Origin of the sequence: Lacisediminimonas sp., assembly GCF_030645335.1 — a bacterium.
Classification (GTDB): domain Bacteria; phylum Pseudomonadota; class Gammaproteobacteria; order Burkholderiales; family Burkholderiaceae_D; genus Lacisediminimonas.
Genome location: NZ_JAUSNH010000009.1, coordinates 1 through 41,881 on the forward strand (window position 1 = coordinate 1; position 41,881 = coordinate 41,881).

Consider the following 41,881-nt stretch of genomic DNA (forward strand, 5'->3'; position numbering starts at 1 on the left):
GCTCGCTGCTGGGCGGCATCCCGGCGTTGGCGCTAGGCATCGCGATGGGCTTGTACCGGCCGATACGGGTTGCCATCGACCCCTTGATTGCCGCGACTTATCCGATACCGAAAAGCGCGATCCTGCCACTGATCCTGCTGATCTTCGGCCTGGGCGAATCGTCCAAGATCGTGATGGTGGCGCTCGGCGTGTTCTTCCCGGTGGTGATCAACACCATGTCCGGTGTCTTGCAGATCGACCGTATTTACCTCGACGTTGGCAAGAACTTCGGCGCCAGCCGCTGGCAAACCTTTTACACGATCGCCCTGCCGGGTGCGATGCCGTCGATCATGGCGGGCATCAAGCTGGGCGTCGGCATGGGCCTGATCCTGATCGCCATTTCGGAAATGGTCGGCGCCAAGACCGGTATTGGCTTCATGATCTGGGATGCCTGGCAAGTGCTGTCGGTGGAGACCATGTACGTCGGACTGGTGGCGATCGCCATCCTGGGATTCGTGATTACCTGGGTGCTCAACGAAGTGGAATTGCTGGTGTTGCCATGGCGGCGCGACCGCTAGGCGACTGAACGCTGCTTCATGCAGCGCCGGGACGCCGGTCAAATGACATTGCCGGACCGGGATGGGCGTTTTGCTTCGACGAGCGGAACGCCCATTTTTTCGTTTATGTGTGTGTGAACAGCCTTGCCGGAGCGGCAAGCTCGCCCTGCAAGATAGGCGGCCTTAGCAGCCAGCGCATGTTCGCGCGCATCGAACGGCGGTGCAATTGCCTTGTCCGAGCTTACAGCGCCATCCTTATCCGTTGTGGCTCGGCCAGATCTTTGATTTCAGCGTTGAGTCGACCAGCGATTGCGAACGGCTGATGACAGCCACATCGTGCTGGTCCAGATTGACCTCCTGCGCCTCATACAGATCGACTACGCGCCGATACTGGCTGGGGGCAATGCCCAGGTGCTGCTGGAAAAACCGGGTGAAGTGGCTCTGGGCCGAGAAGCCCAGGCGCTGCGAAATCGAACACAGCGAATCGCCGCTGCAGGCGAGGCTGACGATTGCATTTTCCATGCGCAGCACATTCGAGTAGACATGCGGCGTGACGGCCGTGCAGCGCTGGAACAGCTTGAAGAAATGTGCGCGCGACAGGCAGGCCTCCCGCGCCAGGCGCTCGACATTGATTTCGGCGCCGAGGTTGTCGCGCATCAGGGTGATGGCGCGGCGGATGCGGCGGTCCTGTACCAACTGCGGCCGTGTCGCGCCAGTGAGGTCGACGCTGCGCCATTCGGAAAACGCATCGATCACCGACATCATCAGGTTCGATAGCGAAATTTCCAGCTGATCCTCGCTGAAGTGCTCGCCGCACATCATCTGCATGGCCAGTTCATCTGCCAGGCGGCGGATATGCCGGGAGATTTCGACGCAGGGGCGGCGGAAAAATCCCGGATGGGCGCTGGAGGTGAGTTTGCGTTCGATGCCGCCCAGCCAGATCGGCTCTATGTAGAGCGCCAGGATCTGGGTGCGGGGCGCCTGGGGATTCTGGTGCACGTAGCAGTGCGGTTCCCAACTATTGACCAGTACGGCGGTGTCTTCGTTGAGCGGCTGCAACTGGTCGCGCACCGAGAAGAATGAGTCTGCGCCGCTGGCCTTTAGCAGCACGTGGCATTGGGAATGGGCGTGGGTGACCAGCGAGCTGTCCATGTCCAGCAGGGCTACTCTGCCGAATTTGCCCTGGAATATGCGGATGGCAGTGGACATAGGGATGGGTTTGTTGGGTGCGGGCGGGTGGCCTTGGCGCAGGGGTGCGTTTGGACTCGTGCGGGTGCAATCTTAACGGGTATTCAGGGGGTTTGGGGGGTGAGCTGTTGTGCGTTGCAGCAAGGTTGTTTATACGATGTCCAACAGCCAAAGCAAACCAAAAAACCGGCGGCCCAATAAAGCAGCCGCCGAAATAAACAAACCCAAAAACTCAATCCCTAAACAACCCCAGCATTCTGATAAATATGCTTGATCTCGAGGAAATCCACCAAAGCATCATATCCATGCAGGCGCCCGATACCACTCTTCCGGTATCCACCAGTCTCCGCCTCGGCAAACAGCTTATTATGGTCATTAATCCAGATAGTCCCACTCCGGATCGCCCGCGAAACCCGCATCGCCCGCGCCCCGTCATTGGTCCAGACACTGGCTGACAAACCATACTCGGTATGATTGGTCCGCGCCACCGCCTCTTTCTCATCTTCAAAGCGTTCCAGCACCACGAACGGCCCGAAAATCTCCTCCTGGCAAAAGAACGCCCCGGTATCACGATGCGCCACCAGCGTCGGCGCCAGGAAGTTGCCAGCCTGCAGGTCGCCGCCTAGACGTCCACCCTTCAGGATCACCTCATCGCAGGTATCCAGCGCCATCTGCACCCGTTCCTGCACATGCCGCACCGCAGTGGTATCGATCAAGGGGCCCATATGCATGCCGGCTGCCTCGCCAAAACCAACCCGCAAGTCCTTGAAGGACTGTGTCAGCGCCGCTTTCATTTCATCGTAACGGCTACCGTGCACCAGGATCCGGCGCGCTGCCGTGCATTGTTGTCCGGAAATGATCACGGCCGCCTGGGCCAGCGCTGGCGCCACCACGGACGGATCGGCATCCGGGAACACCAGGCAGCAGGATTTGCCGCCGAGTTCGAGCGACAGTTTCTTCATGGTCGGTGCAGCGTCGGCCATGATGCGCGCGCCGGTGGCATTCGAGCCGGTGAAGCTGATGACGCTCACATCCGGGCTGGCCACCAGTTCCTGCGCGACAGCGTGGCCAGTCTCGCTGACCAGGTTCAGCACGCCGGGCGGCAATCCCTGCGCTTCATGCAGGTCGCGCAATACCTCATAGGTGATCAGCGCGGTCTGTGGCGCTGGCTTGATCACGGTGGTGCAGCCAGCGCACAGCGCCGGTGTCAGCGAGCGGATCAGCAACACGACCGGCGCATTCCACGGCACGATAATGCCGGCAACACCGGCCGGCTCCTTGATCATGGTCGAGTACACACCGGGCTCGACTTCGAACGCGTGACCGGGAATGTAACGCGTGAGGCCGGCGTAATAACGGATCTCGGATACGGCGCCGATGAGCTCGCCGCGCGACTGGGCGATCACCTTGCCGTTTTCGCGGGTCAGCAACTGTGCCAGGTATTCGGCGCGCTGCTCCAGGCGGTCGGCCCAGCGCAGCATGACCAGTTGGCGCAGCCGCGGATTCTGGGCCCAGTTCGGCAGCTCGAACGCGGCTGCGGCTGCGGCAATTGCGGCCTTGGCGTCAGCCAGGCCGCTGGCCGGAAAGCTGCCAATGGCTTCCTGGTTGGCGGGATTGCGGCTGGTGCCCATGGCGCCGTCCTGCGCCCCGACCCATTCGCCGTTGATCAGGTTTTTTGCTGTTACGTTTGTCATTGTCTTGTCCTGTTCAGTGCATTACCGATCCGCCATCGACGACCAGTACCTGGCCGGTGACGAAATCGCTGTCGGTGGAGCACAGGTAGAGCATGGTGCCGCACATGTCTTCCGGCGTTGCTTCACGCTTGATCGCGCGGCTGGCGACGTTGTTCTCGGTAATGGCGCCCTTCCAGGCCGGATTGGCCAGTACGTTTTCACTCATCACCAGGCCGGGCGCCAGCGTATTGACGCGAATGCCATCGCTGCCGAGTTCGCGCGCCAGGCTGCGCGTCATGGCCACGATCGCGCCTTTGGAGGCCACGTAGTGCAGCATCATCGGCGGTCCCTTGAATACGGTGCCGGAAGCAATATTGACGATCTTGCCGTACTGGTTCTTGCGCATTTCGGCCGAGACGGCCTTGCAGCACTCGAATGCGCCGCGCACGTTGACTGCCATCATGCGGTCCCATTCAGCCGATTCCAGCGCTTCAAACGGCTTGAGCGATACCGTGCCGAACAGTGCGGCGTTGTTGATCAGGATGTCGACACGGCCGAAATGGCCGATGGTGGCCGCGACCATCGCGCGCACCGACTCGGCGTCGGTGACGTCGGCGCGCAGCGCCAGTGCCTGGCCGCCAGCGGCGACAATCGCTTGCGCCACGGGGTTGGTGTCTTGCACGTCGGCCACGGCCACGCTGGCGCCTTCTGCGGCGAGTGCGTGGGCGTATTGGGCGCCGATTCCCTGCGCTGCCCCGGTAATGATCGCGATGCGTCCTGCTAGCCTTCCTGCCTGCTTCATCTGTATTGCTCCTTTGTCTACTTTGTCTATTATGATTTTTACTTGCCGCCGCCCTGCCGGCGCTGGCGACGCACGATATCGCTGTATTCCGGCTTCATCGCGTCATCGGTCATGCCGTTGAACAGTGTACCAACGACACCCTTGTTCAGGTCACTGGTGCCAAACAGCGCATCGCAGATCGGGAAGGTCAGGTTGAAGTTATGGGTATGCATGAATTCAGGATTATGGTGGATCACGTGCATGCGGCGCACGCTGTTCACCAGCGGCAGATTGTCGAGGAAACGACTGTTCTCGACATGGGACAAGGTGTGCAGCCCCTCATACATGATGAAATAGCCGGACATGGTCAGCATGGCGATATAACCGGCGTTGGCCGACCAGAGGTAGCCCACCAGCAGCGCAATCGGCAGCGCGGTCAATACGAACATGACCGGAGCAAAAGGCGGGAACAGCAATGCGCGCCAGTCGCGATGCCCGTTGTAATCCAGCGATTTGTGGGTAAAGAACTGATGATGGGTGCCGACGTGGCGCTTGTAGACGGACTTCATCAATTTTGTCGGGCGATGCAGCAGGTAACGATGGCCGGCCCATTCGATGTAATTGCCGAACAGGAAAATCGGCAGCGCCATCAGCCATTCCTGCCAGCTTGGCGCGTCCAGCTTCCAGATGCAATAAGCCATCACGCCACCGGTAAACAGCAGCGTGAATGCCAGGTGCATTTCGCCGCGATACCAGCTCGGTGTCGATTCCACGTACTGCTTGCGATAGGCGCGCGAGCGTGCCTCGGTTTCATCATCGTAGTGCATGCTTGTCTCCTGTTTCGGTTTCTTGATAGTCGTTATTCCTGCTGCCTATCCTGCTTACTTTTACTCCAGGCCGAGGAACTTGTCCGCAAACGCCGGATTGTCGAGCAGGCTTTCGCGGTTTCCTTCGAGTACCGAGCGCCCATTTTCGATGACATAGGCACGCCCGGCAAATTTTAATGCACGATGGATATTCTGCTCGACCATCAGCACCGTCACACCCTCGTCCACAATCCGTCGCAATGCGTCCAGTATCTCATCGATGACCTTGGGGGCAACGCCGATGAACGGCTCGTCGAGGAGCAACAGCTTGGGCGAGGCCATCAGTCCGCGCGCAATGGCAACCTGCTGCTGCTGGCCGCCGGACAATTCGCCGGCGTTCTGACGGCGCTTTTGGTCGAGGATCGGGAACAGCGAAAACACTTTCTCCAGGCCGGCGTCGACGGTATCGCGCAAATGCGGCGAATAGGCGCCCATGGTCAGGTTTTCCTGGACCGTCATCGCGGTGAACAGCCGGCGCCCCTCTGGAACGGCGGCAATTCCACTGCGCACTACTTCGGCGGGGCTGGCGTTGGTCAGGGACTGGCCCTGATAAGTCACGCTGCCCGCAGCCACCGGATAAATACCGGCGATAGCGCCGATGGTGGTCGATTTGCCGGCGCCATTTGCGCCCAGCAGCGCGACCTTTTCGCCCTGGCGCACTTCCAGGCTGACGTCCCACAATGCACGCAACTTGCCATGATCGACGACCAGGCTCTTTAGTTCAAGCATCAGGCTGCCTCCTCTGCGGTGCTGCTGCCGAGATAGCCCTGCAGCACGCGTTCATTCTTGACCACTTCATCGAGCGGTCCATTGGCAATCACTGCCCCTTGTTCAAGCGCCACTACACGGTCAACCACTTGCGCCAGCGCCGAAAAAATATGCTCGACCCAGATGACGGTGATGCCATATTCGTCGCGCACATGGCGGATCTGTTCGACAAAGCGACGGATTTCGATCGGCGTAAGGCCAGAGGCCACTTCGTCCACCAGCAGCAGGCGCGGCTTGCACGCCAGCGCCCGGGCAAACTCCAGCGCCTTCTTTTCCTGTAGCGACAGCGCGTCGGCGCGGTCGCCGCTGCGGCGTTCAAGGTCAGCAAAGGCCATGAAGGCACGCGCTTGCTCGAATGCCTGTCCAGGACTCAGGCTGCGGTCGTGGAACATCAGCGGAATGGCGATATTTTCCTGCACCGTCAAATCGCCGAACGGCCGTGGAATCTGGTGCGTGCGACCGACGCCGAGCTTGGCAATCTGGTCGCGCCGCAGTGCCCCCATCGGCTGGCCACCGAAAGTCAGCGTACCGGCGGTCGGTGCGAAAACCCGGGAAATGCAGTTGAATAACGTGGTCTTGCCGGAGCCGTTTGGCCCGATCAGTCCGACGATCTCGCCCTCGTTGATGTCGAGCGTGACGTTATCGACCGCCACATTGCCGCCGAATTCCATGCGTACGCCGCGGCAGGACAGCAGCGCCGTGCCGGGCCGTGGCTTCAGATGGGGCAGCGGCAGCCTGGGCCAGGCGCCCTGCACTTTTACCGGCGCCGCCGCAGCGGCCGGCGCCTGGAAAATGAAGCTATGGTGCTCACGCGACAGCGGCGCCAGCCAGCGGCTATTGCGTATCCAGTTGGCACGCAGCAGGCCGCCCGGCATGAAGCGTCCGATCAACAGGATGATAAGTCCATAGACCGTGGCATGCAGGATCTCCATGCGCACCAGCAGCCATTGCTGCAGGCAAGCCAGCAGCACCACGCCGACCAGCGGTCCCCAGCGCAACCCGGAGCCGCCGAACAAGACCATGGCGATCGGAATCAGCGCGACGTTCAGGCCAAAAACGGTAGCCGGATCGATATAGCTCATCTGCCAGGCCTGGGTAGCGCCGGCAATGGCAGCGAACGCGGCCGACAGCGCCAGTACCGCCGTCTTGACCGGCGCAATGCGCACACCCAATACCTCGGCGACATCCTCGTCATTGCGGATGCCCTTGAGCGCATAGCCGAAGCGAATCGCGTTGATCCGGATCGTGACGATGAAGGTGACCACGCAAACCACCAAAGCGATCAGGTAGGTCTGGGAGACGACATTTTCGATCGGCAGCACGATGCCGTCGCCGCCTTTGGTCAGCCATTCCATGTTGTAAGCCAGCAGTTCGGCCAGCGGCAACAAGGCCAGGGTGGCAAATGCGAAATAGTCGCCGCGCAGGCGGAACAGTGGATAAGCCAGCACCGCAGCCACCGCCACGGTGAGCAATACCGCAACCAGTATCGCCACGGCAGCCGGATATTTACCCATCAGCGCAATCGAAAACGCATACGCGCCGAGGCCATAGAAACAATAGTGGCCAAGGTTGACGTAGCCCATTTCACCAGCCACCCAATCCCAGCTCTGGGCCAGGATGTAGGCTATCAACACGGTGAACAGGAACGACGTCAGGTAGGCGCTGCCAAGGAACGGCACCGCCGCCAATGCGGCAACCAGCACGCCCAGAGTCAGGAATGTCTTCATGCTGGCCTCCGGGAACGGCCTTCGGGCCAGATGACCAGGATCAGCAGCATGATGACCACGGAAAGCGCAGGCGCCCATTCCGCTTTCCAGAACAGACCGGTCAGGCTCTCCGCCACACCGAGGAAGATCCCCGCCAGCAGCGCGCCGCGCAGGTTGCCGATGCCGCCAACGACGATGATGGTGAATGCCTTGACCGTCAGCGGAAAGCCCATGTAGGGACTGACCGGGAACGACATGGTGTACAGCACCGCAGCCACGGCGACCGTGGCCGAACCGAATGCGAAGGTGAGCGCGCGCAGCGTGGTGCTATTGACGCCGCAGACCATGGCGCCCACGGGATCCTGGGTGACGGCGCGAATGCCGCGGCCGAACCAGGTGCGGGTCAGGAACAGGTGCATGGCCAGCGTCAGCGCGGCGATGCCGAACAGGATCGTCAGCTGGGTGGTCGAAATCACGATATTGCCGACTTCGAAGGATTCAAAGCGCATCAGGATGTTGCGCTGGGTAGAGCCTGCCAGTACGGCGGTGACGTCGCTGATGATCAGCATCGCACCGACCGTCACCAGCACGGTGCCGACCGTGCCCTCGAAATGATTGCGCTTGCCCAGCGGATGCAGCAGCTTCAGGTAGAACGCATAACCAGCCAGGAACACGGCCGGCGCCAGCAGCAATGCGATGAAAAACGGATGCAGGTTGTACTTGGTGAAGAGCAGGCTGGCGACAACGCCAGTCACCGCCAGCAAGGTGCCATGCGCAAAATTGAGGATGCGCACGATACCGTAGATAAGCGACAGGCCGAATGCGACCAGCGCGTACAGGCCGCCCAGCAGCAAGCCGCCAAGCGAGACCTGGAGAATGGTGTCAATAGTCATGATGGTCGGGGGCGGCTTGCGCCGCCCCGTTACGGGTGGTTAGCGCCAGCTCGGCGAAGGCCATGCCGGTTTGGCAGTGGCGATTGCCGGTGGCCATACGACCGCGGTCTTGCCAGCTTGCATCTGGATCGTGAATGCGCCGTTGGTGGTAGGGAAGCCGCGTTCGTCGAACACGATGTCACCGGCCGGCGATTTGAAGGTGCCTTTGGTCAGTGCGACACGCACTTTTTCGCGGTCGACTGCACCGGCGCGTTCGATTGCCTGCACCATCGTGAGGTAGGAACCGATCCGGCCCAGCGTGAAAATGTAGTCGAACATATCAATGCCGGAACGCTGCAGAACGCGATCGACGAATTCAGAATACGGACCCTTGAGTCCGGAATACCAGGACAGTTCGCCGGTCATGCCTTCAAGGTCCTTGCCGACCTGGCGGTGCAGCGAGCCGGTCAGCATGGCGTGATGCACGTCCATTGCGCGTACCTTCAACTGGCGCATCTGCTGCACCAGCGGTACCGATGCACCATCGAACGAGCTGATATAGATGACGTCCGGCTTGGCCGCTTTCACCTTCGAGATCAGCGCCGTGAAGTCCTTCAGGTCGCCGGGGAACACTTCATTGCCCTGGACCGTCAGGCCCTGCTCGGCCGCTTTTTTGGTCCAGTAGCCGCTGATTGCCTTCATCACCGGGTTGTCGTGCGTGATGAAATAAATGGTCTTGGGCTTGGGATCCATCTTCGAGAGCATTTCGAAATAGCGCTCGGACCAGCGTGGCACGACAGGATATGGCGTGCCCCAGAAATATTTCAGGCCGCGATCATAGAGTGCGGGCGTGGCAACGTTGGCCGAAACCATCGGGATCTTGTGCTTTTCAGCGATCGGCGGCACCGGGCCGCCCAGCGATGACCAGTCCGGGCCGACGAAGAAATCGACCTTGTCGACACTCGCCATGCGCTCGTACAGCGAGGTGGCGGTAGCCGGTACGCTCTGGTCGTCATAAATGACGAATTTCAATGGCAGCTTCTTGTTGCAGGACTTGACGTCGATGCCGCCGCCCTTGTTGATCTCTTCGGCAAACACCTCGGACATCTTGCGCCATTTATCGGCCAGCGTAGAGAACGGTCCGGATTCGGAGATGGTGGTCCCGAACACAATCGGGTCGGTGCATGAGCCCGGCGTCGCATGGGCGCTGCCGGCGAGCATGCCGGCGCTGGCAACGACAAATACGGCGAAGCGTTTCGTCGCGTGAAGGATCGACATCTCTATCTCCTGTTATGTGTTTTATCAGGCCGCAAAGCCGGCAAGTACGGCGATGCTATGCGAAGCGGGCGGGTATGCCATTACCGCGCAGTCTGCACATTTACCGAAAAGTCTGAATAACAGGGAGCGCCATGGGCAATGGCCCGGGTGACAGGATCGCCCGGATCGGGCCGATGGCGGCGGCCTGTGTACAGGCAAGGCTGGGCGCTGGCGAGACGGCCCGGTCCGTCAGGCGGATAGCCGGACAAGCTGTCAGACCACCCGCTTCAACATCGCCGGTTCGCTGTGCTGGTCGATCTTGGCCTGGATGCGCTCGCGCCGGCGCAGGCGCGCTGCATCGTTGAGCATGCGTCCGGCCCATCGATAGATATTGAAGTCCTTGATCAGCGAACGCATGCTGCGCATGCGCTCGCGTTGCTCGGCTTCCGGCATGGTCAATGCCCGATACAGGGTCTCTGCCCCCTGCTCGATATGGTAGGGATTGACGATCAGCGCCTCCGCCATTTCGCGCGCAGCGCCGGTGAACTGGCTCAGGATCAGTACGCCGCGTTCGTCGTCGCGGGCGGCGACATATTCCTTGGCAACCAGGTTCATGCCGTCGTGCAGGCTGGTCACCATGCAGACATCAGCGGCACGGTAATAGCGGTGCACCTCATCGTGCTCGTGATGGGCAATGCGCAGGATGATGGGAGCCGGACCGCCCTCGGAAAAACGGCTGTTGATGCGCTGCGCCAGCGCCCTCACCCGCGCCTCGAAATTCTGGTATTCGTCCAGCGAAGAGCGACTGGGCGCCGCAACCTGGATCAGCGAAAATTGGCCGATCATGGACGGATGCAATTCCAGCATGCGCTCCACTGCCTGGAAGCGCTCGAGAATGCCCTTGGTATAGTCGAGCCGGTCGATGCCCACAGCAAGCCGGTGCGCGGCCGGCAAGGCATTCAGGCGCCGGATTTCCAGCCGGCAGTGCTCGATGGACGGCGACATGTCTGCCTCCGGCCAGGCGATCGAAATCGGATAGGCTTCGACCTGGGTCAGCTTGCCGCCGAACGAAATGGTGGATGCCTCCTGCTCGATGCGCGCTTCCAGGTAGCGCTCCACGGTTTCCATGAAGTTCTTGCAATGGAAGGCCGTGTGGAAACCAAGGATGGTGCTGCCCAACAGACCCTTGAGAATCTCTTCGCGCCACGGGCAGATGCCGAACGATTCCGGGTTGGGCCATGGGATATGCCAGAAGGTGATGATGGTGGCCTTGGGCAGGCGTTCGCGCACCATCGCCGGCACCAGCGCAAAGTGGTAATCCTGCACCATCACGACCGGATTGTCGGTATGCGCCTCTTCCACCACGGTATCGGCAAAGCGCTGGTTGACGGCGACATATTCGTTCCAGTCAGTGACCCGGAACACCGGGCGCACATGGGCGATATGGCACAGGGGCCACAGCCCTTCATTGGCGAACCCGTAGTAATAGCCCTGCTCTTCGGCTTTGGTCAGCCAGACCCGGCGCAACTGGTAGGAAGGATTCCCGGGCGGCACCGACACCCGGTCATGCTTGTCTACTGTTTCGCGGTCGGCCGAACCGGCGCCATGCGCAATCCAGGTGCCTGAGCAGGCGCGCATGACCGGCTCGACAGCCGTCACCAACCCGCTGGCGGGACGGCTGACCTCGATGCCATCCGAGGTGCGCTGATGGATGTAGGGCTCGCGGTTGGACAAGACCAGGATTTCATCACCAGCGAGTTCGTCGCGCAGCAACTCCCTGAGTCGCTCCGGCGTCCAGGCCTGGCCGCTGCCGGCCAGTTGCCGGCGTTCCAGGTTGAGTTCGTTGACCAGGGCGCGCAGGTCGCTGAGCAAGGGCTGCACTGCGGCTGGCGACGCCGTGCCACGCGATGGGGACGTCAATAGCTCGCCGCGCAGCAGTCCCTTCATCGCATTGATCCAGCCACGCCAGCTCAGCCATGCAGTAAAGACGGTAATCATTGAAATCAGCACACCGAGGATGGCGAACAGCACGACCACGTATTTGCGCGTATCCGCGCTGCGCCGCTCGATGAAGCTCATGTCATGCACCAGGATCAGGTCGCCCATGTGTTCGCCATCGCGCTCGATGCGGTTGCGGTTCACATGTACCGGTCCCTGCGGCAACTTGACCATCTGCGGCAATGTGACGTCCTCGGCGGCCTGGTCGCGACAGCCGACTGCAGCCGGCCACGACGGCGTCTTGTATTGCACGCTGCCGTCCGGTGCGCAGAAGGCCAGCGCCAGCAATCGTTCGTCACGTGCGGCGCGATCCAGCAGGGTCACGACTTTGCGGCGCGAGCGCTCGGCCAGGGCGTCCTGCAAGGGTTCCTGCAGCGTGTTGGCTACCAGCCGCGAACGGATATCGAGGTCCTTGACGAACCAGCGCAAGGTCAGGTCGTCCACCAGCGGGACGACGGCATACGCGCTCAAACCAAGGACAATTGCCAGGGGCAGGATGAATCTGAGACCAAACAAAAGGCCGCGAAAGTGCATTTTTTCTCCCTTCGGCTGACAGATACGCCCCACAGGAACAAATCCTGGGCGACGCCAAGGCAGGGCATCATGCCTGCAGTTACTGGTTATTGTCCGTGATCAAAATAAACGCAGATCACGGAGATGTACGCGCCAGTGCGCGCGCAGCACACCGACCATTTTCCTTGCCCGCGCGCCGGAGTGCGGCAGGCTAGAATGACGCCTCGTTCAAGTTGCCGTCCAATAGGCCAACCATGTCCGCTTACACGGGTGCTCGCCCCCATGCTTACTGGCCCCCAAGCCAGCCGCGCCACCTGACGGTGCCGCAGACCAGCCTGGTTTACAACATCGAGGTCTCCGCCGCGCGTTATCCGGACAAGCCCTGCATCATTTTTTACGACAAGGCCATCACCTACCGCGAATTCAAGACGCAGACCGAACACATTGCGGGATTCCTGCAGCAGCATTGCGGCGTGAAAGCGGGCGACCGGGTCTTGCTATATTTGCAAAACAGCCCGCAGTTCGTGCTGGCCTATTATGGCATCCTGCGCGCCAATGCTGTCGTGGTGCCGGTCAACCCGATGAATCGCACGGTCGAACTGGCGCACTACCTGCATGACACCGGCGCCACCACCGCCTTTGCGCCACAGGACCTGCTGGCCGAGATCGCCCCGCTGCTGGACGCACCGGCTGCGGCAGCGTCGCCGAGTGGCGCCGGCCTGCAACATCTGATCGTGGCGGCCTATTCCGACTACCTGCCTGTGGCCACCGACCTGGCGGTGCCGCATTTCGTGGCGGCGCCGCGAGAGCCGCTTTCGCGCCAGGGAGCGATCCCGTGGCACGACATGATGGCGCTGGCCTGCGCGCCCGGACCGGCCACGGCCGGACCAGACGACCTGTGCGCGATGCCCTACACCTCCGGCACCACCGGCCAGCCAAAGGGATGCATGCATACCCATCATGGCGTGATGTACGGCCTGGTCGCAAGCGTCCAATGGTTCGGCACGCAGCAGGACGCGGTCACGCTGGCGACCCTGCCCCTGTTCCATGTGACCGGCATGCAAGGCATGAATAGCCAGCTGTTTGCCGGCGCAACGATCGTGATCCTTCCCCGTTGGGATCGCGACATGGCGGCACGCCTGGTAGAACGCTACCGGATCAGCAGCCTGCAACTGATCGTCACGATGGTGGTCGACCTGCTCTCGCATCCGGCGCTGGACCAGTTCGACTTGTCGAGCGTTCGCAGTGTGCGCGGCGGCGGCGCTGCCATGCCGGAGGCCGTCGCGCGAAAGTTGCAGGAGGTGCTGGGCTTGCCCTACGTCGAAGGTTACGGTATGTCCGAAACCATGGCGGCAACGCATATCAATCCGCCCGAACGTCCGAAGAAGCAATGCCTGGGCATTGCACTGCCTGATGTCGATGCCCGCATCGTCGATCCGCTGGATTTGCGTTGCTTGCCTGACGGTGAGGTGGGCGAGATCGTGGTGCATGCACCCAATGTGATGCGCGGCTACTGGAAACAGCCGGACGCCGACCGCGACGCCTTCATCGAACTCGACGGCAAGCGCTTCCTGCGCACCGGCGACCTCGGCCATGTCGATGCGGAAGGCTATTTTTTCATGGTCGACCGGCTAAAACGGATGATCAACGCCTCCGGATTCAAGGTCTGGCCGGCAGAAGTGGAAGCCCTGCTCTACCGGCATCCGGCGATACGCGAAGCCTGCGTGATCGGCACATCCGATGAAAAACGCGGCGAGTCGGTGAAGGCGGTGGTGGTGTTGCGGCCTGAACTGCCGGCACCGGGTGCTGAGGAATTGATTGCGTGGGCGCACCAGAACATGGCGGCCTACAAATGTCCGCGCGTCATCGAATTCGTGCCGGCCCTGCCGAAGAGCCAGGCCGGCAAGGTCCAGTGGCGCGAACTGCAGGAACGCGAAAATGCCAGGGCCGCCGCCGCTGCCACGCCGCCGTCGGCGAGCTGAAGCGGCGGGCGGGCGCGACGGCCCTGGCGATTAATGTCGACTAATGGCGCTTACTCGACCTTGCCGATTTTCTTCACGACTTCAGCCATCTTGCGGGCGTCGGCGTTCACGTATTCCTGGAATTGCGGCATGTCGAGGTACTGGATCGGACTGCCGGCGCCGTTGATGGTCTGGCGTACTGCAGGATCGTCAGCAGCCCGGTGCGCTGCCGCCCGCAATTTCGCCACGATGGCGTCCGGCGTGCCGGCCGGCACGAACAAGCCCGACCATTGCGCATATTCAACCGGGTAACCGGATTTTTTCAGGCTGGGCACGCCGGGCAGCGACGCCAGTGGTGCGTCACCCCAATGCGCCAGTGCGCGCAGCTTGCCACCCTTGATGTGCTGCAGCACGCTGGCCGGACCGGTCGCCACCGCCTCCACCTGCCCACCCAACAAGGCGATCAGCGCCGGACCCGCGCCGGTGTAGGGCACATGCAGGATGCGCAGGTTGGCATTGGCCTTCAGCATTTCCATCGGCACATGCATCGTGCCGTAGTTGCCGGAGGAGGCAAAGCTGTACTTGCCCGGCTTGCTGCGCACATCCTTGACGAACTCGTCGATGTTTTTCCACGGCGCATCGGCCCGCACCACCAGCACGGTGGGGTCGGCCGTAAAGCGCGCGATCGGCTTGAGTTGCGCCAACTGGAACAGCGACGGCCGGTTGTTGAGCTTGTCGGCTTCCGGAATGGTAGTCATCGACGCCAGCGACATCAGCATGGTGTAGCCATCCGGCGCTGCCTTGGCAACCGCACCCATGCCGATGGCGCCGCCGGCGCCGCCCTTGTTCTCGACCACTACCGATTGCTTGAGCTCGCGCGAGAGCGCCTGCGCCACCGGACGGCCGACCGCATCAGCCACGCCACCTGGAGGGAACGGCACGATCATGGTGATGGGGCGGGACGGCCAATTGTCCTGTGCCAGTGCCGGCGCGGCAAGGCCAAGCGCCAATGTGAAGCAGGCAGCGAAACCGGCGGCGCTGCGAATTACGATGGATTTCATGGTGAATATCTCCTCGGGATCATGGATTTCCCGAAATGGTTTTATGTGATTGCAGGCACCCGGCTCGCGCCGCTGCCTTGCCTTCTGCGTGCGCGCACGAACAGTCGGGTACGCACGCAGCTTGATGCCTTGTTGCAGGACCTTTCCTGGTTAAACCATGCGGTTGAACAAGGTACCGATACCCTCGATCTCCAGCTTCATCTCGTCGCCGGGCTTCAGGAATTTCGGTGGCTTGAATCCAATGCCCACGCCAGCAGCGGTACCGGTGGCAATGATGTCGCCGGCTTCCAGCGCCATACCTGCCGACAGAACTTCGATGATGGTCGGGATATCGAAAATCAGGTCGCCGGTGTTGGCGTTCTGGCGCAGTTCGCCGTTGATCCAGGTTTTCAGTTGCAGGTTTTCGGGATCGATTTCATCCGGCGTCACGATCACCGGGCCCATCGGCAGGAAGGCATCGAGCGCCTTGCCGAGGAACCACTGGCGTGCCTGCTTTTGCAAATCGCGCGCCGTGACGTCGTTGACGATGGTGTAGCCCCACACATGACTGTAGGCGTCGGCCTTGCTGATGCCGCGTCCGCCCTGGCCGATGATCACGGTGAATTCGTTCTCGTAATCGACTTCCTTGGTCGCTTGCGGATGCGAAAACACAGGGTCGTTGGGGCCGACAATGGTCGATCCGGGCTTGGTGAAAATCGACGGCAGTGGCGGCGCGTCTTCTTTCGAGCCGTCGAAGCCGGACTGGTTGAATTCTTTGGCGTGCTCGTGATAGTTCTTGCCGACCAGGAACACATTACGGCGCGGATTGCGGATCGGCGCCAGGATGCGGATGCCATCCAGAGACTTGCCTTCGCCACTGGTCTTGAGTTGCGCCTGCGGGTTCGGAACGGCGCGGATCAGGTCGACCATGTCGCCCTTGAATCCTGGCAGGACTTCGTCCATTGGCCAGTACTGCTTGCCGTCGCGGCTGACAATGGCGACCGTGGGCGCGCCGTTCAATTCGATGGTCGCAAAACGCATGCTGACTCCTATTGGTACGAAATGGTTTGGAATGGGCGACAAAGATAAATCAAATGTCCATGCCCGTCAACCGTACGAATTTACCTATGAAAATTTGGAATGGCATTGGACAGGTGCTGATCGGTGATGACATCTTGCGATGCGAATTGATTCATAATTGGTTTATACTTTGAACCAATTTAATGTCTCGACTTCAACCCTGCACCCGGAGCATCCATGTCCAAGCCGATCGATAACACTGCGCCTCTACGGCATGCGCTGATGGAAAAATTGCGCGCGGGCGGCTGGAAAAGCGGCGACCGGCTGCCGCCCGAACGGGAGTTGAGCCAGACCTATGCCGTGGGTCGGGCGCTGGTGCGGCGTGTGCTGTCCGAATTCAAGGACAAGGGCTACATCACGCAGGCGGTCGGTAGCGGCACCTATGTCGCGCCGGACCTGGCGGCGCGGCTGCAGGCGACTGAGCCTGTCGCGCCCGTCACGCACACCAGCCCGGCCGAGCTGATGGAAGCGCGGGTATTGATGGAACCGGTGATGATCGATCTCGTGGTCCGGCATGGCACCGCGGCCGATTTCAAACGCATGGAAGAATGCTGCGCCCGTGGCGAAGCTGCGCAGACGCTGGAAGAATTCGAGCACTGGGACGGCGCGCTGCACCAGGCAATTGCCGATGCAAGCCACAACAACTTCGTTCGCAGCGTGTTCCAGCTGATGAATACTGCGCGCGAACAAGGCGACTGGGGCATGCTGAAAAAGAAAAGCGCGACGCCGGAGCGCCGGCTGGTTTACCAGCGCGAGCACCGCGACCTGGTCGCCGCACTGAAAGACCGCGACAGCGAGAGCGCCAGGCGCCTACTGACCGGCCACCTGCTGCAGGTGCGCCGCAACATGCTGGGCTACTAAGCAGCGCCCCTGGCGCTGCGGCGCCACAGCATCGGGACACGCCGCCCCGGCTGCGAGACGCGAGGGCGCTGCAGCGCCATCACGCCACGAGCTCGTCATTCCTGGTAGCGGGCCATGCTTTGAGGCAGCTTTGCCTGCAAGTCATCCGGACCGGCCAGGGTCAGGTCAAGTTCGCGCAGCAGGCCGTCCTTGACGTCGTAAATCCAGCTGTGGATAGCCAGTTCCTGGCCGCGCTCCCAGGCTTCCTGCACGATGGTGGTCTGGCTCACATTGGTGGCCTGCTCAATGACGTTGAGTTCACACAAGCGGTCCAGCCGGTCGCGCTCGGGCAGGACTTCGCCCAGGTAACGTCCATGTTTCTGGTGCACGTCCTGCACGTGGCGCAACCAGTTGTCGGCCAGGCCGATGCGGCGATTGGTCAACGCGGCGTGCACGCCCGAGCAGCCATAGTGGCCGCAGACAATGATGTGCTTGACCTTCAATAACTGGATCGCAAACTGCAATACGGAAAGGCAGTTCAGGTCACTGTGGACGATGACATTGGCGATGTTCCTGTGGACGAATACGTCGCCGGGAAGCAGCCCCAGCAGTTCGTTTGCCGGAACCCGGCTGTCGGAACAGCCGATCCAGAGATATTCGGGCGCTTGCTGGGAAGAGAGCTTTTTGAAAAAGTCCGGATTCTCGTCAAGGATCGCGCGCGCCCACTGTCGATTGTTTTCGAACAGGTGCTCAAGATTGTTGTTTTTGGTCTGGTCGGTCATGTTTTTGCATTAAAAAAAGCAGCAGGCGCGATTCTATCGGAACTGCGCGGCAAACATTGCCGCCCAGCTTCGTTTGCCGCTCTTGATTTCACCTTTGGCAACGCCCAGGCGCCAGCGCGCTATGTCGACAATCGCGGGGATTTCGTGCCTGCTCAGCATTCGATCACGTTCACTGCCAGCCCGCCGCGCGAGGTTTCCTTGTACTTGAGCTTCATGTCGGCACCGGTTTCGCGCATGGTCTGGATCACCTGGTCAAGCGACACCAGATGTTCGCCATCACCCCGCAAGGCGATGCGTGCGGCATTGATGGCCTTGACCGCGCCCATCGCATTGCGCTCGATGCAGGGAACCTGTACCAGCCCGCCAACCGGGTCGCAGGTCAGGCCAAGATTGTGTTCCATACCGATTTCCGCTGCATTTTCGACCTGTCGGACGCTTCCGCCGAGCACTTCTGCCAGTCCTGCCGCAGCCATCGAGCAGGCCACCCCCACCTCCCCCTGGCAGCCGACTTCGGCGCCGGAAATCGATGCGTTTTGCTTGTACAGAAGGCCAACTGCGCCGGCAGTCAGCAAGAAGCGCACGACACCGTCGTCGCTGGCGTTGGCAATGAAGCGGCGGTAGTAGTGCAGCACGGCGGGAATGATGCCGGCCGCGCCATTGGTCGGTGCGGTGACGACCCGCCCGCCTGCCGCGTTTTCCTCATTGACCGCCATCGCGTACAGGTTGACCCAGTCCAGCGCCACCAAGGGATCGCTGGCATTGCCCGGGCTATTGGCCAGCAGGCTGCGATGCAGTTCGCCGGCACGCCGGCGCAAATGCAGGCCGCCCGGCAATTCGCCCTCTGCCGCGCAGCCGCGCTCCACGCATTGCTGCATCACGCGCCAGATTGCCAGCAAGCCGGTGCGCACCTCCTGTTCGGTGCGCCAGGCTTTTTCGTTTTCCAGCATCAACTGGCTGATACGCAGCTGGTCGCGCTCGCAATGCGCCAGCAGCTCGGCCCCGCTGTTGAAGGGATAAGCCAATTGTGTGTCATCCGGCAGCAGTCGGTCCGTGCCAGTGGCGTCCTGGTTGACGACGAAGCCACCGCCAACCGAGTAATAGGTCCGGCTGCTGATTTCGCTGCCATCGGCCGCGAACGCGGTGAAGCACATGCCATTGGCATGAAACGGCAGCGCCTTGCGCCGGTAGAACAGCAGGTGCTGTGCCGGGTCGAAGGCGACCACATGCGTGCCCAGCAGCCGTATGCTTGCACTGGCGGCGATCCCGGCCAACCTGGGCGCTACCTGGTCGGGGTCGACGCCTTCCGGTGTTTCGCCCTCCAGTCCCAGCAGGACTGCCTTGTCGCTGCCATGTCCGCGGCCGGTGGCGCCGAGCGAGCCGTACAGTTCGGTCCGTACAGCAGCAACCTGCCCGAGCAATCCATCGCGCTGCAGTCCGAGCGCAAACATGCGCGCTGCGCGCATCGGCCCCACCGTGTGCGAACTGGAGGGGCCGATACCGATCTTGAACAAGTCGAAAACGCTGATCGCCATGAATAGTGGTTTGCTCTCGTTAATCAGTAATGACAAGCGGCCCGGACCCATTACTGCAATCCCAGGCCAAACGCCAGGGGTAAGCGTCCGGCATGCTGGCAGACAGCGCAATCTGCGCTTGGTTGCAGCGGATTTACCTGGCCCTGCCAAGACAGCAAGTCCGGGACGCCGTGCAAAGCAGCATCTGACGGCCCGACTTTATCATTTCGTCTTTACTTGTTGGCCAGCTTGCACGGATTGACGTGGATATGCCGCATCATAGCGGCCGCGAATCCCGATATATCTTTCGTATTCGCTTGCCCGATCAATGGAGAATTTGTCGATGCAGTCCACCCCTGCGGCCAATATCGTCGCGCTTGAATCGCTTGCCGCCAGTTTTTCCGGCCGGCTGCTGACCGATCCCGCCGACACGGCGCCTTTCCTGACCGACTGGATGGGGAAATGGCGCGGCAAGGCACTGGCAGTGGCCCAACCCGACACGACAGAAGACGCCGCCATCATCGTGCGCTGGTGCGCCGCCCACCAGGTGCCGATCGTGACCCAGGGTGGTAATACCGGCATGGTCGGCGGTGGAATTCCGGACGCCGACGGTCGTGCCTTGCTGCTGTCGACCCGCCGCATGCGTCGCGTGCGCGCGGTCGACCCGATCAACAATACGCTGACCGTCGACGCCGGCGTCACCTTGCTCGAAGTGCAGCAGGCGGCCAGTGCGGCCGGGCGTCTGTTTCCGCTGTCGCTCAGCGCCGAAGGCAGTTGCACCATCGGCGGCAATCTCGCCACCAATGCCGGTGGCGTGCAGGTGCTGCGTTACGGCAATGCGCGCGAATTGTGCCTGGGGCTGGAAGTGGTGACGGCCGACGGCAAAGTATGGGATGGACTGCGCGGCCTGCGCAAGGACAACACCGGCTATGACCTGCGCGACCTGTTCATCGGATCCGAAGGAACCTTGGGCGTCATCACTGCCGCCACGCTGAAAATGGTCCCGCAACCGGCAGCGCGCATGACGGCGATGGCCGCCGTCGAATCGCCGCACGCCGCACTGCGCTTGCTGGCACTGGCGCAGCAGCGGCTGTCGGCCACGCTGACCGGCTTCGAATTGATGAACGACTTTTGCATGTCGCTCGCGGTAAAGCATTTCCCTGCCTGCCGCAAGCCGCTCGATACGCCGGCGCCGTGGCATGTGCTGCTCGAAAGCAGCGATCCGACCAGCGAAGAGCACGCCCGTGACAGCTTTGAGCGGCTGATGGAAGAAGCGATGGAGCAAGGCTTGCTGCTCGATGCTGCTGTGGCTGCGTCAATGGCGCAGTCCGAATCCCTGTGGCATATCCGTCACTGCGTCGGCGAGGCGCAGACCCGCGAAGGCGACAGCATCAAGCACGACATCTCGGTGCCGATTTCCGCCATTGGCGACTTCATCGTCGCCACCAATGCGGCGCTCGAGCAAGCCAGCCCCGGTATCCGGATGGTCGTGTTCGGCCATCTGGGCGACGGCAACCTGCACTACAACGTGGCCCCGGCAGAAGGCGGCAGTGGCCCGGCGTTCCGCGCATTGCAGCCGCTGTTCAACGGCATCGTGTATGCGGCGATCACCAGGGTCAATGGCTCGATCTCGGCCGAGCACGGCATCGGCCAGCTCAAGCGTGACAAACTGGCGCTGTACAAGAGTCCGGTCGAGCTGGAACTGATGATGCGACTGAAAACCGCCTTCGATCCTGATAACCTGATGAATCCCGGGCGCGTTCTTCCCTGAACCGCCCAAGCTGAGAGGAAAACAAGCAATGCAAGCAGTACACCAGAGCGCCCGATACCCCGTCCAGCAACTGCGGGACGCCGTCGATGCCATTTTCCGCAGCGCCGGCATGCAGGCCGATATCGCCGCCGCAGTGGCTGATTCGCTGCTCGACGCCGACATGATGGGACATGCCACCCACGGCGTGGCGCTGGTGCCGTGGTACATGGACGCCATCAGGAACAAGTGGGTCACCCTGGCGGGCGAGCCGGAAGTCATCGCCGACCACGGCGCCTGCATCACCTGGAACGGACGCAAGCTGCCCGGCGCCTGGCTGCTGTCGGAAGCGATCGACATGGCGATCGCGCGGGTGGAGAAATTGGGCGTTGTCACCATCGTGATGGCCAATAGTTTCCACACTGGCGCGCTGGCGGTCTACATGCCCAGGTTGACGGAGCGCGGCCTGATGGGCGTGCTGGCCTGCTCGGCGCCGCCCACACGCGGCATTGCACCCTATGGCGGAACCAAAGGCCTGTTGTCGCCCAACCCGCTGGCTGCCGGCATACCGACCGATGGCGATCCGATCCTGCTCGATATCAGCGCCTCGATCACGACCTTGAACAGCACCCGCCAACTGTCAGCGCGCGGCGAAAAATATCCCGGCATGTGGGCAATCGACGCGCAAGGAATCCCGACCGACGACCCACAAGTCGTCATGAGCGGCGGCGGCACCCTGCTTCCGGTTGGCGGGCTGGACCACGGGCACAAGGGCTATAGCATGGCCTTGCTGGTCGAGGCGCTGACCCAGGCCCTGCCCGGCTACGGCCGGATGGACGAGCCCGGCGGCATCCTGATGGGCGTGTACCTGCAGGTGATCGACCCCAATGCCTTTGCCGGACTCGGCGCCTACAAGCGCCAGACCAGCTGGCTGGTCGATCAATGCCGCACCAATCCGCCGCAGCCCGGCGTGGAACGGGTGCGGGTGCCGGGCGACCAGGCAATGCGGAAAAAACGGGAAGCGCTGGAAGCCGGCGTGCCGGTACCGGACGGCGTGTTCAATTTGCTGGCCGGGGTGGCGGAGAAGCTGGGGATTGAATTGCCGGCGTCCATGTAAGCCGGATCGTGCTGCGGTCTGCTTCTCAGTGCGGACCGGCCAGCCGATCGGATTCCGGCTGTCGGCACACGTACGCACGGGAATAGATTCAGGTACGGGCCTTGCGCACGACATGCACGACGCAAGCCCATTCCGCCTCTTCCTGATGGACAAGGGCGCCGACTTCAATGAACTCGTATACCGGACCACAGCAGTCCGGACAGTCGATCCGGTCAAGCGCAGCAGCCATCATGGCGGCCAATTGCTCGATTTGCTTTTGATGCGCCAACTCTTCCGGATCCGGCTGCGCTTCATTCATCTGCCTGCTCCACGACTGGTTATTCGCTCTTGCACACTTGCCATGCCGCCGGACAAGTCATGACCGGCCACGCCTGACACAGGATGACACAGCCGCTGATTTCCAACATCTGGCATCGGCGCGCTTCTCGATACAATTCAACAAAGCCGTCGATTGGGCGTGCCATCCGGCTCCGGGATTCCCAACAAGTCGTCAGGGCCCGCCCTACTTCGCAGCTGCGTCTGCCAACGCTAACGACGCCAGGGACAAATAGTTGTGCATCGCCAGGCTAGCCTTGCCATCGCTTACCGTCAGTGTCGCATCGGCGCCGACTGCCAGGGTCGCCTTGTCGCGGATATGGCCTACCGGCAAGCCGGTCACCACCGGCAAGGGCAGGTGCTGGCGCGACCACGCCAGCATGGATTCGAATCCATAACCGTTTTCATAGTCAGTCAGGCGAACAGTGCCCAGGTCACCCAGGACCAGTGCCTGCTGCTGCTCCAGGACGCCGGCATGCAGCAGCTGCAACAGCATGCGCTCAATCCGATAGGGATGTTCGTTGACCTCTTCCAGGAACAGTATCCCGCCAGCGATCCGCGGCAGGTAGGGCGTGCCGACCAAGGTCGCGAGCATCGTCAGGTTTCCGCCCCACAATGTGCCCTCGACCGCCAGGTCAGGACTATTTTTACATTCCCAATCGAGCTGGTGCTGCGGCCGGGCAATGCAATCCCAGAATTGCGCCATCGTGAATTGGCTGCGATCGGCCCTGGTAAAGTCGTCGCAGATCATGGGCCCGGAAAAACTGGAGGCGCCGGTACGCGCCAGCAGCCCCAGTTGCAGCGCGGTAAAGTCGCTGTGCCCGACGAACAGCTTGCCGCTGCTGGCCAGCAAGTCAAAGTCGATGCTTTCGAGCAGGCGCGAGCTGCCGTAACCGCCGCGCAGTGCAATCACGATATCGATTTCGGGATCGCGCGCCGCATCATGCAATTGCGCCAGCCTGGCGTCGTCGGTGCCGCCAAAGCGCTGGTAGCGCTGCTCGGCCTGGTAATAATTGCGCACCAGGTGGCCGTGCTCGCGCAAGCCGTCCACGGCGCGCAACATGGCGTCGCTGTCCGGTGCATAGCCACCGGTGGCGACAATCGCAATCCCGGGAGGGGTCATCTTCATGTGGTCGGCCAGTGGCAATTCGATTCCCTTCGTCTGCTGCGGACATGATGCAAGCTGCTGCGACAAGGCGGCTCGCCTCAGGACACCATTCCCCGTGCGCGTCGCTCGGCAAAAAATTCCTTCAGCACCCGGCCGCAATCATCGGCCAATACGCCGCCGACCAGCGCAGTATGGTGATTGAGCTTTTCCTGCGCAAATAAATTCACGACCGAACCGCAAGCGCCGGTCTTGGGATCCGAAGCGCCATAGACTACCCGCGCCAGGCGGGCATGCATCATCGCGCCGCAGCACATGGCGCACGGTTCCAGCGTCACATATAACTCACAACCCGGCAGGCGATAGTTGCCCAGCATGGTGGCGGCGGCGCGCAGCGCCATGATTTCGGCATGCGCGGTCGGATCGTGGGTGCCGATCGGCTGGTTGAAGCCGGTCGCGACGATTTCGCCATCCTTGACCAGCACAGCGCCAACCGGCACTTCGCCCAGGGCCCAGGCATTGTGCGCCTGGGATATCGCCTCGCGCATGAAGTTGAGGTCGCGCGGATCAGTCATCGGCAGTGATCTCGGCCCAGCAATTCGGCGTTTCGTGCAGCACCAGCCGCTGCAGGCGCAGCCCGGTGCCAAAGCGGTCGTGGAATGCGGGTTTCAGGATGTTGAATGCAGTTCGCGCCAGGTTTTCCACGGTCGGAATGCAGTCAATCACGACAGTGCGGTGCCCGGGCAGGGACTCCAGGAATTCACGCACCACGGTATCTTTCGAATAGGTGATGAATGCATGGTCCCAGACGTCCACCAGGTGCTCGCGGGCGATGGTCTTGACGTCCGAAAAGTCCATGATCATGCCGTTGTCGGAGTGGCCTTCCTGCTCGATCACCTCGCCAACCAGCGTGACTTCCAGCGTGTAACGATGTCCGTGCAGGTTGCGGCACTGACTCTTGTGGTCGGGGATACGATGGCCGGCGTCGAACTCCAGCTTGCGGGTAATGGTGATCATGTCGATTACGGTATTTGCAGTAATTTGTGCGTCTGCAGCGAAAGCTTCCATTGCGGGCGCGCCTTGCAACTGTCAATTGCCAGGCGGGTATTGTGCGCCAGCAGCGGGCCATCCATCGGTTGCAGGTAGAAGTGGTCGAAGTCCAGTGTTTCATAGTCGGCCAGCGATTGCCCGGTTTGCGGCACCACGACCTTGAGTTCATTGCCGCGCTTCAATCGCAGTGGCGCGCCCATCTTGGGGCTGACGCAAATCCAGTCGATGCCAGCCGGCGCTTCCAGGGTGCCGTTGGTCTCGATCGCGATCTCGAAGCCGTGGCTGTGCATGGCGTCGATCAGGGGCGCGTCGAGTTGCAGCAAAGGCTCGCCGCCGGTAAAGACCACATATTTGTGGTCCGGATGCTGTGCCGGCCACAAACGGTTGATCGCCTGCGCCAATGCTTGCGGGTCGGTGAACTTGCCGCCGCCTTCACCATCGGTCCCGACGAAATCCGTATCGCAAAAGCGGCAGGTTGCGGTGTCCCTGTCCTGCTCGCGCCCGCTCCAGAGATTGCATCCGGAGAAGCGGCAGAACACCGCAGGCCGGCCCGCATGGGCGCCTTCGCCCTGCAAAGTGTAAAAAATCTCTTTTACGCTATAGGTCAAAACAGGAACTTTCAAGAATGATGGGGCTACGCCCTCGCGGCGGCAAGCGCCCACATGGTGCGGCTGCTCGGTGCCGGCATGCGCCGGTATGCTTTTGCATTGATCAGCTGACTGATCGTGTCAGGACGACCGCCGGCAGGGCGCCCCCGTCCTGCAAGGTCCTGCATTTTCGCATTTATTACCCACGGAGTCTTGCAACTCGCCCGCGTTGCAGGGACGCCCTCACCTGTGATCAGGAGCAAACGCGAACCCGGTGGCCGTACGAAAACGCGGATTGCCCCAGATGCGGGCGATAAACGCCACAAAAATATTGCAATAAAAACATGTGCGATTAACGGAACACACTTCCCGCCTCACTCACTCAGCGCGGATCGGCAATCGACCGATGATCATTTTTTAACCGCACACTTCCGAGGATTTGAGAATGCTCCGCCAACTTAATTGCGTTGATCGCACTAATGCTCCATTTGTAAACTCGTCCACACTGGCCAATCCGACCGCAACGAGGCGGTCGCCCATCGTGCTGAGCAAGGGCGACAAATGGCTCGCATTCAGTTCTCTGGGCGAATCATTCAAATCCCTGCGCTGGCAACAGCAGGCCCAGCATGTAGAGGACTACCTGAGGCACAACACGGTCGCCCTCACCAAGGCATTCCGCAATGAGCTGTACCTGGCACGCAAAAACTGGGAATTCATCACCGCTTCCACTGCGCAGTCGCCCGCAGAACTTGATGCGGCGTTCGACCAGTACGTTGCAGAAACCATGGCCGAAAATTTCGTCCCCCAAGCCAGGCTGGACTGTTTCCGGAACCATTGGGGCGATCCGGACAAGGTCGCGGTATTGGCGCAGGCCACACAATTGTCCGGCGGTGGCGGGCTGGCCAGATGGCCGCTTGCAGGCGTGTGCGAAGCGCTGCTGGTTTTGCATGATCCAAAGTCCCTAGCGCAGACCCGGCAGGGCCAATATGTTCAGGCCGGCCTGCTGAATTTCATAGATGAAATATCCACGAAATTCGCTGATCCGGAAACCCGGCGCAGCCATCTGAAGGCCTACGTCTGCGCCCTGGAATTGCAGCTGGCCATGCAGCTTCCGCAGGGAGTCCAGGCCAAGTACCTGGCCTGCAAGCGCGAACCGGACCGTTCCGTTCGGCATGATCGCCTCGACATCCTGTTGCGGGTCCAGCTATTTGCGATCGATGACTTGCTCGATACTGTCACGGATGCCGATTTGGCCCTGGAAGCGCTCAAGATCATCTGGATGCAAGCACCTGTCTCCGGCGTGCCGTTCGCCCGCAGGCTGTCGGCGATGCTGGCTATCAGCCTTGATCCTGAATGCCTGCTGCAGGAGATCGAAGAACACTTGCTGGATCGGCTTGAATTGCCCGAAGCGAGCTTGAATCAATACCGTGCCCTCGCTGCAAACCGGAGCAATGTGGATGGGCAGCATCGCGCACAATTCCTGGAACGCGAACTTACCCGTATTTATACGCCGCCAAAGTATGTCAAGCCCCAAAAGCATGCCGAGCCCGGAACGGCAGAGGCCCGGGAACTGCCGACCTCAAACGCTTCGCCTTTCCCCAACATGGTCAGATGGCTGGATTTGGAGCAAATGGCGAGGCGCAATGCCTCCAGCGTGAATGAAAAATTGCAGTCTATTAAGACCAATGTCACGGGCGAGCGCACCGCCGCCAGGCATACTCCCTTGCTCCGGGCGATCCTCGCGGTGACCGATGCGTTGATAATGGACGGCGAGTTGTCCAATGGCGAACGATCACAATTCGCCAAGCGCTTGCTTGCCCTGTCCACTGGATCGATGACGCCAGGCATGGCCTGAGCGTTCGGCGCAAGGCAGCCTGCAAGGGGCTGCCGTGCGCCATCCGCTATCTGCATTCAGCGGGCTAGAGGATGCGATTGAACCAGAGCATCGACAACAGCGCCGACATCAGTGCCAGGCCTGCGGCAATCGCCGAGAAAACCGCCGTTATTTCGGTGGTTTTCTTTTCCATCACGAGCTTGGAATTGAGTGTCTTGTAGACCTTGGTCAGGTCGGGGGCATTGCCAGCGTAAAAGTATTCGGCATTGGTGATGCCGGCGATATTTTTCAGCACATCTTCATCCAGCCTGACCCGCATCGACCAGCCTTCCGAACCGATGATTTCGCCGGCCGGCGTGCCCACCCCAACCGTGAATACCCGCACGCCGCGCTCAGCCGCCATTTTCGCCGACTCCATGGGCTCAGGTCCCGTGGTGGTTTGGCCGTCGGTGAGCAGGATAATGGCGGCAGACTTGTAGGACCCCGGTGGCACGGGCCTGACTGCATCCGGTTCCCTGGCCGGCGGCTGGTCGAGCGACATTGCGCGTGTGGGGTCCCGTGATCCAGGTTCCAAACGGGGATTGGTCGAACTCAAGTCGAATTCAATCTCCGGGAAAATCGTCTTCAGTGATACCAGGATACCGCTGCCTACTGCGGTCCCACGCTGCAATTGGAAGCGCTCAATGGCGGCGATCGCGTCTTCCCTGGACAAGGTCGGTGGCTGCACCACGGCCGCCGTGCCAGCAAACGAGACGACGGCGATGCGTGTCGTCATCGGCGTGTCTTCGACGAAGCTGCGCGCAGCTGCTTGTGCTGCAGCCAGCCGGGTCGGTGCGACATCGGTAGCCCGCATGCTTCCCGACACATCGATCGCCAGCACGATCAGCTCGTGCTGGGAAGGCAAGGTAATCAGCGCGGCCGGGCGCGCGACCGCCACCAACATCGCTGCAATCGCCAGCAGGAACAATGCGGGCGGCAAATGACGCCGCCACCCCTGGCCGGCACCCAGCGCCTCCTTGACCACGGTCAGGCTGGCATAGCGCAGCGCCAGTTTTTTTCTTCGCCCCAGCATCAGCACATAGACCGCCACCAGGGCCGGCAGCAGCAACAGCAGCAGCAACATCTCGGGCCACAGGAAAGTCACTTCAATGCTCCAGATGTCGTGGCATCGCACGGCTCGCGGTGCACTGCGAAGCGCGCAGCTTGCGCAGCGCGGCGAAGCGCTGGATTGCCTCCATGAGCACGTCATCGGTCGACAGTTCCAGCGTATCCACGCCGGCTTCGGCCAGCGCCAGACGCAACGCGGCTTCCCGATATCGGGCGGCCGCGGCGAAGCGGCGACGAAAAGCGGCGTCGTGGGTATCTATTGTCAGCTGTTCACCGGTTTCGGCATCTTGCACGACGAGCAGGCCGAGGTCGGGCAATGCCATTTCCATCCGGTCGTACAGGCGCACCGCCACCACGTCGTGCCGTTGCGCCAGTTGTGCCAGCGTGCGGTTCCAGCCCGGCTCGCTGATGAAATCCGAAACGATGAACACCATCGAGCGGCGCGCAATCAGCGGCTGGGCATGTTGCAGGAAATGTTGCAGGTTGGTCGCCGTGGCAGAGTGCATTTCCGGACGGGCCTGCATGCGATGCAGCAAATGGAGCACCTGCTTGCGTCCGGCCCTGGCCGGGATCACGGCATCGACATCGCTGCCATAGAACATGGCGCCGATACGATTACCGTGGTGCGCAAGCATGCGCGCCAGCACCGCCACCAATTCCAGCGCCACAGCCCTCTTCTTGATTGAAGCCGAGCCAAAATCAACAGAAGGGCTCATATCCAGCAGGAACCAGGCAGTGACGTCACGCTCCTCGTTGAATACGCGCACGAAAGGCGTTTGCTGGCGCGCGGTGACGTTCCAGTCGATGTGGCGTACATCGTCGTGATATTGGTATTCCCGCAGGTCGGCCAGGTCGATGCCGTTGCCACGGAACAGCGAACGGTAGTCACCATGGAGTGTGCCATCGAGCCGGCGGATCACGGTCCATTCCAGCCGCCGCAGCAGGGCTTCAGGCGTTTGCACGGATTCGGACATGATTTTCCAGTGGGCGTTCGGGGGCCGGCAAGTGCTTCATCAGGCGCATGATCAGCTGGTCCGCACTGACGTTATCGGACAGGGCTTCATAGGACAGCGACAACCTGTGCCGCAATACATCGGGCGCGATATCGGTCAGGTCATCGGGCAACACATAACTGCGCCCGCGCAGGAAGGCCAGCGCCCGTGCGCCCACTACCATCTGGATCGTGGCGCGCGGGCTGGCGCCGTAGTTGAGGTATTTTCCCAGGGCCGGGATGCCGTATTTTCCAGGGTCGCGCGTCGCCGCCACCAGCCGCACCGCATACTGGATCAGCGACGGATCGACAAAGCCATCGCGACATTCCCTTTGCAAGGCGGCAAGTTGCTCGGTATTGGTGACCGGGACAATGCTGGCGCCTTCCCCGGTGACCCGATTGACGATCACGAACTCTTCTTCTTCGCTGGGATAGTCGACCAGAATTTTCATCATGAAGCGATCGATTTGCGCTTCCGGCAGCGGATAGGTGCCTTCGGTTTCGATCGGATTTTGCGTCGCCATCACCAGAAATGGCCGCGGTACCGGGTAGGTTTCACCGGCAATCGTGACCTGGTATTCCTGCATGACTTCCAGCAAGGCGCTTTGCACCTTGGCCGGCGCCCGGTTGATCTCGTCGGCCAGCAAGAGATTGGTAAAGACGGGGCCGAAGGAAGTGCTGAATTCGCCGGTGCGCTGGTTATAAATGCGGGTGCCGATCAGGTCAGCCGGTACCAGGTCCGGCGTGAACTGTATGCGCTTGAACGTGCCACGGATGGTGCGCGACAGGGTCTTCACGGTCAGCGTCTTGGCCAGGCCGGGCACGCCTTCTACCAGCAGGTGGCCCTGCGCCAGCATCGCCACCAGCACCCGCTCCAGGAAATGGTCCTGGCCGACCACCACCTTTTTTACTTCATACAGGATGTGCTGCATCTGTTGCGCGACAGATTCATTCAATGGCCGGAATTCATTCATGGGCGTTCCTGGATGGTAGGGGTCAGAACGGTGACTCGCCGGCTGCTGCCGCAGCATTTTCAATGGGTACCGCAAACGCGATGCCGATGAAGACGCCCTGGCCTGCCGGATTGAGGATGGCTGTCACGATGCCGACCACGGCGCCATCCATCGTGACCAGTGGCCCGCCGGAGTTGCCCGGATTTGCCGCCGCATCGAACTGGATCAGGTTGCTGAGCAGCTTGTCGCCTTCGGGCGATGCATACTGGCGGCGCAGGCCGGAAATGACGCCCGACGAGACGGACGGGCCAATACCGAACGGGAAGCCGACCGCGATCACGCGCTCGCCCAGCGCCAGGTCGGTGGTTGAACGCAATGTGGCGGCAACCAGGTCATCCGGCAGGCTGCGGGCCTGCAGTACCGCCAGGTCATTTTCCTGCTGGCGGGCGATCACCGTGGCGTCGGACTTGCTGCCGTCATGGAACACCACCTGCACCCGGTTGGCGCCGGCGACCACATGCAAATTGGTCAGGATGATTCCGGTGTCGACAATCACCAGGCCGGTGCCAATCCCGGTGAGCAATTCATCCTTGTCGCCGCCCGGTTCGCTGGCCTGTTTGGCGGAATGCTGCTGGTCGCCCTTGGCGCCGGCGCCAAACTGCCGTACCCGAACCACGGAGCGCCGGACCGCATCGAAGGCGCGCACCTCCGGTGCTGGCAAGACGGTTTTTTCCAGCGTATGCAGTACTGCGCGGTCAATATCCCTTTGCGTCAGTGGTCGCGCAGGTATTGGTCCCCACTGCTGCCAGCCTGCGGCCAGTGCGCCCAGGATTACCAGCAACAGCAGGCTACGCCACCAGATGTGGCGGGCAATCGCAACACCCGGACGGGATTCATGTGCCGCATTGGCGTTGGTGGCTGTCGCATCGGCGTTGCGCTCAGCCGGGTTCGCACTGCGCGCTGCATCCATCCCGTCGTCGCCGTGCTGCGGCGCTCCGGGCGATGTTGGCGAGCTGCTGTAAAGGCCGATTTTTTTCATGGGATGGGACGATGCGTCATGCAGCCGGACCGATGCAATACCGCACGCCTGGATTGCGCTTGCGAATCTGGATTCATCTTGGTGGACAACAGTTGGCAGCTCACGTTGCCATCAGGTGCTTGACGCTGCGCAAAAGCGAACCGGCACGCGATCTGCGATCAGACCACGCACCGGTTTGGGACCCGGGCCGGGCGTCCACCGTCAAACCGGACCAGACACCAACAAGGCCTTACTTGCTATTGCTTGGCGCCGATGAATCCGCCCAGGGAAATGCGCCCGCTCGCAGAATTGTTCATGGAAAACACGCCGGCAAGTTCGGCCGGACCGGCGCCGCTGCCGCCGGCCGCAACAACCGGTCCGAAGAAGCGTGCGCTCAGGCCGCCGGACATACTGGCATTGGCTGCCGCCGCCGTCATGTAGGCGGCAGTGTCCGCCCCCGCATCGCCCAGGCTTGCGCTGACGGTGACGGCGGTGGGTACCGGTGCGAGGCTGGCGTCATAGGTCACGGGATTGCTCAGTGCCACGGTGACTTGCCGGGTCGCGAAATTCGCCGTCACCGTGACCGCTGCGCGAAACACGACAGGGTCGTCCTTGGCATTCGGGGAATACCAGCCGTAGGCCAGGCCGACATAGGTCGCGCTGCCGGCGTTGGGCACGGTGGCCGGGTCGGTGGCTTCGCCAAAAGCGACCGTGCCGCGCCGTCCGCGGTTGTGCTCGAAGGTACCGCCCCATTCCAGGATATTGACCGTGTCCTGGGTCATCCAACTGCCAAAGTTGGCGTACCGGTAGCTCCAGGTGTCGAGTGTGCGATAGCCCTTGGAACCCGGGAACGGCACATCAGGTGCGGTCGAGCCGCCAAGATAAGTGGGATTGCCGTTGGCGTCGGGCTGTCCAATGCCGGCAGCAGCGTCGCCATCCTCATGCAGCCGGCCACCCACCGTCACGTCAGGTTCAATGCCGCCGCTGCGCCAATTGCCTTGCGTGGTGCGCACACCAGTCGATTCAATCGTCGGACACGGAATCAGGTCGGCCGGGCAGCGCGACGGTTCGCTGCGCGGGAAGTAGGAATTGTTGGCATAGTTGAGCTTGGTGCCGGCAAAATGCTTGATGCCGACATCCCACCAATTGGTGTCGGTCACGGGTGGCAGGGACTTGAAACTCAGCGCGCTACTGTTGTCGAGTTCGACCCGGCCGCGCGCGGTCATGAATGTCTCGATGATGATCGGACGATCAGTCACCTGATCCCATGAGATACCGAGATTGCGCAGCAACAATGCCGGCGTGCTGACTGCGGCGTTGGCATCTTTCCTGATACGCACCTCGGCGCTGCCGCCGCTGGCCGGCATCAGTCCGATTGCCTTGCCCACTTCAACAATGACCGGTTCAAGATCATTGGTGGACTTGCCGTAGGCCTGGACTCCCGAGCGCGTGAGCCCAATGCCATTGTCAACGCGAAGGATGCTGCCGCCGCTACATTGCCAGCCGGCGCCGTCCGGGCAGGACATGGTCATGGCTGCCAGTGCGCCGTCCACCGGGGTAAGGTCTGCCGGAGTACTGCCGCCGCTGCCGGTGGCGCTTGTAACGCCCGGCGTCACAGCGCCGGGACTATCCGAAGCGCCGCCGCCACAGGCGCACAGCAGGACGGATAGAATGGCGGGAAACAGGCGAGCCTGATGTAAAAGACGCATGGAAAACTCCGGAAAGAGAGCTTGCAGATGATCGGAAGAAAACTGCCTCCACGTTATCAATTCGATCACTTCAGTCGTTGATAAAGCCGCAACGATTGCTGCAGGCCAGGCGAGCCAGATCAAATACCCCCAATAAAAAAGGAACCGGAATGAGCGTTACCCTGAAGATCGATTTCGTATCCGATATCGCGTGCCCGTGGTGCGCAGTGGGCCTGAATGCGCTGCAGTTGGCGCTGCGGCAACTCGACGGCGAAGTACAGGCGGACCTGCATTTCCAGCCATTCGAACTGAACCCGGACATGGCGCCGGAAGGTCAGGACACGATGGAGCACCTGGTTGAAAAATACGGTGGCACCCGGGAGCAGATGCAAGCCAACCAGCAAGTAATCGCACAGCGCGGCGCGGAAGTTGGCTTCCCGTTCAATCTTGAGCGCCGCACGCGGGTGTACAACACCTTTGACGCGCATCGCTTGCTGCACTGGGCGCACGAAAAAGGTCAGCCACAGCAACTGGCATTGAAACAAGCCTTGTTGAAGGCCTATCTGTCGGATGGGCTTGATCCGTCAAACCACGAGGTACTGGTCGCGGTCGCCAAAGCGAGTGGACTGGACGAGGCGCGCGCCCGTGAAATTCTCGCTGGCGACGATTACGCGCAGGCGGTGCGCGCCCAGGAACAGTTTTACCTGGAGCGGGGAATCCATTCAGTCCCATCGGTCATCATCAACCAGCGTCACCTGATTCAAGGCGGGCAGCCGGTGGAAATGTTTGTGCAGGCATTGCGCCAGCTAGCTGCAGACCAGGATCAGGCAACTAGCTGAAATAAAAGAAGCGACGGCAGGAACCGGACAGAAAGACGCGATACCCACAGGCTCCGAATATTCCAGGAGCGCGCATGCGGTCATCAATGAAAAAATATCTTGTCTTGGCATTGTTCTTCGCACTGTGGGGGCAGTTAGTGGCGCGCGCTGAAGCTGCCGAGCCCGGCGCCAAGCGCAGCGATGATGGCGTCGCCCATCGTGCGAAATCCTGCCTTGGCTAAGAATTGCGCCGACACAAATTTTGCCATGCGGACAAAGTTGATCTGAATCAAATCAAATCAGGCTCCAGGTACTTAACCTGAACCGGTGACTCAATCAAACAGGAACCCCCCATGCAAAGCAAGCACGTCGTCGTCTGGCTCGATCACACCGAAGCCCACATCATCCATTTCAATCGTGACGACGCAGAAGCAAGTCACCTGAAGTCAGCCGGCAAGCCGCATCTGCACGTGAAGGCATCCGGCAGCGGTGGCAGCGGGCGCGCCGCTGAAGACCGCAATTACCTCGATGGCGTCGTCGATGCCGTCAAGGATGCCGAAGCAATCCTGATCGTCGGGCCTGGATTCGAGAAGCTGGCCTTGGTCAAGCACATGCTGAAACATCACCACCTGACCGCGGAAAAAGTAGTGGCCGTCGAGTCATCGGATCATCCAAGCGATGCCCAGCTGCTGGCGCATGCGCGCAAGTACTTCGTCGCATCAGACAGGATGCGCGTCGCGATCTGACGGCGCACTGCGCTGCCGGGGCAATGTGCGTACTGGACAATGCACAGCGCGCCCCGGCCGGCTCCCCCGCTACAGCGCGACCCGGACCCAACTGGTTTTCTCCCATTGCGAGCCGTTTGCGCACCTCACGACCGTCGCTCATCGCCTGCATCTTCGCGGCGCATGAGGACCTCATCGATCGCTCCCACTTCGGGCGGTTCTGCCGCGCCAGGCGCGCCCGATCATCGCCGCAGCCGGGTCGGCAAGCATGCCCGCAACTGAAAATCGGTTGCATAGCCCAAGCTAACTAAGGTAAATTAAATACATAACAAAGTTAGGTATCTTTCTTTTCGCCTGTCTTTTTCGCCCTAGAAGAGCGCTTGGCGCTCAGCACATGGCAAACAAAGTAGCGCGGGGTCAGCGGCCATAACGACGCAGCCATGCTACGGCGCTGCGTCAAGCCAAGGAGACTGGTTGTGCAGGTATTTGCGTCAAACAGATTCGCCGGACATCAAGTCCGGAGCAGTCACTCCCCGCATGCTTGGCCCGTCCATTCAGGATCGGCAGTGTCACCCCCGCTCCGCTATCAGCCTGCAATCGCATCGGTTGTGGATTGACCGTACGCCCCCTCGTCGCCTGTCCACTGAGTAGCCGGGTCTAATCCGGTATCGGCGTGATTGCGATTGGCGTACAGTTCACAATCCGTAGCGGCGGCATCCGCAAAGACAAGTAAATTCGCCAGCAAAGGAAAACATCGAAGGCTAATAAAAAATTGAAAGAGGGGCTAATAACAAGACTAATCGGGGACAACTTGCCGATGTCGGACAAACAGCAACATGACTTTCAACGCACCGCTTCGCAAGACTGCGAAACGGCGACAAACGGAGGAGACAAATAATGAAACAAACTAAATTCCTGGGCGCTTTCCTGGCGCTGGCGCTCGGCCTGGGCGCTGCCCCGGCCATCGCACAAGACTTTCCGAACAAGCCAATCAAGCTGATCGTTGGCTACGCACCGGGCGGCAGTAACGATATCCTCGCCCGCCTGGTCGGCCAGAAGATGTCCGAGCAGATGGGACAGCCGGTGCTGATTGAAAACAAGCCCGGCGCCGATGCCCGCATCGCGTCCGAATTCGTCGCCAAGTCGGCACCGGACGGCTACACCTTGCTGATCGGCGCCAGCGGTGCAATGACACTCAATCCAGCGCTGTTCGCCCCGCTCAATTACGACCCGGTCAAGGATTTCGCCCCTATCACCTTGCTGGGCGCAGCGCCACTGGTGGTTGTGACCCATCCGTCGCACACGGCCAAGAACCTGAAGGATCTGGTCGGGCAGGCCAAGGCCAAGCCTGGCTCCATGTTCTACTCGTCGGGTGCGCCGCCGATGTTTGTCGCGGCAGAACACTTCAAGAAGCTGGTCGGCATCGAGATGACGCATGTGCCATTCAAAGGCAGCGGCCCGTCGATCGCCGCCGTGATGGCCAACGAAGTGCCGGTTGGCATGGTTGAATTGCCTTCGGCGCTACCGCAGTTGCGCGCTGGCCGCATCAGTGCGCTGGCGGTAACCGATTCCAAGCGCAGCACCTATTTGCCCGATGTGCCTACGGTCAAGGAAGCCCTGGGAATCGAGTTTGACGGCGGCATCTGGGTCGGCTTGTACGCACCGGCCGGCACGCCACAACCGATCATTGACAGGCTGTACGCCGAGGCTGCAAGGGCAGTCAAATCCGACAGTGTCAAAGAGCGCATGACCACACTGAGCTACGACACTAGCGGATCAGGCATGCCGCCAGCCGAGTTCGACAAGTATTTCAAGGAGCGCCTGGTCAGGTGGACCAAGGTCATCAAGGATAACAACCTGACCGTCAAGCGTTAAGCAATCGCGGCGCAGGCCGTCCATGTACGTCCGGGCTCATCATTTCCCGATGCCGGGTCCGGATTTTCCAGTTCATTTAAGGCTACCAAAATGATTGACATCATCCCTGCCGCGCAGCGCGCGTCACGCTTGCTGGGTGCTGGTTTGCCAGAGGCACAAGTAAAAGAATTCCTTTCCTCGTACGATGCCTGCCGCGCCGTGTTTGGCATTGGCGCCACCCGTACGCCGGCACAACTCGACAGCGACAGCGCCATCACGCGCGACCTGTGTGTACAGGGATGGGCGCTGCTCGCCAAGCTGCCGCTGAAATCGGCGCGCAATCCGGCCGAAAAAGCTGCCGGCCATGCGCTGCTGCACTTGCTGTCCGACGGCTCCAGGCGTTTTTTCCGGCAGCACATCGTGACGCTTTACAAGGATCTGACCAAGGACGGAGCGATTTCGCTGCGCGTGGGCGACCTGGTATATCAAGCCGCCGCGCGCTTGCCGGGCATCCTGCCGACGCAGGCCGAAGTCGACGCCGAAGGCGAGTTGATGCAGAAGGACAAGGACGGCCTGGAGATCAACCAGGGCCTGTTCATCAGCCAGGTAATGAGCAACCGCGAGACCGGCTATCACCTTTCGCGCTCGATGCTGCGGCCGATGGCAGAGTCTCTGCAGCACCTCGATGAATTCGTGCGCAACGGCAAAATCGACCTTGGCACGGTGCGCATTGAAGTGGAAGGTCCGACTGCCTATGTCTACCTGCACAACGAGCGCTACCTCAATTCCGAGGACGACACCACCGTCGGACCGCTGGAAATGGCAATCGACCTGGTGCTGCTGCACCCGGACGTGCGCATGGGCGTGCTGCGCGGCAGCGTCGTCGAGCATCCGAAATACAAGGGCAAGCGCGTCTTCTGTTCAGGCATCAACCTGACCCGCATTTACCAGGGCAAGCAGACTTACCTGTCCTTCCTGTACCGCGCCTTCGGCATGCACGCCAAGCTGTACCGCGGCATCCTGGTCACGGATGAGCCAGATAGCCTGAACGCACCGCAGTACGAGCCGGAAGAGACCCAGGAAAAACTGTGGGTGGCGGTGGTGGACACCTTCGCCATTGGCGGTGGTTGCCAGTTGTTGCTGGTGGTCGATTACGTCATCGCGGAGACCAAGGCGTACTTCAGCCTGCCTGCGCGCAAGGAAGGCATCCTTCCTGGCTCTTCCAACATGCGCCTGCAGCGCTACATCGGCGAGCGCATCGCGCGCCAGGCAATCATGTTCGACAAGTCGTTCCAGGCCGATAGCGCCGAAGGTCGCTTGCTGGCCAATGAAGTGGTCGAGCCGGAAAAGATCGACCAGGCAGTGCGGGATTGCGTGGAAAACGCAATCGGCTCAGGAATGGTCAGCGCCGGCGGCAACCGCAAGGCAATGCGCATCCAGACCGAGTCAGTGGAAATGTTCCGTTCCTACATGGCGACCTATGCTTACGAACAGGCGTTCTGCAGTTTGAGCGAGCAGTTGATCGCCAATCTCGAGAAGCACTGGAATGCCAAGGAACGCAAGCTGTGAGCGAGGACTGAGCTGTGTCGACCTTATCAAATCTGTTGCATGCGACAGCACTTACCTTCGGCGATCGCCCGGCCATTCATGACGAAGCGGGCGATCTCAACTGGCGCCAGTATGTAGACCGGATCGCCTGCACGGCAGGCGTGCTGCACGATCTCGGTTTGCGCGCCGGCCAGCGGTTTGCGATCTTGTGCCGCAATAGCGCATTGCAGGGGCAACTGATCTACGCCGGCTATTGGGCCGGTGTAGTGCCGGTGCCGCTGAATTTCCGCTTGTCTGTTTCCGAGATCGCGCAGATGATCGAGGACGCCGAGTGCGATATCGTGATGGTGGATAACGCATTCGTCGATCTGCTGGACCAGCCTGCGCTGGCGCGCTGGAAGGCGCGGGCGCTGCTGATTCCGGTGGATGGCGCCGACGACCGGCTGCCATCGATCACGACACTTGTGGCGCGCGCCCAGGCGCTGCCGCCACATGCATCCGAAGAAAACGATGACGCCATCCTGCTGTACACGGGGGGGACTACCGGGCGCGGCAAGGGCGTGCGGCTGACCCATCGCAATGTGGTCTCCAATGCGCTGCAGCTTTCGCGCGTGATGAACGCGCGCGAAGACGATGTCTACCTGCATGTGTCGCCGATGTTCCACTCAACCGACTTGAAGGCCACGGTGGTCACCATGTTCGGCGGCGCACATGTGTACCTGAAAGAGTTTTCTGTCGATGGCGTGCTGGAAGCAGTCGAGCGCCATCGCGTCACCATCCTCAGCATGGTGCCGACGATGGTGGTGCGCATACTGCGTGAGGCGAACCTGGCGAATTACGACCTCAGCAGCCTGCGTCTGATCAGCTACGGAACCTCGCCTATCACGGAGACCACACTGCGTGCGGCGATGAAAGCCTTTCCCGATGCCGACTTCCACCAGTGCTATGGTTTGACCGAGACTTCGCCGGTGCTCGCCCTGCTCGACGAAGTGGCGCATCGGCGCGCGCTCGACAGCCGGCCCGAACTGCTGCGCGCTGCCGGACGGCTGTTACCTGCGGTCGACCTGCGCATCATCGCCGTCGACGGCAGCATCTTGCCCAAGGGAGAAATCGGCGAAATCGTTGCGCGCGGCCCGCAGATCGCCAAAGGCTACCTGAACCGCCCGGAAGAAGACGCCGCCACGTTCCAGGCCGGCTGGTTCCATACCGGCGATATCGGCAAGATCGACGAGGAAGGCTACCTGCATGTGCTCGACCGCAAGAAGGAAATGGTGATCACCGGCGGCGAAAACGTCTACACGCGCGAAGTCGAGAACGTGCTCGACAAGCATGCTGCCGTGCTGGAGATCGCCGTGGTTGGGGTGCCGGACGCGAAGTATGGCGAGGCATTGCTGGCGGTCCTGGTTGCTGCGCCCGGGCAGGCCATTCCGCCGGATGAGGAATTGATCGAGTTTTGCCGGGGCAAGCTTGGCGGATTCAAGATTCCGCGCAAGTTCATGGCAGTGGATACGCTACCCCGTACCTCACTGGGCAAGGTGCGCAAGCATGACCTGGTCAAGCAGTATCTTTCGGCGCTGGAGCAGTAGGGAAAGGTGAACGTGCATGCGATCGTGACCATTGTCGCTGTCGCATGCACGCCTGCTTGACCACGGATCAGCCGACAAACACCCTTGCCTTGCGCGGCGTGAGCAACAGCACTTCGCCTTCTTTAAGATCCATCTCACGAAACTGCTGTGCGCTGATCTGGGCCTCGATGATGTCGGCACTGCCCGCGGCTTGCGCTTGTGGCGTGACGCACTCCAGCCGCGCGATCGGGCCGATCACAATCGCCCGTACCAGTTTCGCCGGAATGCCTGCCTGTGCCTTCGAGCCCGCCACTGGCTTTTCGCCGAGCTGGTCATGGCGGCGCACTTCCAGATCATGCGGACGTACATAGGCGAATGCCTTGGCATCCTGTGTTCCGATGTGCTCAGGGCTGGCCAGCCGCACGCCATGCTGGTCCGCGCCAATCAGCATTTCGCCTTCATGGGCCCGGCCATGGAACAGGTTGACATCGCCCAGGAACCCGTACACGAACGCACTCGCAGGATGATCCCATACCTGCTGCGGCGAGCCGATCTGCTCCACCTGCCCTGCATTCATCAGCACCACCCGGTCGGCCACCTCCAGCGCCTCTTCCTGGTCATGGGTGACGAAAATACTGGTGACATGCAGATCATCGTGCAAGCGGCGCAGCCAGCGTCGAAGCTCTTTCCGGACTTTGGCGTCCAGTGCACCGAATGGCTCGTCCAGCAGCAGCACCTTGGGCTCCACGGCCAATGCACGAGCCAGCGCAATTCGCTGCCTCTGTCCACCGGATAGTTGCGCCGGATAGCGGTCTGCCAGCCAGTCGAGTTGCACCAGGCCCAGCAGTTCGTGCCCTTTCTGCTTGATGACTGCGTCACTCGGGCGCGACGCGCGCGGCTTCATGCGCAGGCCGAACGCCACGTTGTCAAACACGCTCATGTGTCGAAACAAGGCGTAGTGCTGGAATACGAAGCCGACGTTTCGCTCGCGTACATGCACATTGGTCGCATCTTCTCCGCTGAACAGAATGCTGCCCTGGTCCGCGGTCTCCAGGCCGGCGATGATGCGCAAGAGCGTCGTCTTGCCGCAGCCGGAAGGCCCCAGCAGCGCCACCAGCTCGCCAGAATCGATGTCCAGGCTGACATCGCGCAGTGCCTTGAATGCACCAAACTCTTTGCTGACATTACGAATAGAGATGCTCATGTTGATCTTTGGCTATAAGGGATTGGGCGACAGCAGGCGTTCCGGGGGCAGCGCGATGGCGGCCTTCTGGTCGCGTTCGAACTGCCACTCTACGAAAGACTTGACGGCCAGCGTCACCAGGGCCAGCAAGGCCAGCAGCGACGCCACGGCAAACGCAGCGACCGACTGGTATTCGTTGTATAGAATTTCCACATGCAGGGGCATGGTGTTGGTCAGGCCACGGATGTGGCCGGAAACCACTGACACCGCGCCAAACTCGCCCATCGCGCGCGCATTGCACAGGATCACGCCATAAATCAAACCCCACTTGATATTGGGCAGCGTCACATGCCAGAAGATTTGCCATCCGCTGGCGCCCAGCACCATGCCGGCCTGCTCCTCTTCCGTTCCCTGGGCCTGCATCAGCGGAATCAGCTCGCGCGCAATGAAGGGAAAGGTCACGAATATCGTCGCCAGCACAATGCCCGGTACGGCAAACACGATCTTGATGTCATGTGCCTGCAACCAGCCGCCAAACCAGCCGTGGGCGCCGAACATCAGCACGTAGATCAGTCCCGCCACCACTGGCGACACCGAAAACGGCAAATCCACGAGCGTGGTCAGGAACGCCTTGCCACGGAACTCATACTTGGCGATGGCCCAGGCAGCCGCCACACCGAAGACCAGGTTCAGGGGCACTGCAATAGCAGCTGTTATGAGCGTGAGGCGAATGGCGCTCCACGCATCGGGCTCCCTGAAGGCTTGCAGGAATGCGTCCAGGCCTTTGCTGAGCGCCTCGGCGAACACGGCGGCCAGCGGAAGCAACAGGAACAGGAAAATGAATGCCAGTGCACTGCCAATAAGCAGCCACTTCAGCCAGGCCGGCTCTGTCAGGGCGGCCTTTGCCGCCCTTGAATCATGTGCATTGCTCATGGATTAGCTCCGCTGCGCCTGCGTTGCCAAGCCTGCAAGCCGTTAATCACCAGCAGCATCACAAACGACATGCACAGCATGACGGTGGCCACGGCTGTCGCACCTGCGTAGTCATATTGTTCGAGCTTGCCAATGATGATCAGCGGCGTGATCTCGGACACCATGGGCATGTTGCCCGCGATGAAGATGATGGAGCCGTACTCGCCCAGGGCGCGGGCAAAAGCCAGTGCGAAGCCGGTCAGCAAGGCGGGCGTCAGGATGGGCAGGATCACCTTGGTGAAGGTCTGCAAACGCGAGGCCCCCAAGGTGGCAGAAGCTTCTTCCAGCTCGGCGGCCAGGTCCTCCAGCACGGGCTGCACCGTGCGCACCAC

The 41,881-nt window shown here is 61.2% G+C and carries 39 protein-coding genes; 11 read left to right on the plus strand and 28 right to left on the minus strand.

Going from position 1 to position 41,881, the window contains the following annotated elements:
* Positions 1-557 (plus strand): ABC transporter permease (locus Q7T64_RS00610; RefSeq protein WP_304789437.1); only part of this gene is annotated, 557 nt, incomplete at its 5' end.
* Between the two features lie 234 nt (positions 558-791).
* Here Q7T64_RS00610 and Q7T64_RS00615 read toward each other — a convergent pair.
* The 9 genes from Q7T64_RS00615 to Q7T64_RS00655 all read right to left on the minus strand — a co-directional run bounded on the left by Q7T64_RS00615 (position 792) and on the right by Q7T64_RS00655 (position 12,179).
* On the minus strand, positions 792-1,745 hold the full coding sequence (locus Q7T64_RS00615) for a helix-turn-helix domain-containing protein (RefSeq protein WP_304789441.1): 954 nt from the start codon (positions 1,743-1,745) through the stop codon (positions 792-794).
* 218 nt (positions 1,746-1,963) lie between these two features.
* On the minus strand, positions 1,964-3,418 hold the full coding sequence (locus Q7T64_RS00620; RefSeq protein WP_304789444.1) for an aldehyde dehydrogenase family protein: 1,455 nt from the start codon (positions 3,416-3,418) through the stop codon (positions 1,964-1,966).
* 13 nt (positions 3,419-3,431) lie between these two features.
* Complete coding sequence (locus Q7T64_RS00625) at positions 3,432-4,199, minus strand: SDR family NAD(P)-dependent oxidoreductase (protein ID WP_304789447.1); 768 nt, start codon at positions 4,197-4,199, stop codon at positions 3,432-3,434.
* A 38-nt stretch (positions 4,200-4,237) separates the two neighbouring features.
* Positions 4,238-5,005: a sterol desaturase family protein gene (locus Q7T64_RS00630; RefSeq protein WP_304789450.1), complete on the minus strand. Its 768-nt coding sequence runs from the start codon at positions 5,003-5,005 to the stop codon at positions 4,238-4,240.
* A gap of 60 nt (positions 5,006-5,065) precedes the next feature.
* Complete coding sequence (locus tag Q7T64_RS00635; protein WP_304789454.1) at positions 5,066-5,773, minus strand: ABC transporter ATP-binding protein; 708 nt, start codon at positions 5,771-5,773, stop codon at positions 5,066-5,068.
* Complete coding sequence (locus Q7T64_RS00640) at positions 5,773-7,539, minus strand: branched-chain amino acid ABC transporter ATP-binding protein/permease (protein WP_304789456.1); 1,767 nt, start codon at positions 7,537-7,539, stop codon at positions 5,773-5,775. The genes Q7T64_RS00635 and Q7T64_RS00640 overlap by 1 nt, the downstream gene beginning before the upstream one ends.
* Positions 7,536-8,411 (minus strand): branched-chain amino acid ABC transporter permease, encoded by an 876-nt coding sequence (locus Q7T64_RS00645; RefSeq protein WP_304789458.1) that lies wholly within the window; start codon positions 8,409-8,411, stop codon positions 7,536-7,538. Before Q7T64_RS00645 ends, Q7T64_RS00640 begins: the two co-directional genes overlap by 4 nt.
* A 39-nt stretch (positions 8,412-8,450) precedes the next feature.
* Positions 8,451-9,668 (minus strand): amino acid ABC transporter substrate-binding protein, encoded by a 1,218-nt coding sequence (locus Q7T64_RS00650; protein ID WP_304789460.1) that lies wholly within the window; start codon positions 9,666-9,668, stop codon positions 8,451-8,453.
* Between the two features lie 252 nt (positions 9,669-9,920).
* Positions 9,921-12,179 (minus strand): trehalose-6-phosphate synthase, encoded by a 2,259-nt coding sequence (locus Q7T64_RS00655; protein WP_304789462.1) that lies wholly within the window; start codon positions 12,177-12,179, stop codon positions 9,921-9,923.
* 233 nt (positions 12,180-12,412) lie between these two features.
* On the opposite strand from Q7T64_RS00655, the gene Q7T64_RS00660 reads away from it, so the two are divergent.
* Positions 12,413-14,140, plus strand: a complete 1,728-nt coding sequence (locus Q7T64_RS00660) for a long-chain fatty acid--CoA ligase (RefSeq protein WP_304789465.1) — start codon at positions 12,413-12,415, stop codon at positions 14,138-14,140.
* Positions 14,141-14,190: 50 nt separating this feature from the next.
* On the opposite strand, the gene Q7T64_RS00665 is transcribed toward Q7T64_RS00660, so the two are convergent.
* Together Q7T64_RS00665 and Q7T64_RS00670 are read right to left on the minus strand one after the other, a co-directional pair.
* Positions 14,191-15,180, minus strand: coding sequence for a tripartite tricarboxylate transporter substrate binding protein (locus Q7T64_RS00665; protein ID WP_304789467.1), 990 nt, complete (start codon positions 15,178-15,180; stop codon positions 14,191-14,193).
* A gap of 150 nt (positions 15,181-15,330) precedes the next feature.
* Positions 15,331-16,200 (minus strand): fumarylacetoacetate hydrolase family protein, encoded by an 870-nt coding sequence (locus tag Q7T64_RS00670; RefSeq protein WP_304789470.1) that lies wholly within the window; start codon positions 16,198-16,200, stop codon positions 15,331-15,333.
* Between the two features lie 216 nt (positions 16,201-16,416).
* Here Q7T64_RS00670 and Q7T64_RS00675 point away from each other — a divergent pair, with 216 nt between their 5' ends.
* Positions 16,417-17,100, plus strand: a complete 684-nt coding sequence (locus Q7T64_RS00675) for a FadR/GntR family transcriptional regulator (RefSeq protein ID WP_304789473.1) — start codon at positions 16,417-16,419, stop codon at positions 17,098-17,100.
* 95 nt (positions 17,101-17,195) lie between these two features.
* Here Q7T64_RS00675 and can read toward each other — a convergent pair whose 3' ends face one another.
* Positions 17,196-17,861: a carbonate dehydratase gene (gene can, locus Q7T64_RS00680; protein ID WP_304789475.1), complete on the minus strand. Its 666-nt coding sequence runs from the start codon at positions 17,859-17,861 to the stop codon at positions 17,196-17,198.
* A gap of 152 nt (positions 17,862-18,013) precedes the next feature.
* Entirely contained in the window at positions 18,014-19,393 is a 1,380-nt protein-coding gene (locus Q7T64_RS00685) for an L-serine ammonia-lyase (protein ID WP_304789477.1), read from the minus strand.
* A gap of 322 nt (positions 19,394-19,715) precedes the next feature.
* Here Q7T64_RS00685 and Q7T64_RS00690 point away from each other — a divergent pair, with 322 nt between their 5' ends.
* Both Q7T64_RS00690 and Q7T64_RS00695 read left to right on the plus strand, forming a co-directional pair.
* Complete coding sequence (locus tag Q7T64_RS00690; RefSeq protein WP_304789480.1) at positions 19,716-21,143, plus strand: FAD-binding oxidoreductase; 1,428 nt, start codon at positions 19,716-19,718, stop codon at positions 21,141-21,143.
* 28 nt (positions 21,144-21,171) lie between these two features.
* Positions 21,172-22,236 (plus strand): Ldh family oxidoreductase, encoded by a 1,065-nt coding sequence (locus Q7T64_RS00695; RefSeq protein WP_304789482.1) that lies wholly within the window; start codon positions 21,172-21,174, stop codon positions 22,234-22,236.
* Between the two features lie 88 nt (positions 22,237-22,324).
* On the opposite strand, the gene Q7T64_RS00700 is transcribed toward Q7T64_RS00695, so the two are convergent.
* From Q7T64_RS00700 to Q7T64_RS00730, 7 genes are all read right to left on the minus strand, one after another.
* Positions 22,325-22,534, minus strand: coding sequence for a hypothetical protein (locus Q7T64_RS00700; protein ID WP_304789484.1), 210 nt, complete (start codon positions 22,532-22,534; stop codon positions 22,325-22,327).
* A gap of 204 nt (positions 22,535-22,738) precedes the next feature.
* On the minus strand, positions 22,739-23,680 hold the full coding sequence (gene ldcA, locus Q7T64_RS00705) for a muramoyltetrapeptide carboxypeptidase (RefSeq protein ID WP_304789486.1): 942 nt from the start codon (positions 23,678-23,680) through the stop codon (positions 22,739-22,741).
* Positions 23,681-23,757: 77 nt separating this feature from the next.
* Positions 23,758-24,231 (minus strand): tRNA adenosine(34) deaminase TadA, encoded by a 474-nt coding sequence (tadA, locus tag Q7T64_RS00710; RefSeq protein WP_304789488.1) that lies wholly within the window; start codon positions 24,229-24,231, stop codon positions 23,758-23,760.
* Complete coding sequence (queD, locus tag Q7T64_RS00715; protein ID WP_304789491.1) at positions 24,224-24,673, minus strand: 6-carboxytetrahydropterin synthase QueD; 450 nt, start codon at positions 24,671-24,673, stop codon at positions 24,224-24,226. The genes tadA and queD overlap by 8 nt, the downstream gene beginning before the upstream one ends.
* A gap of 5 nt (positions 24,674-24,678) precedes the next feature.
* The gene (gene queE, locus Q7T64_RS00720) at positions 24,679-25,314 is read right to left on the minus strand and encodes a 7-carboxy-7-deazaguanine synthase (RefSeq protein ID WP_304789543.1); all 636 of its coding nucleotides are present in this window, start codon (positions 25,312-25,314) and stop codon (positions 24,679-24,681) included.
* A 568-nt stretch (positions 25,315-25,882) separates the two neighbouring features.
* Positions 25,883-26,242, minus strand: a complete 360-nt coding sequence (locus Q7T64_RS00725; RefSeq protein ID WP_304789494.1) for a hypothetical protein — start codon at positions 26,240-26,242, stop codon at positions 25,883-25,885.
* A 12-nt stretch (positions 26,243-26,254) separates the two neighbouring features.
* A complete protein-coding gene (locus Q7T64_RS00730; protein ID WP_304789497.1) occupies positions 26,255-26,467 on the minus strand; it encodes a hypothetical protein in 213 nt (70 codons plus the stop codon).
* A 48-nt stretch (positions 26,468-26,515) separates the two neighbouring features.
* Between Q7T64_RS00730 and Q7T64_RS00735 the strand changes: the two genes are divergently transcribed.
* Positions 26,516-27,148 carry a hypothetical protein gene (locus Q7T64_RS00735; protein WP_304789499.1) on the plus strand — a complete coding sequence of 211 codons (633 nt, stop codon included), beginning with the start codon at positions 26,516-26,518 and terminating at the stop codon, positions 27,146-27,148.
* Between the two features lie 64 nt (positions 27,149-27,212).
* Here the strand turns inward: Q7T64_RS00735 and Q7T64_RS00740 are convergent, their stop codons facing one another.
* The 5 genes from Q7T64_RS00740 to Q7T64_RS00760 all read right to left on the minus strand — a co-directional run bounded on the left by Q7T64_RS00740 (position 27,213) and on the right by Q7T64_RS00760 (position 32,905).
* Positions 27,213-28,271, minus strand: a complete 1,059-nt coding sequence (locus Q7T64_RS00740; protein ID WP_304789503.1) for a VWA domain-containing protein — start codon at positions 28,269-28,271, stop codon at positions 27,213-27,215.
* Between the two features lies 1 nt (position 28,272).
* Positions 28,273-29,208, minus strand: coding sequence for a DUF58 domain-containing protein (locus Q7T64_RS00745; protein ID WP_304789506.1), 936 nt, complete (start codon positions 29,206-29,208; stop codon positions 28,273-28,275).
* Positions 29,183-30,199 (minus strand): MoxR family ATPase, encoded by a 1,017-nt coding sequence (locus tag Q7T64_RS00750; protein WP_304789509.1) that lies wholly within the window; start codon positions 30,197-30,199, stop codon positions 29,183-29,185. The genes Q7T64_RS00745 and Q7T64_RS00750 overlap by 26 nt, the downstream gene beginning before the upstream one ends.
* A 22-nt stretch (positions 30,200-30,221) precedes the next feature.
* Positions 30,222-31,217 carry a S1C family serine protease gene (locus Q7T64_RS00755; RefSeq protein ID WP_304789512.1) on the minus strand — a complete coding sequence of 332 codons (996 nt, stop codon included), beginning with the start codon at positions 31,215-31,217 and terminating at the stop codon, positions 30,222-30,224.
* A 236-nt stretch (positions 31,218-31,453) separates the two neighbouring features.
* Entirely contained in the window at positions 31,454-32,905 is a 1,452-nt protein-coding gene (locus tag Q7T64_RS00760; RefSeq protein ID WP_304789515.1) for a hypothetical protein, read from the minus strand.
* A 149-nt stretch (positions 32,906-33,054) separates the two neighbouring features.
* Between Q7T64_RS00760 and Q7T64_RS00765 the strand changes: the two genes are divergently transcribed.
* The 5 genes from Q7T64_RS00765 to Q7T64_RS00785 all read left to right on the plus strand — a co-directional run bounded on the left by Q7T64_RS00765 (position 33,055) and on the right by Q7T64_RS00785 (position 39,415).
* Positions 33,055-33,723 (plus strand): DsbA family oxidoreductase, encoded by a 669-nt coding sequence (locus tag Q7T64_RS00765; RefSeq protein ID WP_304789518.1) that lies wholly within the window; start codon positions 33,055-33,057, stop codon positions 33,721-33,723.
* Positions 33,724-34,055: 332 nt separating this feature from the next.
* Complete coding sequence (locus Q7T64_RS00770) at positions 34,056-34,448, plus strand: translational machinery protein (protein WP_304789522.1); 393 nt, start codon at positions 34,056-34,058, stop codon at positions 34,446-34,448.
* A gap of 876 nt (positions 34,449-35,324) precedes the next feature.
* On the plus strand, positions 35,325-36,302 hold the full coding sequence (locus tag Q7T64_RS00775) for a tripartite tricarboxylate transporter substrate binding protein (RefSeq protein ID WP_304789525.1): 978 nt from the start codon (positions 35,325-35,327) through the stop codon (positions 36,300-36,302).
* 90 nt (positions 36,303-36,392) lie between these two features.
* Entirely contained in the window at positions 36,393-37,850 is a 1,458-nt protein-coding gene (locus tag Q7T64_RS00780; protein ID WP_304789528.1) for an enoyl-CoA hydratase/isomerase family protein, read from the plus strand.
* A 14-nt stretch (positions 37,851-37,864) separates the two neighbouring features.
* The gene (locus Q7T64_RS00785; RefSeq protein ID WP_304789531.1) at positions 37,865-39,415 is read left to right on the plus strand and encodes a class I adenylate-forming enzyme family protein; all 1,551 of its coding nucleotides are present in this window, start codon (positions 37,865-37,867) and stop codon (positions 39,413-39,415) included.
* A 67-nt stretch (positions 39,416-39,482) separates the two neighbouring features.
* On the opposite strand, the gene Q7T64_RS00790 is transcribed toward Q7T64_RS00785, so the two are convergent.
* The 3 genes from Q7T64_RS00790 to Q7T64_RS00800 all read right to left on the minus strand — a co-directional run.
* Complete coding sequence (locus Q7T64_RS00790; RefSeq protein WP_304789534.1) at positions 39,483-40,598, minus strand: sulfate/molybdate ABC transporter ATP-binding protein; 1,116 nt, start codon at positions 40,596-40,598, stop codon at positions 39,483-39,485.
* 12 nt (positions 40,599-40,610) lie between these two features.
* Positions 40,611-41,510 carry a sulfate ABC transporter permease subunit CysW gene (gene cysW, locus Q7T64_RS00795; RefSeq protein WP_304789537.1) on the minus strand — a complete coding sequence of 300 codons (900 nt, stop codon included), beginning with the start codon at positions 41,508-41,510 and terminating at the stop codon, positions 40,611-40,613.
* On the minus strand, positions 41,507-41,881 hold a 375-nt coding region (locus tag Q7T64_RS00800; protein WP_304789540.1), incomplete at its 5' end, for an ABC transporter permease subunit. The genes cysW and Q7T64_RS00800, both read right to left, overlap by 4 nt.

Bases quoted from the DNA above. Each gene is read 5' to 3' on its own strand.
- Q7T64_RS00620 (WP_304789444.1), bottom strand. From the start codon at position 3,418: ATGACAAACGTAACAGCAAAAAACCTGATCAACGGCGAATGGGTCGGG.
- Q7T64_RS00725 (WP_304789494.1), bottom strand. From the start codon at position 26,242: ATGCAAAACCAGCAGCGCTTCGCACACGCCTGCAAGCGGCCATCTGGC.
- Q7T64_RS00755 (WP_304789512.1), bottom strand. From the start codon at position 31,217: ATGAAAAAAATCGGCCTTTACAGCAGCTCGCCAACATCGCCCGGAGCG.
- Q7T64_RS00665 (WP_304789467.1), bottom strand. From the start codon at position 15,180: ATGAAATCCATCGTAATTCGCAGCGCCGCCGGTTTCGCTGCCTGCTTC.
- Q7T64_RS00695 (WP_304789482.1), top strand. From the start codon at position 21,172: ATGCAAGCAGTACACCAGAGCGCCCGATACCCCGTCCAGCAACTGCGG.
- Q7T64_RS00770 (WP_304789522.1), top strand. From the start codon at position 34,056: ATGCAAAGCAAGCACGTCGTCGTCTGGCTCGATCACACCGAAGCCCAC.
- ldcA (WP_304789486.1), bottom strand. From the start codon at position 23,680: ATGAAGATGACCCCTCCCGGGATTGCGATTGTCGCCACCGGTGGCTAT.
- Q7T64_RS00675 (WP_304789473.1), top strand. From the start codon at position 16,417: ATGTCCAAGCCGATCGATAACACTGCGCCTCTACGGCATGCGCTGATG.
- Q7T64_RS00745 (WP_304789506.1), bottom strand. From the start codon at position 29,208: ATGTCCGAATCCGTGCAAACGCCTGAAGCCCTGCTGCGGCGGCTGGAA.
- Q7T64_RS00650 (WP_304789460.1), bottom strand. From the start codon at position 9,668: ATGTCGATCCTTCACGCGACGAAACGCTTCGCCGTATTTGTCGTTGCC.
- Q7T64_RS00750 (WP_304789509.1), bottom strand. From the start codon at position 30,199: ATGAATGAATTCCGGCCATTGAATGAATCTGTCGCGCAACAGATGCAG.
- Q7T64_RS00760 (WP_304789515.1), bottom strand. From the start codon at position 32,905: ATGCGTCTTTTACATCAGGCTCGCCTGTTTCCCGCCATTCTATCCGTC.
- Q7T64_RS00645 (WP_304789458.1), bottom strand. From the start codon at position 8,411: ATGACTATTGACACCATTCTCCAGGTCTCGCTTGGCGGCTTGCTGCTG.
- Q7T64_RS00660 (WP_304789465.1), top strand. From the start codon at position 12,413: ATGTCCGCTTACACGGGTGCTCGCCCCCATGCTTACTGGCCCCCAAGC.
- Q7T64_RS00685 (WP_304789477.1), bottom strand. From the start codon at position 19,393: ATGGCGATCAGCGTTTTCGACTTGTTCAAGATCGGTATCGGCCCCTCC.
- Q7T64_RS00700 (WP_304789484.1), bottom strand. From the start codon at position 22,534: ATGAATGAAGCGCAGCCGGATCCGGAAGAGTTGGCGCATCAAAAGCAA.
- Q7T64_RS00630 (WP_304789450.1), bottom strand. From the start codon at position 5,005: ATGCACTACGATGATGAAACCGAGGCACGCTCGCGCGCCTATCGCAAG.
- Q7T64_RS00670 (WP_304789470.1), bottom strand. From the start codon at position 16,200: ATGCGTTTTGCGACCATCGAATTGAACGGCGCGCCCACGGTCGCCATT.
- Q7T64_RS00790 (WP_304789534.1), bottom strand. From the start codon at position 40,598: ATGAGCATCTCTATTCGTAATGTCAGCAAAGAGTTTGGTGCATTCAAG.
- tadA (WP_304789488.1), bottom strand. From the start codon at position 24,231: ATGACTGATCCGCGCGACCTCAACTTCATGCGCGAGGCGATATCCCAG.
- Q7T64_RS00780 (WP_304789528.1), top strand. From the start codon at position 36,393: ATGATTGACATCATCCCTGCCGCGCAGCGCGCGTCACGCTTGCTGGGT.
- Q7T64_RS00765 (WP_304789518.1), top strand. From the start codon at position 33,055: ATGAGCGTTACCCTGAAGATCGATTTCGTATCCGATATCGCGTGCCCG.
- cysW (WP_304789537.1), bottom strand. From the start codon at position 41,510: ATGAGCAATGCACATGATTCAAGGGCGGCAAAGGCCGCCCTGACAGAG.
- Q7T64_RS00615 (WP_304789441.1), bottom strand. From the start codon at position 1,745: ATGTCCACTGCCATCCGCATATTCCAGGGCAAATTCGGCAGAGTAGCC.
- Q7T64_RS00690 (WP_304789480.1), top strand. From the start codon at position 19,716: ATGCAGTCCACCCCTGCGGCCAATATCGTCGCGCTTGAATCGCTTGCC.
- Q7T64_RS00640 (WP_304789456.1), bottom strand. From the start codon at position 7,539: ATGAAGACATTCCTGACTCTGGGCGTGCTGGTTGCCGCATTGGCGGCG.
- Q7T64_RS00730 (WP_304789497.1), bottom strand. From the start codon at position 26,467: ATGCCGAACGGAACGGTCCGGTTCGCGCTTGCAGGCCAGGTACTTGGC.
- Q7T64_RS00625 (WP_304789447.1), bottom strand. From the start codon at position 4,199: ATGAAGCAGGCAGGAAGGCTAGCAGGACGCATCGCGATCATTACCGGG.
- Q7T64_RS00655 (WP_304789462.1), bottom strand. From the start codon at position 12,179: ATGCACTTTCGCGGCCTTTTGTTTGGTCTCAGATTCATCCTGCCCCTG.
- queD (WP_304789491.1), bottom strand. From the start codon at position 24,673: ATGATCACCATTACCCGCAAGCTGGAGTTCGACGCCGGCCATCGTATC.
- Q7T64_RS00775 (WP_304789525.1), top strand. From the start codon at position 35,325: ATGAAACAAACTAAATTCCTGGGCGCTTTCCTGGCGCTGGCGCTCGGC.
- can (WP_304789475.1), bottom strand. From the start codon at position 17,861: ATGACCGACCAGACCAAAAACAACAATCTTGAGCACCTGTTCGAAAAC.
- Q7T64_RS00635 (WP_304789454.1), bottom strand. From the start codon at position 5,773: ATGCTTGAACTAAAGAGCCTGGTCGTCGATCATGGCAAGTTGCGTGCA.